The sequence below is a fragment of the Streptosporangium minutum genome, assembly GCF_002149035.1.
Taxonomy (GTDB): domain Bacteria; phylum Actinomycetota; class Actinomycetes; order Streptosporangiales; family Streptosporangiaceae; genus Streptosporangium; species Streptosporangium minutum.
On record NZ_NGFP01000035.1, the window covers coordinates 1 to 49,280 of the forward strand.

The 49,280-nt window shown below is 71.5% G+C and carries 42 protein-coding genes; 17 read left to right on the top strand and 25 right to left on the bottom strand.

Annotated elements, in window-relative coordinates; translation table 11 throughout:
- Positions 1-332 precede the first annotated feature (332 nt).
- From CA984_RS10520 to CA984_RS10555, 8 genes are all read left to right on the top strand, one after another.
- Positions 333-776 (top strand): VOC family protein, encoded by a 444-nt coding sequence (locus CA984_RS10520; RefSeq protein WP_086570731.1) that lies wholly within the window; start codon positions 333-335, stop codon positions 774-776.
- A 4-nt stretch (positions 777-780) separates the two neighbouring features.
- Complete coding sequence (locus tag CA984_RS10525) at positions 781-1,734, top strand: pyridoxamine 5'-phosphate oxidase family protein (protein WP_086570733.1); 954 nt, start codon at positions 781-783, stop codon at positions 1,732-1,734.
- A complete protein-coding gene (locus CA984_RS10530) occupies positions 1,734-1,925 on the top strand; it encodes a ferredoxin (protein WP_086570809.1) in 192 nt (63 codons plus the stop codon). The genes CA984_RS10525 and CA984_RS10530 overlap by 1 nt, the downstream gene beginning before the upstream one ends.
- Entirely contained in the window at positions 1,922-2,347 is a 426-nt protein-coding gene (locus CA984_RS10535) for a nuclear transport factor 2 family protein (RefSeq protein WP_086570735.1), read from the top strand. The genes CA984_RS10530 and CA984_RS10535 overlap by 4 nt, the downstream gene beginning before the upstream one ends.
- Before the next feature lie 94 nt (positions 2,348-2,441).
- Entirely contained in the window at positions 2,442-2,939 is a 498-nt protein-coding gene (locus CA984_RS10540) for a (2Fe-2S)-binding protein (RefSeq protein WP_086570737.1), read from the top strand.
- Complete coding sequence (locus tag CA984_RS10545; protein ID WP_086570739.1) at positions 2,936-5,545, top strand: xanthine dehydrogenase family protein molybdopterin-binding subunit; 2,610 nt, start codon at positions 2,936-2,938, stop codon at positions 5,543-5,545. Before CA984_RS10540 ends, CA984_RS10545 begins: the two co-directional genes overlap by 4 nt.
- Positions 5,542-6,429, top strand: a complete 888-nt coding sequence (locus CA984_RS10550) for an FAD binding domain-containing protein (protein ID WP_086570741.1) — start codon at positions 5,542-5,544, stop codon at positions 6,427-6,429. The genes CA984_RS10545 and CA984_RS10550 overlap by 4 nt, the downstream gene beginning before the upstream one ends.
- Before the next feature lie 243 nt (positions 6,430-6,672).
- On the top strand, positions 6,673-7,602 hold the full coding sequence (locus CA984_RS10555; protein ID WP_086570743.1) for an SRPBCC family protein: 930 nt from the start codon (positions 6,673-6,675) through the stop codon (positions 7,600-7,602).
- Positions 7,603-7,701: 99 nt separating this feature from the next.
- Here the strand turns inward: CA984_RS10555 and CA984_RS10560 are convergent, their stop codons facing one another.
- Both CA984_RS10560 and CA984_RS10565 read right to left on the bottom strand, forming a co-directional pair.
- Positions 7,702-8,838, bottom strand: coding sequence for a CU044_5270 family protein (locus CA984_RS10560; protein ID WP_086570746.1), 1,137 nt, complete (start codon positions 8,836-8,838; stop codon positions 7,702-7,704).
- A complete protein-coding gene (locus CA984_RS10565; RefSeq protein WP_086570748.1) occupies positions 8,835-9,374 on the bottom strand; it encodes an RNA polymerase sigma factor in 540 nt (179 codons plus the stop codon). Before CA984_RS10565 ends, CA984_RS10560 begins: the two co-directional genes overlap by 4 nt.
- Positions 9,375-9,686: 312 nt before the next feature.
- On the opposite strand from CA984_RS10565, the gene CA984_RS10570 reads away from it, so the two are divergent.
- Entirely contained in the window at positions 9,687-10,508 is an 822-nt protein-coding gene (locus CA984_RS10570; RefSeq protein ID WP_086570750.1) for an NAD(P)H-binding protein, read from the top strand.
- Positions 10,509-10,784: 276 nt separating this feature from the next.
- Here CA984_RS10570 and CA984_RS10575 read toward each other — a convergent pair whose 3' ends face one another.
- Positions 10,785-11,321: an RICIN domain-containing protein gene (locus CA984_RS10575; RefSeq protein WP_086570752.1), complete on the bottom strand. Its 537-nt coding sequence runs from the start codon at positions 11,319-11,321 to the stop codon at positions 10,785-10,787.
- Positions 11,322-11,501: 180 nt separating this feature from the next.
- Here CA984_RS10575 and CA984_RS10580 point away from each other — a divergent pair, with 180 nt between their 5' ends.
- The 3 genes from CA984_RS10580 to CA984_RS10590 all read left to right on the top strand — a co-directional run bounded on the left by CA984_RS10580 (position 11,502) and on the right by CA984_RS10590 (position 16,683).
- Positions 11,502-12,638, top strand: coding sequence for an AfsR/SARP family transcriptional regulator (locus CA984_RS10580; protein WP_086570754.1), 1,137 nt, complete (start codon positions 11,502-11,504; stop codon positions 12,636-12,638).
- Between the two features lie 63 nt (positions 12,639-12,701).
- Positions 12,702-15,587: a bifunctional glycosyltransferase/CDP-glycerol:glycerophosphate glycerophosphotransferase gene (locus tag CA984_RS10585; RefSeq protein WP_242675860.1), complete on the top strand. Its 2,886-nt coding sequence runs from the start codon at positions 12,702-12,704 to the stop codon at positions 15,585-15,587.
- 7 nt (positions 15,588-15,594) lie between these two features.
- A complete protein-coding gene (locus CA984_RS10590) occupies positions 15,595-16,683 on the top strand; it encodes a glycosyltransferase (RefSeq protein WP_086570756.1) in 1,089 nt (362 codons plus the stop codon).
- A 96-nt stretch (positions 16,684-16,779) separates the two neighbouring features.
- Here CA984_RS10590 and CA984_RS10595 read toward each other — a convergent pair whose 3' ends face one another.
- From CA984_RS10595 to pseB, 10 genes are all read right to left on the bottom strand, one after another.
- Positions 16,780-17,823, bottom strand: coding sequence for a sulfotransferase family protein (locus CA984_RS10595; RefSeq protein ID WP_086570758.1), 1,044 nt, complete (start codon positions 17,821-17,823; stop codon positions 16,780-16,782).
- Positions 17,824-17,825: 2 nt separating this feature from the next.
- Entirely contained in the window at positions 17,826-18,836 is a 1,011-nt protein-coding gene (locus CA984_RS10600; RefSeq protein WP_031160945.1) for a sulfotransferase family protein, read from the bottom strand.
- 25 nt (positions 18,837-18,861) lie between these two features.
- Complete coding sequence (locus tag CA984_RS10605) at positions 18,862-19,683, bottom strand: CDP-alcohol phosphatidyltransferase family protein (RefSeq protein WP_242675861.1); 822 nt, start codon at positions 19,681-19,683, stop codon at positions 18,862-18,864.
- Between the two features lie 256 nt (positions 19,684-19,939).
- Complete coding sequence (locus CA984_RS10610) at positions 19,940-23,476, bottom strand: bifunctional glycosyltransferase/CDP-glycerol:glycerophosphate glycerophosphotransferase (RefSeq protein WP_086570760.1); 3,537 nt, start codon at positions 23,474-23,476, stop codon at positions 19,940-19,942.
- A gap of 415 nt (positions 23,477-23,891) precedes the next feature.
- Positions 23,892-24,932, bottom strand: a complete 1,041-nt coding sequence (gene pseI / locus CA984_RS10615) for a pseudaminic acid synthase (protein ID WP_086570763.1) — start codon at positions 24,930-24,932, stop codon at positions 23,892-23,894.
- Positions 24,922-26,772: a glycosyltransferase family 2 protein gene (locus CA984_RS10620; RefSeq protein WP_086570765.1), complete on the bottom strand. Its 1,851-nt coding sequence runs from the start codon at positions 26,770-26,772 to the stop codon at positions 24,922-24,924. The genes pseI and CA984_RS10620 overlap by 11 nt, the downstream gene beginning before the upstream one ends.
- 25 nt (positions 26,773-26,797) lie before the next feature.
- On the bottom strand, positions 26,798-28,783 hold the full coding sequence (locus tag CA984_RS10625) for an ICP22 family protein (RefSeq protein ID WP_133061614.1): 1,986 nt from the start codon (positions 28,781-28,783) through the stop codon (positions 26,798-26,800).
- Between the two features lie 37 nt (positions 28,784-28,820).
- The gene (locus CA984_RS10630; RefSeq protein WP_086570770.1) at positions 28,821-29,654 is read right to left on the bottom strand and encodes a hypothetical protein; all 834 of its coding nucleotides are present in this window, start codon (positions 29,652-29,654) and stop codon (positions 28,821-28,823) included.
- An 11-nt stretch (positions 29,655-29,665) separates the two neighbouring features.
- Positions 29,666-30,790, bottom strand: a complete 1,125-nt coding sequence (locus CA984_RS10635; RefSeq protein ID WP_086570772.1) for a DegT/DnrJ/EryC1/StrS family aminotransferase — start codon at positions 30,788-30,790, stop codon at positions 29,666-29,668.
- Entirely contained in the window at positions 30,790-31,815 is a 1,026-nt protein-coding gene (gene pseB / locus CA984_RS10640; RefSeq protein ID WP_242675863.1) for a UDP-N-acetylglucosamine 4,6-dehydratase (inverting), read from the bottom strand. Before pseB ends, CA984_RS10635 begins: the two co-directional genes overlap by 1 nt.
- A gap of 61 nt (positions 31,816-31,876) precedes the next feature.
- On the opposite strand from pseB, the gene CA984_RS10645 reads away from it, so the two are divergent.
- Positions 31,877-32,611 carry a cytidylyltransferase domain-containing protein gene (locus tag CA984_RS10645; protein WP_086570776.1) on the top strand — a complete coding sequence of 245 codons (735 nt, stop codon included), beginning with the start codon at positions 31,877-31,879 and terminating at the stop codon, positions 32,609-32,611.
- On the top strand, positions 32,608-33,807 hold the full coding sequence (locus CA984_RS10650; protein WP_086570778.1) for a hypothetical protein: 1,200 nt from the start codon (positions 32,608-32,610) through the stop codon (positions 33,805-33,807). The genes CA984_RS10645 and CA984_RS10650 overlap by 4 nt, the downstream gene beginning before the upstream one ends.
- A 243-nt stretch (positions 33,808-34,050) precedes the next feature.
- On the opposite strand, the gene CA984_RS10655 is transcribed toward CA984_RS10650, so the two are convergent.
- The 8 genes from CA984_RS10655 to CA984_RS10690 form a co-directional block, all read right to left on the bottom strand.
- Entirely contained in the window at positions 34,051-34,539 is a 489-nt protein-coding gene (locus CA984_RS10655; protein WP_086570780.1) for a GNAT family N-acetyltransferase, read from the bottom strand.
- Between the two features lie 5 nt (positions 34,540-34,544).
- Positions 34,545-35,594 (bottom strand): HAD-IIIC family phosphatase, encoded by a 1,050-nt coding sequence (locus CA984_RS10660; protein WP_086570782.1) that lies wholly within the window; start codon positions 35,592-35,594, stop codon positions 34,545-34,547.
- Positions 35,591-35,857: an acyl carrier protein gene (locus CA984_RS10665; protein ID WP_086570784.1), complete on the bottom strand. Its 267-nt coding sequence runs from the start codon at positions 35,855-35,857 to the stop codon at positions 35,591-35,593. Before CA984_RS10665 ends, CA984_RS10660 begins: the two co-directional genes overlap by 4 nt.
- Positions 35,858-36,047: 190 nt before the next feature.
- Entirely contained in the window at positions 36,048-36,437 is a 390-nt protein-coding gene (locus CA984_RS10670) for a YbaB/EbfC family nucleoid-associated protein (protein ID WP_086570786.1), read from the bottom strand.
- On the bottom strand, positions 36,430-36,819 hold the full coding sequence (locus CA984_RS10675; protein WP_108724556.1) for a YbaB/EbfC family nucleoid-associated protein: 390 nt from the start codon (positions 36,817-36,819) through the stop codon (positions 36,430-36,432). Before CA984_RS10675 ends, CA984_RS10670 begins: the two co-directional genes overlap by 8 nt.
- The gene (locus tag CA984_RS10680; RefSeq protein WP_133061615.1) at positions 36,819-37,727 is read right to left on the bottom strand and encodes a hypothetical protein; all 909 of its coding nucleotides are present in this window, start codon (positions 37,725-37,727) and stop codon (positions 36,819-36,821) included. Before CA984_RS10680 ends, CA984_RS10675 begins: the two co-directional genes overlap by 1 nt.
- 12 nt (positions 37,728-37,739) lie before the next feature.
- Positions 37,740-38,003, bottom strand: a complete 264-nt coding sequence (locus CA984_RS10685) for a hypothetical protein (protein ID WP_086570791.1) — start codon at positions 38,001-38,003, stop codon at positions 37,740-37,742.
- Between the two features lie 567 nt (positions 38,004-38,570).
- The gene (locus tag CA984_RS10690; RefSeq protein WP_086570793.1) at positions 38,571-40,850 is read right to left on the bottom strand and encodes a hypothetical protein; all 2,280 of its coding nucleotides are present in this window, start codon (positions 40,848-40,850) and stop codon (positions 38,571-38,573) included.
- Positions 40,851-41,155: 305 nt separating this feature from the next.
- Between CA984_RS10690 and CA984_RS10695 the strand changes: the two genes are divergently transcribed.
- Positions 41,156-42,010, top strand: a complete 855-nt coding sequence (locus tag CA984_RS10695) for a polysaccharide deacetylase family protein (protein ID WP_242675864.1) — start codon at positions 41,156-41,158, stop codon at positions 42,008-42,010.
- Here the strand turns inward: CA984_RS10695 and CA984_RS10700 are convergent.
- A complete protein-coding gene (locus CA984_RS10700; protein WP_242675865.1) occupies positions 41,917-43,176 on the bottom strand; it encodes an acyltransferase family protein in 1,260 nt (419 codons plus the stop codon). The genes CA984_RS10695 and CA984_RS10700 overlap by 94 nt on opposite strands.
- Before the next feature lie 276 nt (positions 43,177-43,452).
- Here CA984_RS10700 and CA984_RS10705 point away from each other — a divergent pair, with 276 nt between their 5' ends.
- Complete coding sequence (locus tag CA984_RS10705; RefSeq protein ID WP_086570797.1) at positions 43,453-43,821, top strand: nuclear transport factor 2 family protein; 369 nt, start codon at positions 43,453-43,455, stop codon at positions 43,819-43,821.
- 44 nt (positions 43,822-43,865) lie between these two features.
- Complete coding sequence (locus tag CA984_RS10710) at positions 43,866-44,273, top strand: hypothetical protein (RefSeq protein WP_086570800.1); 408 nt, start codon at positions 43,866-43,868, stop codon at positions 44,271-44,273.
- Between the two features lie 60 nt (positions 44,274-44,333).
- On the opposite strand, the gene guaA is transcribed toward CA984_RS10710, so the two are convergent.
- The 3 genes from guaA to CA984_RS10725 all read right to left on the bottom strand — a co-directional run bounded on the left by guaA (position 44,334) and on the right by CA984_RS10725 (position 49,220).
- Complete coding sequence (gene guaA / locus CA984_RS10715; RefSeq protein ID WP_423229294.1) at positions 44,334-45,905, bottom strand: glutamine-hydrolyzing GMP synthase; 1,572 nt, start codon at positions 45,903-45,905, stop codon at positions 44,334-44,336.
- Between the two features lie 226 nt (positions 45,906-46,131).
- The gene (locus CA984_RS10720) at positions 46,132-47,652 is read right to left on the bottom strand and encodes a DUF885 family protein (protein ID WP_086570804.1); all 1,521 of its coding nucleotides are present in this window, start codon (positions 47,650-47,652) and stop codon (positions 46,132-46,134) included.
- A 176-nt stretch (positions 47,653-47,828) separates the two neighbouring features.
- Positions 47,829-49,220 (bottom strand): pyridoxal phosphate-dependent decarboxylase family protein, encoded by a 1,392-nt coding sequence (locus tag CA984_RS10725; protein ID WP_086570806.1) that lies wholly within the window; start codon positions 49,218-49,220, stop codon positions 47,829-47,831.
- Positions 49,221-49,280 lie beyond the last annotated feature (60 nt).

A 49,280-nucleotide genomic window follows, 5' to 3' on the forward strand; every position in this document is an offset into this window, starting at 1 on the left:
CGCCCACACGCCGTACGGCCCGCTCCCGCATACCCGCACGGCGGTTCCGGCACCGCATAACCGTACGGCCGTACGGCGTACCCACGCGGCCGTACGGTCGGTCCCCATACCCGTGCGGACCGCGTCGGCGGCAGCCGTACGGCCGCACCGGCGGACCCCGCAGGGCCGTACGGCGGCTCCGGCATGCGGCGTTCGGACGGGCGGGGCCGTCGCAATTCTCTCCACAGTGATTCATGTCACATTTTTCTAACGCCAAAAATCCCATGGCTCCGTTAGATTGTCCCCAAGAACCTAACGGGCGAATCCGTTGGGAACCGTGACAGGGAGATGAGATGACCTTCCAGACCGGCCATGTCGGCCTCAACGTCTCCGACCTCGACAGGTCCAGGGACTTCTACCTGAAGATCTTCGGCTTCGAGGTCTTCGGCGAGTCGGCCGACCCGGACCGCCGCTACGCCTTCCTCGGCTCCGACGGCAACCTGCTGCTGACCCTCTGGCAGCAGAGCGAGGGCCGCTTCGCCACCGGGGTGCCGGGGCTGCACCATCTGTCCTTCCAGGTGCCGGACATCGAGGCGGTCCGCCGGGCCGAGACCGTGATCCGGGAGCTCGGCGCCACGCTCCACCACGACGGCGTGGTGCCGCACGGCGAGGGGGCGTCCTCGGGCGGCGTGTTCTTCGAGGACCCGGACGGGATCCGGTTGGAGATCTTCGCGCCCAGCGGCGCCGACGAGCGGCCCGCCCCGACCGCTTCCGCCCCCACCTGCGGCTTCTTCTAAACCCATGAGGCACGCGGGAGAGCTGGCCGTGCAGCGGCGGGCCGGGGTGCGGGCCGGGGCCTGGGGCTCGGCCTCGGCCAGGCCGGAGATCCCGGCCACCGCCGCCGCGTTCCTGGCGCGACAGCGGATGCTGCTGATCGGGGCCGAAGGCCGGGACGGGCGGCTGTGGGCGAGCGCGCTGACGGGGGCGGCGGGGTTCGCCGAGGCCGTGGACGAGCGGACGATCGTGATCGAGGCGGTCCCGGGCGAGCACGATCCGCTGGCGGGGCTGACCGGCGGCGAGATCGGGATGCTCGCGATCGAGCCGCTGACCAGGCGCAGGATGCGGGTGAACGGCACGGTCCGGCGCGACGGCGGGCGCCTGACCGTCCGCACCGAGCAGACATACGCGAACTGCCCCAAGTACATCCAGACGCGGGACATCTCCGACGAGCCCGCCGCCGCCTCTCCCGCGGCCGCCTCGGCCACCCGGACGCTCACCGGCGAGCACCGGGCGTGGATCGAGAGCGCCGACACCTTCTTCGTGGCCACCCGGGCTCCGGATCTCGGCGCCGACCTGTCCCACCGGGGCGGCAACCCGGGATTCGTCCGGGTGGCCGGCCGCCGGCGGCTGGTCTGGCCCGACTACGCCGGCAACTCGATGTACATGACGCTCGGGAACCTGGAGCTCGACGAGAGCTGCGGCCTGCTCTTCCTCGGCTGGGAGAACGGCGAGGCGCTGCACCTGACCGGGCGGGCCCGCGTCGACTGGGATCCGGGGGACGTCCCGGGAGCGCAGCGGCTGGTCGAGTTCGAGGTGGACCAGGCCGTCCACGTGCGGGGGGCGAGCCCGTTGCGCTGGGCGTTCGACAGGTACTCCCGCTTCAACCCACCGGTCCGGTCCGCCCCCGCGGAGGCGGGGGCCGGCGCGGTGGAGAGCGGCAGGGATGGTCAGGATGGCCAGGAAGGGGAGCCGTGATGAGGGTCTTCGTGGATCGGGCGCTGTGCCAGGTGCACGCGCAGTGCGTGTTCGCCGCGCCCGAGGTGTTCGAGCTGGACGACGACGACCGGCTCGTCCACGTCGCCGAACCGGACGACGGATTGATCGACGCGGTCGAGGAGGCCGCGCGGGCCTGCCCCGTGCAGGCGATATTCCTGGAGGAAGCATGAACTTCACCGAGGAGACGGCCAGGGCCAAGGTGCAGGCCGCCGAGGACGCGTGGAACACGCGGGACCCCGACCGGGTCGCGCTCGCCTACACGCCCGACTCCGTCTGGCGCAACCGGGACGAGTTCGTCACCGGCCGCGAGGAGATCAGGGAGTTCCTCACCCGCAAGTGGGCCAGGGAGCTGAAGTACGCGCTCCGCAAGGACCTGTGGACGTTCGGCGGCAACCGCATCGCCGTACGGTTCCAGTACGAGTGGCACGACGCGGACGGTCAGTGGTGGCGCAGCTACGGCAACGAGCTGTGGGAGTTCGCCGACGACGGGCTGATGCGGCGTCGCGAGGCGAGCATCAACGACGTCCGGATCGACGAGGCGGACCGCCGCATTCTCGGCGACCGCACACCGAAGGAACTTCCACTGGCGTGATACCAGGGGGTTGACCGGGCACAACAGGGGCGTACGTTCACTTTTGTTGGCTCTCACTTCTCCTATGTCCCCTGCGGATGTTCTTGGAGGACGTATGCCCCGAATCACCGTCACCGTCGACGGAGTCACCTATGAGGAGGACGTCGAGCCGCGTCTCCTCCTCGTCCACCTGTTGAGGGATCGGCTCGGCAAGACGGGGACGCCCGTCGGCTGCGACACCAGCAACTGCGGCGCCTGCACCGTGATGCTCGACGGCAGGAGCGCGAAGAGCTGTTCCGTGCTCGCCGTACAGGCCGACGGGAGCGACGTCGTCACGATCGAGGGCCTGGCGCGGGGGGACGAGTGGCACCCCATGCAGAAGGCCTTCCACACCGAACACGCCCTGCAGTGCGGATACTGCACCCCAGGCATGATCATGGCCGCGATCGACCTGCTCAGGGACGACCCGGACCCGTCTGAGGAGGCCGTCCGCGAGGGGCTCGAAGGCAACCTGTGCCGGTGCACCGGTTACTGCAACATCGTCCGGGCGGTACGGCTCGCCGCCCAGGAGATGTCCCAGGCCGGGGAGCGGCGGGAAGTGCGGACGCCATGAGCGAGCAACTCGACGCCGGCCTGATCGCCGAGCGGATCGCCGAGAGCGACCAGCTCGGCGAGCCCTCCGGCGCGCACGAGGTCGGCCGGGCCCGCAGGCGCAAGGAGGACGCCCGGCTGGTCACCGGCCGGACCACCTGGACCGACAACATCCAGCTCCCCGGGATGCTGTACATGGCGTTCCTGCGCAGCCCGATGGCGCACGCCCGGATCACCCGGGTGGACACCTCGGCCGCGCGGGCCCGGCCGGGCGTGGTCGCGGTCTACAGCGGCCGGGACCTCGCCGGCGAGCAGGGCAGCCTGCCGTGCGCCTGGCCCGTCACCGATGACATCGTCATCCCCGACCACCCGCCCATGGCGGTGGAGGAGGTCCGCTACGCCGGCGAGGCGGTGGCCTGTGTGGTCGCCACCGACCGCTACAAGGCCGCCGACGCCCTGGAGGCGATCGAGGTCGACTACGAGCCGCTCGACGCGGTCGTCGACATGACCGAGGCGCTCGCCGAGGGCTCCCCCCTGGTCCACGAGTCCGGCAACCGGGCCTTCACCTGGAAGTTCGCCGGGGGCGACATCGACGCGGCGTTCCGCGACGCCCCAGTGGTGATCGAACGCACCTACGTGCAGCAGCGGCTCATCCCGACCGCGATGGAGCCCCGCGCGGTCGTGGCCACCACCGACGGCGACGGCTTCACCCTCTACTCCGCCACCCAGATCCCGCACGTGCTGCGGGTCATGCTCGCGCTGACGACCGGCATCCCCGAGCACAAACTGCGCGTGGTCGCCCCCGACGTCGGCGGCGGCTTCGGCTCCAAGCTCCAGGTCACCGCCGAGGAGGTGCTCAGCCTGCTCGTCACCAGACGGCTGGGCAAGCCGGTGAAGTGGACCGAGTCGCGCTCCGAGGGCAACCTGACCGTGCACCACGGCCGCGACCAGCTCCAGCGGATCTCCCTGGCGGCCGAGCGGGACGGGCGCGTCCGGGGCGTCCGGGTGGACCTCCTGGCCGACATGGGCGCCTACCTGATGCTGGTCACGCCCGGCATACCGCTGCTCGGCGCGTTCATGTACAACGGCATCTACAAGATCGACGCCTACGACTTCACCTGCACCGGCGTCTTCACCACCAAGATGCCGACCGACGCCTACCGGGGCGCCGGCCGCCCCGAGGCCACGTTCGCCATCGAGCGGGCCGTGGACGAGCTCGCGCACGAGCTCGGCCTGGACCCCGTCGAGGTACGGCGCCGCAACTGGATCACCCACCAGGAGTTTCCGTACGACACGATCTGCGGGCTGACCTACGACTCCGGCAACTACGAGGCCGCCACCGAGAAGGCGCTCGCGCTGTTCGGCTACGACAAGCTCAGGGCCGAGCAGTCCGACCGGCGCGACCGGCGCGACCCGGTGCAGCTCGGCATCGGCGTGTCGACGTACACCGAGATGTGCGGACTGGCGCCCTCGCGCGTGCTGGGCTCCCTCAGCTACGGCGCGGGCGGCTGGGAGCACGCCTCCGTCCGGATGCTGCCCACCGGCAAGGTCGAGGTGGTCACCGGCACGAGCCCGCACGGGCAGGGGCACGAGACGGCCTGGAGCCAGATCGTGGCCGACGCGCTGGGCGTGCCGTTCGGCGACGTCGCCGTGCTCCACGGCGACACGGCGATCTCCCACAAGGGGATGGACACCTACGGCTCGCGTTCGCTGGTCGTGGGCGGCGTGGCGGTCCTGGCGGCCTGCGAGAAGGTGAAGGACAAGGCCCGGCGGATCGCCGCCCACATGCTTGAGGCCTCCGCCGACGACATCGAGTTCTCCGCCGGGTCGTTCACGGTGCGGGGCACGGCCGAGGGGAGGACGATCCAGGAGCTCGCGCTGGCCACCTTCGCCGCGCACGACCTCCCCGACGGCGTCGAACCCGGCCTGGACGCCGACGCGACCTTCGACCCGGACAACTTCTCCTTCCCGCACGGCACCCACCTGTGCGCGGTCGAGGTGGACACCGAGACCGGCGCGTGCGCGATCCGCTCCTACGTGGCCGTCGACGACGTGGGCTCCGTGGTGAACCCGCTGATCGTCGAGGGGCAGGTGCACGGCGGCATCGCGCAGGGCATCGGCCAGGCGCTGTTCGAGGAGGCGGTCCACGACACCGAGGGCAACCTGCTCACCACGACCATGGCCGACTACCTGATCCCGACGGCGGCCGACCTGCCCGATTTCACCACCGACCGCACCGAGACCCCGGCGACCAGCAACCCGCTGGGCGTCAAGGGCGTCGGCGAGGCCGGCACGATCGCCTCGACCCCGGCCGTGGTCAACGCGATCGTGGACGCGCTGCGCCCGTACGGCGTGCACGACGTGCGGATGCCGTGCACGCCCGAGCGGATCTGGCGGGTGGTCTCCGAGGCGGGGCCGCCGGCGTCCGGATCCGGAGCCAGAGCCGGCGCCGCGTCGGCCGAGGCACCGGCAGGGACATCCGCCGAGGCGCCCGCGTCCGCACCCGGCACCGCGTCCGCACCCGGCTCCAGGTCCGGGTCCGACTCCGGGTCCGGGTCCGGGTCCGCATCCACGCGCGCCCCCGGGTCCGGGGAGGCCACGTCCAGCTCCGAGGGAGGCGCCCGATGATCCCCGCGGCGTTCGACTACATCCGGCCCGCCTCGCTGGAGGAGGCCTGCCGCGTGCTCGCCGAGGCCGACGCCGCCGGTGACGACGTCAAGGTGCTGGCCGGCGGCCAGTCCCTGCTGCCTCTGTTGCGCCTGCGGCTGGCCTATCCGGCCGCGCTGGTGGACCTCGGGCGGCTGCCGGAGCCACGCGGCGTGGAGGACCGGGGCGACCACGTGTTCGTCGGCGCGCTCACCACGCACGACGAGGTGCTGCGCTCCGGCGTGGTCAGGGAGCAGGTCCCGCTGCTCGCGCTGGCCACCGCCACGGTGGCCGACCCCGCCGTACGGCACCGCGGCACGTTCGGCGGGTCGATGGTCCACGCCGACCCCGCCGGCGACCTGCCCGCCGTCGCCCTGGCGCTGGACTGCGTGTTCGTCGTCAGGTCGAGCGAGGGAGAGCGGGAGGTCCCGGCCGCCGAGTTCTTCGTCGACTACCTGGAGTCCGCGCTCGGACCCGGCGAGGTGCTGCTCGGCGTCCGGGTGCCCAAGCTCGGGCCCGGCTGGGGCTTCCACTACGAGAAGTTCCACCGGACCGCGCAGGCCTGGGCGATCGTCGGCGTGGCGGCGGCCGTACGACGAGAGGGGGGGACCATCGGGGAGGCGCGGATCGCGCTGACCAACATGGGCCCGACACCGGTGCGGGCGCGGGCGACGGAGGCCGCGCTGCGCGGCCTGAGCCCCGCGCCGACCGGTGACGGCGACGGCGCGCGGGACCAGGTCAGGGACGCCTGCGGCCAGGCGGACTCCGGCACTTCGCCCCCGGCTGACCTGCACGCCAAGCCCGACTACCGCCGCCACCTGGCCCGGGTGCTGACCTACCGGGCGGTCAGGGCCGCGAGCGGCTGAGCCGCGTCCCACCGGCCGGGAACCCTCCGGCCGGTGGGCGGGCATCCGTGCCGCTCGGGAGCTCACCCCCCCCGGCCGGTGGGCGAATATCAGCGCCGGCCGGAAGCTCACCACCCGGCCGGCGGGCGGGCGTCCGCGCCGGTCAGAAGTTCAGCTTCCGGCCGGTGGGGCAGGCAGAGTTGTGACAGCCGCCGCGCGCGGTCGTAATGTCGCAGAAGCGGCCGATCGACAAGGAGCGGATCGATGGCGATGCGATTCGAGCACGAGTTCACGGTTCCGGTGCCGGTCGAGCAGGCGTGGTCGGTGCTGCTCGACGTCGGGCGGGTCGCGCCCTGCCTGCCGGGGGCCGCCCTCGACACGGTGGAGGGCGACTCCTTCACCGGCCGGATGAGGGTGAAGGTCGGGCCCATCACGGTGACCTACCAGGGCGAGGCCACGTTCGAAGACGTGGACAAGGACGCCCACGCCCTGACCATCAAGGCTTCCGGCAAGGAGACGCGGGGCGCGGGGACGGCCGGCGCCACGGTCGTCGCCCGCCTGCACCCCGCGGGCGCGGAGACCCGGGTGACCGTCGAGACCTCGTTCAACGTGACCGGCCGCCCGGCCCAGTTCGGCCGGGGGGTGATGGCCGAGATCGGCGGCAAGCTGATCGACAGGTTCGCGGCCAACCTGGCCGAGCTGCTCGGCGAGGGCCCGGTCGCGGAGCCGGACGCGCCGCCGGCGAGCGTCTCGCCCTTCCCCTCGCCGGTCCCCGCGCAGGGCACGGCCGAGCAGGTCACCGCCGGCGTGGAAGACCGGCCGGGATCACCGGACACCACGGGCGCCCCGGAACCCACAGTCCTCAGGGACACCTCGGAGGCCCCGGGCCTTACAAGCACCCCGGGCACGGGGGGTGAGGGCTCCGGCGGGTCCTCCGGGCGGCACGAGCCGGTCCGCCACCTCACCGCCGTGCCCTCCTCACCCGAGGGGGCCGCGGTGGAGAAGGCCCTCGGCCTGGACGCCCACCCGGCGGGCACCTCCCGCACCTCCCTCACCCCCGAGGAGGAGGCGCTCGACCTGATGGAGATCGCGGGCCTGCCCCTGCTCAAGCGCGTCGCCCCGCTGGCGGCCGCCGCGCTGACCGGTATCGTCCTGGCGGGCTGGCTGATCCGCCGGACCCTGCGCCGCCGCTGAGCCGGCCCGTCTCCACCGGCCGTCATACGCGTCTCATCCGTGGCGCCGGTACGGCTGAGGCCTGCGACAGGGCTTGAGGCCGACATGTGCGCGGCCGGTTCAGCGCAGGCACTCCTCCTTCTGATCCTCCTTCTGATCCGGCCCGCAGCCCTCGGGGATGACAGGCTCGTCGTCGGTCCAGCCGAGCCTTTTGATCACCATGGACATGTAAACGATGCCCGGCGGGATGTTCCCCTGGTCGGCGGTCGGAACGGGCAGCACGTCCTGGGTCGCCAGCAGGTCGCCCGTCTCCCGGTCGATGACGATCTGCTCCTCCGACTCGCCGTCGGCTCCTCCGCGCAGGATGGCCACTCCCACCCGCCCTTCGACGTCCCGGATCCCGTCCGCGACCCGGACCCCGGGCAGCCCCGCGAGCATGCGGTAGACGGCCGCCCGGGTTCCCGGGGTGGTCGGGGCGTCCAGGAGGAGACGCTCACCCAGCCCCCACAGCCAGTAGTCCTGCTCGGGGAGCTTCACCTGCGCCGAGGACGTGGACTGCGTGTCCTTCATGGCCTCCCGCGCGGCGGGCCAGTACGACAGCAGCTTCTCCTTCAGCTCCGCCGGGTCATGGGGCAGGTCAAGGATCTCCCTCACACTCAGCTCCGTGGTCGACTGTTCAAGGCCCTCTTCCTCACTGCTGACGACATATCTGGTCTTCCCCATGGGAATCATGTCGTTCTGGCAGTCGGTGTCTGATCCGCAGAGCCGGGGCGAGCCCGCCTTCTCCCACTCGGCCCTGTCGGCGGCGGTGAAGGGCCGGGTGTCGAGCCCGCTGAACACCATGACCTTGTTCCGGTCGATCCCGTTCCACAGGACGTCTCTGACGCGGTCCTCGGCGACGAACTCGCGTCCCTCGACGCTGATCCGCTGTCGGTAGACCTGTTCCATCTCCCTGCGCCAGTACCGGTCGCCGGTCGCCTCCTGCCGCCGGGCCAGCCGGTCGACGGCGGCGGAGAGCACCTCCTCGGCGCTCGTCTGGGTCACCGTGGCGACCGGACCGCCCCCCAGCCTGGGGACGACCGCGATCGCGCCGATCACGGCGACGGTCGCGGCCGACGCGACCAGGACCCCCGTCCACGCGGAGATCCGCCGGCGTCGCCCGCCGTTCAGCACCCTGGCCCTGGCCTCGGCGACCTTCCCCGGGTCGGAGGACGGCACATCCGGCATCACGTCGTCGATGAGCTTGAACTCGTTCATCGGATCTCCACTCCCAGCGACTTGTGCAGCTTGGCCCTGGCCCGGCTGAGCCGGGAGGCGACGGTGCCGTAGGCGATCCCGAGCGCCTCGGCGACCTCGTCATAGGTCAGCCCGCCGTAGGCGACGAGCAGCACCACGTCACGCTCACCCTTGGACAGCCCCGCCAGCGCCCCCGAGAGCCGGCCGACCGTCACCCCCGCCGCGACGCGGTCGACGACCCGCTGGTCGTGGCCGTCGTCGTCGGGTGGCGGCCCCGTCCTGGCCAGCGCCCGGTAGCGGCGCAGCTCGGCCCGGCGGTGGCGGCCGATCAGGTTGGTGGCGATGCCGTACAGCCAGGGCCGGATCGCGCCCCGGGCGGGGTCGAACCGGCTGCGCCGGCGGAAGGCGATCAGGAAGGTCTCGGCGGCCAGGTCCTCGGCGGTGTCGAGATCGAGCCGCCGTCCGATGTAGCGGCGGATCTCCTCGTAGTGCGCGTCGAAGACGGTGCCGAACCGCTCGGAATCGACGACCGAGGCGGCGTCAGGGACAGCGATCATGCAAGGGTCTCCCCTGCCGGAAGGATCAGGACATCCCTTCTTGCCCGATGGTCGCACCACCCTTCCCTGCTTTCCCTCCCTGCTTTCGAGTCAGGACCTGTCCCCGGACATCGCCGGAGCCCGACCGTCGTGAAGCGCCTCCTGACAAGGCATGCAAATTGCACACCGAAGACCGTGCAATCCCGGTGTCCATGCACTTCATCAGTGCATGTCAGGAGGTGCGCCAGACACTGGCAGGCAGCGGACGCCGGGGAGCACGATTGACTCCGGCCCCCCATCATGCCGTTTCACGTATAACTGGAGTACATCACCATGACTTTCCTCGTCACCGGAGCCACGGGAACCGTCGGCCGCCTCGTCGTCGCCGAGCTGCTCGAAGCCCGGCAGCAGGTGCGTGCGCTCACCCGGAACCCGGCCAAGGCCGACCTGCCCGCGGGCGTCGAGGTGGTCGGCGGCGACCTGGGCGACCCCGGCACCCTGGGCCGGGCGTTCGACGGCGTCACCGGCGTCCACCTGATCAACTTCGCCGGTGACGACTACGCGCCCCTGCGGCACGGCGAGCAGATCGTGGAGCTGCTCGCCGAGGCGGGCGTCAAGCGGGTCACCGTGCTCGGCGGGCGGGTGGACGGTCCGCTGGAGACCGTGCTGGCCGCGAGCGAGCTGGAGTGGACGCTGCTCAACCCGGTGGAGTTCATGTCCAACACCCTCAAGTGGTGGGCCGACGGCGTGCGCTACCAGGGCGTCATCCGCGAGCCGTTCGGCGGGCGGCTCAGCGCGATGGTCCACGAGCGCGACATCGCGGCCGTGGCCGCCAAGGTGCTCGTCGAGGGTGGACACGGTGGGCGCACCTACACGCTGACCGGCCCCGAGGCGCTGCGCACCACCGAGAAGGTCGAGCGGCTCGGCGCGGCGATCGGCAAGGAGATCGGCTTCGAGGAGCTGACCGAGGCGCAGGCGCGTGAGATGTGGGCCGGGTTCGGCATGGGGCAGGAGACGATCGAGTTCCTGATCGACGCGCTCGGCAACACCCCGGAGGTCGGCTACACCGTGGTGCCGACCGTCGAGGAGGTCACCGGGCGTCCGGCTCGGTCCTTCGCCGAGTGGGCGCGCGAGAACGCCGAGTCGTTCCGCTGAAGCCAAGGCCACATGTCCATGACAGATGAGGGACGGCCGTCCTCGGCGACGGGGTGCGGCCAGAACTCGTTGGTGACCAAGGCCCCTCGAAGATCGAGAAGTAGGGCCAAATCGGTCCGGCGGATTCCAGCTTTTCCGAATCAGGCCCTGGCCCGTACGGGCCAGGGCCTGTCCCCGGACGTCGCCGGAGTCCGAGACCGCCGGAGGGGGGAGGGGCGGCGCGGCGACCGCACGGTCTCGGACGCCGTCACCGATCCACGGCCCGGCGGGGGTGGGTCAGTCGCTGAGTGACCACCTCTGCCCGGCCCCGCCGTCGCACTCCAGCAGATGGATCTCGGTGGCGGGGTTTTCGAGGGTGGCCGGGTCCGCGGACAGGCACTTGTCCGGACGGATGCGGCTGTGGATGGTGTCGTCGCCTGGCATGTCCCACTTCTGCCGGGCCTCGTCGTCGCACTCCAGCAGCTGGACCTTCGTGGCGGGACTGTTGAGGGTGGACGGATCCGCGGACAGGCACTTGCCCGGCAGGATACGGCTGTGGAGCGTGCCGTCGTTCGTCATGTACCACTTCTGCTGGGGCTGTTCGTTGCACTGCTCCCACAGCCGGATCTGCGTGGCGGGATCTTCGAGGGTGGCCGGGTCCGCGTCCAGGCACTTGCCCGGGAGGATCTCGTTGCGGACCGTCACGTCGACGTCGTCCGCGCGCGCGGGCCCCGTGTCCCCCAGGGCGGCGCCCGTGGTGAGGAGGGTCAGCGCCGAGACGGCGGTGGCGGCGGCGATGCGCGCGGAGCGGTGACGTGCTGTGAGCCTTCGCATCTGGACCTCGTTCCTTCTGTCGCACTTAGCGGAAAGGCGCGGAGTGCCGGGCAACGGGGTGTCCGGCAGGGGAAACGGTGCCAGGAGCCGCTGTCGCGACGGTCACCTTACAGTCACTTATTACTCACACAGCGTCATCAACAGGTGACCGAACGCCAAGGATAAGTAACATAGCGTGACGTGACGGATGCGCAGCGGGAGAACCCCCCGCCGGGGCCGGGTTTCGAGTTCGGGGTCCTGGGACCGCTCAAGGTGCTGCACGACGGCGATCCCGTGGCGATCGGAGCGGCCAAGCAGCGGGTGCTGCTGGCCTCGCTGCTGATCGACGCCAACCGGGTCGTCCCCGCCGAGACGCTGACGGCCCGGCTGTGGGGGGAGACCCCGCCCGACGGGGCCCGCAACGCCCTGCAGAACCACGTGATGCGGTTACGCCGCGTGCTGGGCGGCGCCGGAGGGAGCGATCCGGTGCTGACCCGTCCGCAGGGCTACCTGATCGGCGTGGCCGACGGGGCGGTCGACCTGCACCGCTTCGACGTCCTGGTGCGCCGCGCCAGGACGGCCGTCGCCGCCGGTGAGGCGGAACAGGCGTCGGCGCTGCTGCGGGAGGCACTGGGGCTGTGGCGCGGGCAGCCGCTCTCGGATGTGCCGTCGGAGCTGTTGCAGCGGGAGGTCGCGCCGGCGCTGGCCGAGCGCCGGTTGGGCGCGGTCGAGCTGCGCATCCAGGCGGACCTGGCCCTGGGGCGGCACGGGGACGTGCTCCCGGAGCTGCGGGAGCTGACCGCCGCGCACCCGCTGAGGGAGCGGTTCTGGGCGCAGCGGATGCTGGCGCTGTGCCGGTCGGGACGCCAGGGCGAGGCCCTCCAGTGCTATCGCGCCGTCGGCGAGCTCCTCTCGGAGGAGCTGGGCATCGACCCCGGCGCGGAGCTGCGGGAGCTGCACCGGCGGCTGCTGGCCGCCGATCCCGCCCTCGCCGGCCCGGGTCCGACCGGCGGCGGCGCACTCCCCCTCCCGGGGGCGCGCGCCGGTGACGCGCGGCCGGCCGCCGGCCTTCCCGCCGAGCTGACGACGTTCGCCGGGCGCGAGCGGCAGCTCGCCGAGGCTCAGCGGCTGCTGACGCAGGCGCGGGACCGGTTCCGGCGGGGCGGCGAGATCGACGACGTCCACACGGCCACGACGATGCGGGCCATGGCCGCGGCCCTCCTCGGCGCCTGGGCCCACATGGCAGCCTTCGAGCACGGCGTCCGTACCGAGGACGTCATCGGCCTGGCCCCGGGCGGGAACCCGGTCAGCGGGGGACCGCCGGTTGGGAACCAGTAAAAACAGCTCCAACAGTTCACAAGCCAGACGGAACCACTCTTAGTCACGGGAACACCTCATAGTGTGATCAACCCACCGGACTGCAGCGTGGTCGTCATCACCTACAACGACGCCGTGCGGCTGCCCAGGGCCGTACGGTCCGTGCTGGGCCAGTCACTGCGGAACATCGAGGTGATCATCTCGGACGACGCGAGCACGGACGACACCGAACGGGTCGTGCGGGAGCTCCAGCGGGAGGACCCCCGGATCCGCTACCTGCGCGCCGACGTCAACAGCGGCGGCTGCGGCGGGCCGCGCAACAGCGGGGTGGCGGCGGCCCGCGCGCCGTACGTCATGTTCCTCGACAGCGACGACCGGCTGACCAGGCACGCCTGCAAGAGCATGGTGCTGGAGATCGAGCGGACCGGCGCCGACTTCGTCACCGGGCAGATCTCCCGGCTGTACGAGTGGAGCGGCAGGACCCAGCGCTACTACCCCGGCCTGTACGCCAGGCGCAGGACCGTCGAGGGGATCGCGCAGGAGCCCGAGCTGTTCCTCGACTCCTTCAGCACCAACAAGCTCTACCCGGCCGAGCTGCTGCGGCGGCTGCCCTTCCGGGAGGACCTGTACTACGAGGACCACGTCTTCACCACCGAGCTCCTCTGCGCCGCGCGGCGGTTCGCCGTGGTCCCGTGGGTCGTCTACCTCTGGCACCGGGCCCTGGAGAGGAGCGAGGAACGGCTGTCGATCTCGCTGAGCATCAAGGAGATGGACAACGTCCGGCACCGGATCAGGGCGGCCCGGCTGAGTGACGACATCCTGCGCGGCTACGGCCTCGCCCACCTGGTGCCCGCGCGCCAGCTCCGCTTCCTCCGCCAGGACCTGCGGGTCTACCTGAACCCGCTGCCCTCGCGTGATCCGGCGTGGGCCGAGGAGTTCTCCTCGCTGGTCCGGCCCTACCTGGCGGAGATCGACCCCGAGGCCTTCGGGCTGATCGAGCCGGTCGCCCGGGTCTGCTGCGGCCTGATCCTCGACGGCCGGACCGACGAGCTCGTGGTGGCCGCCCGGTCCCTGAACGGGCCGCACGCCGCCCCGCGACACACCGTACGGCAGGACGGCCGGACCTACTGGGGCACCGCCCCCGCCGAGAAGATGGACATCACCTCGCTCCGGATGGCCGAGCTGCCCTTCACCGCGGCCCGGCTCCGCCATGAGGCCGCCTTCACCGGCGAGGGCACCCGGGTCACGCTGACGATCAGGACCTACGACCCGTTCGGGGTGCTCGCCGCCAACCCGGGCTGGACCGCGTTCCTGCGGGTCAAGGACCACCAGGTGCCGCTGACGCCACGCGAGCAGGACGACGGCAGCCATCTGAGCGAGGTGACCGTCGACCTCGCCGCGTTCGGGCACGGCCCCCTGGGCTTCGGCGGCCACCACGACCCGCTGGTCGGGATCGTCCGCGCCGACGGCCGGGTCACCACCGACCGGCTGCTCGTCGACCCGTCCGCCGGGCCGTTCACCGCCGCCGTCCCCGGGCACCGGGTCACGGTCCGGGCGGAGGGGACTGCCGCGTTCCTCCGGGTGCAGTGGCGGCGCGGGGGCCTGCTCCGGCCGGTGCCCCGGTTGGGCCGGATCGCCCGCAAGGCGATCCGGCGGGCGGGCCGGGCGGACGTGAAGCTCCGCGTCTACAAGGGCCTGATCAAGGTCGTGCCGCCCCGCCGGGACCTGGCGCTGTTCGAGTCCGACGTCGGCGCCGGATACACCGGCAACCCGCGCTACGTCTACGAGGAGCTCAGGCGGCGGCAGGCGCCCCTCGACGTGGTCTGGTCCGTCACCAGGGCCAGGCGGAACTTCCCCGGGGACGCCAGGCTGGTGCGGCGGATGAGCTGGCGCCACCTGTGGACCATGGCCAGGGCGGGCTACTGGGTGGACAGCCACGGCATGCCGCTGGCCTACCCGAAACCGGCCCGGACCCGCTACCTGCAGACCTGGCACGGCCAGGGCATCAAGTCGGTCGGCTTCAACTCACCGGACCTGCGGGCCGACTTCCCCGGGCCGCGCGAGCAGTGGCGGGCGGCGGTGGCGCGCTGGGACGCGCTGGTCTCGCCGAGCGCCGAGTTCGAGCGGGTCTTCCTGCCCTCCCACGGATACGAGGGGCCGGTGCTGCGGTACGGCTCGCCCCGGTGCGACGTGCTCGTCCACGGCGACGACGAGGCGGTACGGCGGGCCAGGGACACCCTGGAGATCCCGCCGGCGCGCAGGGTGCTGCTGTACGCACCCACCTACCGGGACCGGGCAAGGTTCTCGGGGCGGTCGATCCGCGCCGATCTGGACATGATGGCCGAAGCGCTGGCCGACGAGTGGGTGGTGATCCTGCGCCCCCATCCGGTCGAGCGCTACCGGGTCCCCCAGCACCTGCGCCACTTCGTCCGCCCTGCCGGGAGCTACCCCGAGGTCAACGACCTGATGCTGGCTTCCGACGCGCTGTTGACCGACTACTCCTCGCTGATGTGCGACTACGCGATCACCGGCCGGCCGATGCTGTTCCTGATCGACGACTGGGAGGAGTACCGGCGTGTCGAGCGGGGCGTCTACCACGACCTGCCGTCGATCGCCCCCGGCCCCTGCCTGACCACCACGGAGGAACTGATCGGCGCGCTGCGCGACCTCGACGACGTGGCCGCGTCGTTCGCCGCCAGATACATCGAGTTCCGCAGGATGTGGTGCGCCGACGAGAAGGGCCACGCCTCGGCGAAGGTGGTGGACGCCTTCTTCGGCCCGGCGCCGCCCCGGGCCGGCGCGCCGGCCGTCCCGCCCTTCACCGCGCGGCGGCCGATCCGGCTGCCCCGGCCGGAGCGGTCACCGGTCCGGCTCTCCCTGCCGGGACGGCTGTTCCGGTTCTCCCTGCCGGGACGGCTCGTCCGGCTCTTCCCGCCGGGACGGCTCTTCCCGCCGGAAAGACCGAGGTGAGCGGCGGATGAGCTGCGTGATGTTCGCCTGCATGGACGCCGACACGCTCGGCGGGACGCAGCGGGTCACCCACACCGTGGCACAGGGCCTGGCCGAACGGGGGTACGACGTGCACGTGGTCGGGCTGCACCGGGCCGAGAGCCCGTTCCGCTACGTGGACCGGCCCGGCTACCGGCACCACGTGATCCACCGCACGCCGGTCGGCAGGCTCTCCCGGCTGGGCGTGCGCCGGGAGCGCCGCAGGCTCGCCGAGTTGTTCCGGGAGCTGGGGGCGGGCTTCGCCGTCCTCGCCTCGCCGGGCGTGGTGACCCGGATCGCGCCCCTGCTCCCGGAGCGCCTGCTCCCGATCGGGCAGTACCACGGGTCCTACGAGCACGCGCGGGGCTCCTGGCACCTCGGCTCGGTCCGGGGCCACTACGGCGAGCTGGAGAAGGCGGTGTTCCTCAGCGAGAACGACGCCTGGCTGTTCTCCGAGCACGCGCTGCTGCCCAACACCTGGGCCATCCCGAACCCGCTGCCCACCTGGCCGTCGCGGACCGCCGAGCTGACCGGCCACCGGATGCTCGGGGTCGGCAGGCTGGAGGGGGTCAAGCGGTTCGACCGGTTGATCTCGGCCTTCGCGGAGGCCGGCCGTACCGCGGGCGAGGACTGGGAGCTGCACCTGATCGGCGAGGGTGAGGAGCTGGAGCGGCTCCGCTCGCACGCGCGGGCGTGCGAGGTGGCGGACCGGGTGGTGTTCCGCGGCGCGGTACCCGCCGCCGAGATGGGCCGCGAGTACCTGTGCGGGTCGCTGCTGGGGCTGGCCAGCGAGCACGAGGGGCTGCCACTGGTGCTCGGCGAGGCCGCCTCCTACGGCGTGCCCTCGGTGGCCTTCGACGTGTCGGGCGGGGTGCGGTCGCTGATCCTCCACCGGGAGACCGGCCTGCTGGCGCCGCCGGCCGATGTGCCGGCCCTCGCCGCGGCCCTGGCCGGGCTGATGGCCTCCGTGGAGGAGCGGCGGCGGCTGGGCGCCGCCGCTCGCGCACACGTCGAGTCGTTCCGGCCGGAGCGGGTCGTGGACCGGTGGGAGGCTCTGTTCGAGCAGGTCAGCCGTTGACCGCCGGCCCGGGGAGAGTCCTTGCCCGGCCGGGCGGCCGTCGGGGAATCCGCGTCCGAGCGGGTCAGTTGTCGACCTTGACGGGCTCGTTGCGGGTCAGTTGTCGACCTTGACGGGCTCGTTGCGCGGCAGGGGCACCCCGGCCAGCACGAGCTGACCGGTGGTGAGCCGGGCGCCCAGCGGGTTCGGCTCGCGGAGCCGTGTCAGCCGGTCGAAGGCCACCCGCTTGAACCGGGCCAGCTTCCGCTTGGCCGCGGTCCGCTCGTAGGCGACCATCCGCGAGGTCTCCGTCTTCGGCGCGCCGCTGAGCTCGTAGCCGTAGGTCTCCAGCCGGTCGCCGAGGACGCTCTCGCACAGCGAGATCTCCCAGGGGTCGAGCCTCTTCGTCCACGAGCCCGACCGCGAGGTGGTCACGTCCTCGTGCGTACGCGAATGCCAGGACTTGTGCGCGGGGCAGGCGATGTCGGCCACCAGCTTCGGCTCGCACATGACCGGGTCGAAGTCCTCCCCGAGGAAATCGCACAGCCTGCGCAGGTGCGCCTCGGGGTCCGTCGTCAGATCCTCGTAGCGCAGTTCGTGGTAGCTGCCCTCGGGGAGCTTCGGCGCGCCGTGCCGGGCGAAGTCGATCGCCTCGGCCCAGGCGGCGACCGCGCTGTAGACGCTCCCGCTGTACCAGGGCATCTCCTTCAGCGACGCCACGCAGTCACGGCCGTCCCTGATCAGGTGGACGAACTGGGCGTCGGGGAAGAGCCGCAGCAGCACGTCGATGTGCTGGAAGTACGACGGCCGCTTGTCACCCCAGCGCGGCTTGCCGTGCCGGGCCGCGTAGGCGCGGAGCACGATGCCCAGCGCCGAGCCGAGCGTCGACGGCCCGGCGACGATCTGCTCGATGACCTCCTCGCCGTCCAGTCCCAGGTCGTGGAAGCGCGACTGGCGGCGGTTGACCACCCACTCCGCCAGCTCGCGCCTGTGTGCCGGATCGTTCAGATCGCCGAAATGCAGCCGTCGCTGGTAGGCGGCGACCATGAACCGGGTCTCCGGAGGAATCGCGATGCGGGGGTGGGCGTGCGTCATGAGCTGCAGCATCGTCGTCCCCGAGCGAGGACAGCCGACGATGAAGATCGGTCGATCCGATTGCATGGTCAGACCTTCGCCAGCTCGCCCAGCTGCCGGGTGGTGAGCTGCGCGGCCACCGGACTCGGCTCGCGGAACCGGTTCAGGCGGTCCCGGAACTCCTTGCGCCGGCGGGCCCAGCGCCGTTTGGACGCCGCGTTCTCGCACGCCTCGACGTGCTCCTTGGCCGCCTTGGGGGCGCCGCTCAGCTCGTAGCCGTTGGCGGTCAGCCGCTCGGCCAGCACGGTCTCGCAGACCGACACCTCCCACGGCTCCAGCCTGGACTTCCATGAGCCGGACCGGGCGGTGGTCACGTCGCCGTGGGTGTTCTGGTGCCAGACCTTGTGCTCCGGGATCGCCACCCGGGCCACGTGCTGCGGCTCGCTCATCGCCGGGTCGTAGTCCTCGCCGAGGAAGTCGCACAGCTTGCCGAGCTCGGTCTCCGGGTAGGCCGTCAGGTCCTCGTAGCGCAGCTCGTAGTAGCTGTCGGCCGGGAGGTTCTTGGCGTGCCGGCGGCCGTAGTCGATCGCCTCGGCCCAGTTGGTCACCGCGTGGAAGACGTCCTTGGTGTACCAGGGCATCTCCTTCAGCGACGCCACGCAGTCACGGCCGTCCCTGATCAGGTGGACGAACTGGGCGTCCGGGAAGAGCCGCAGCAGTAGGTCCACGTGGTGGAAGTAGCTCGGCCGCTTGTCGCCCCAGCGGGACTTGCTGTGCTGCTCGGCGTAGGAGCGGAAGGTGATGCCCATCGCCGAGCCCAGCGTCGGCGGCCCGGCGGCGATGTTCTCGATCAGCTCCTCCCCGTCGAGCTTGAGCTCCTTGAACTTGGTGTCCTTGTCGCTCACGATCCATCGGCCCAGCCTGCGCCGGTTCCCCTGCTCGCGCAGGTCGCCGAAGACGAACCTGCGGTAGTAGCCGGGCACCAGGAACCGTGTCTCCGGAGGCACCGCGATGCGCGGATGCGAATGCAACATGAGCTGCAACATGGTGGTGCCTGAGCGTGGGCAGCCGATCACAAAGATCGGTCGGTCGGACTGCATGACAACGAACCCCCGTAGAAGACGATCAAACAGGTACGCGCTGCGCGTTCTCCGAGCGCGGCGCGGCAGGCACGGCCCGGGTGAACAGCCACATTCGGTAGATCAGAAAGACCTCGTTGAGCAGGAGCAGCGCTCCTGCCGCGATCGAGACGGGCAGCAGCGCCGCCACCCCGATCAGCGGGGCGACCACGAACACCGCCGCGTGGAACTCGATGCCACTGATCAGGTGCGTCCGCACCCGGTGGCGGGTGAGGAACCGGCTGAGCCTGCGCCGCAGGGTGAGCGACCGGGGCGCCCTGGGCACCAGCGGATCCCTGGGCTCACGGGGCGGCACCGGCCCGATCTTCGCCGGGGGTTCCGGCCTGTTCTCTCTGACCACCTCGCGGACGCGCTTCATCTGCGGCGCGTTGACGTAGCGGAACAGGTCGAGGACGGCGACCCCGGCGCCGAGCATGATGTAGGCGACGTCCCCCGTCGCCATGTACTGCCCGAACGCCAGCCCGATCGCGCAGCAGACCACCCGGATCCGGTCGCCCACGTAGTCGAGCCACAGGCCGAACGCGGTCCCGGTCTCCTTCAGCCGTGCGATCTTCCCGTCCATGCAGTCGACCATGAAGCTCACGTAGAACAGCGCGGCCCCCGCCACGAGCTGTCCGAACGCGAAGCAGACCGCCGACACCATGCCGAGAACCAGCGACAGACGCGTGAGCCCGTTGGGCGTGATGGCTGTGTGGTTGGCGACGAGCAGTGTGAGCCTGCACGCCACCGGATCGACCACGAAAACCGTCCACCAGGAGTCTCTTCGTTTGCGGGTCGCGTGAACGTCGTTCAACGAATAGGCCCTCATGCCTTCCAGCATGACCACCCTGCGTGATCGAAGGTTGACACTCGGGAGCCAAGAGAGAATCTCCATACCGGTTCTTGACCAGCAGCGTCAGTCAGGGGTTTCCACACCCGTGAGGCTCCCGCCGGTACGCCCCGGCGATTGCCGTTATTTCCGGAGAAAACATGCGAGACCGTCCGGCAGCCGCTCAGAGAGGCCCCGGCCGTACGGCAGGCGCCACGGGCGGCGGCCCCGGTGGGCGTCGGGGAGCCGGTGCGGCTCAGCTCCCGAAGACGTGGTCGACGACGCGGGCGGCGGCCCTCCCGTCGTCCAGATGGCAGAAACGTTCCCTGAAGCCGCTGTATGCGGAGGCGTAGGCCGGGACGATGCCGTCGAGACCGGCCAGCGCGTCGATCACCTCGTCGGAGGTCGTCAGCAGGGGTCCCGGAGCGTGCCCGGCCGGATCGAGGTAGAAGCCGCGCACCCGGTCGCGGTAGTGCTCCAGATCGTAGGTAAAGAAGATCATCGGGCGGCCGGTGCCGGCATAGTCGAACATGAGCGACGAGTAGTCGGTGACGAGGACGTCGGCGACGAGCAGCAGGTCCGTGACGTCCGGATACCCGGTGACGTCGACGACCCCCCGGACCCGGCAGGCGGGCTTCGGCGCCTCGGACGTGTGCGGATGGCCCCGCAGGAGGAAGACGTGGTCGTCGCCGAGCGCCTGGAGCGCCCGGTCGAAGTCCAGCCGGATGTCCAGGTGGTACCTGCCTCCCGGAAGGACCTGGTCGTCCCGCCAGGTCGGCGCGTACAGCACCACCCGCCTGTCCGGGGAGAGTCCCAGGGCAGCTCGCACCCGCTCGGCCTCCTGCCGGCTCCCGGGCCGGTGCAGCAGGTCGTTCCGGGGACGTCCGGCCTCCAGGACGGGCCCGTTGTACCGGAACGCGCCCGGCAGGATCGAGGTGCCGAAGGAGCTGGGCGAGACCAGCAGATCCCACCTCGCCACCTCCCGCGCGAGCCGCCGCCGGTGGTCGGCTCCGCTGCCGAAACGGCCGTCGGCGATGTCGTGGCCGATCCGCTTGAGCGGGGTCCCCTGTCCCGTCTGCACGTAGAGCTGGCCCTCACGCCCGGTGAACCAGCCCGGCGCTCTCTCGTTGGAGAAGACGTGGCCGGCGCGGGCCAGCGCCTCGTAGTGGTCCCGGCTGTCGCGCAGCACGACCCGCGCGTCCCCGGGAGGCCGCAGCCGGCCGTCGGCGGAGACCCACACGCACTCCCGGCCGTCACCCCTGCGCCGCAGCTCCTCGTATATCGCCCGGGGGCCGTCGGAGTAGCGCCGTCCCTGCCAGGAATCGAACACCACGAGCTCCCGGAGCGGTTCCTCCATGAAGGCCGGGTAGTCCCGCTCCATGAGACGCCGCTGGGCGTGGGCCCCCCGGTCGGCGCCGAGCGCCGGCTGGACGTCGATGGCGACGCCGTTCGAGCGGTGGGCCCGCACCCGGAACGTCTGCATCCCGGCCGTCTGCACGGGGGGCGGATCGGCGAGCAGGCTCCTGGCCGCCCTGACGGGAGACAGGTCCGCCCCGGACTCGACCAGGACCTCCCACCGGCCGCCGGCGAGCGGCACGTGCTCGCCGTACAGCTCGAACCGGGTCAGTGGGAGCACGCAGGAGAACCGCTCCCCCTCCTGCTCCAGCGGCACGTGATGGACCTCGCCGCCGCCCGCCTTCCGCAGGACGAGCCGGGCCTGCGGGCCCGTCGCCCCGGCGCGCCGTCCCGCCAGGTGCAGGCTGCCGCCCACCCCCTGCCAGACGTCGGTCACCGTCGGCCGGACGGGGCGGACCACCGCGCCGAGAGGGCCGAGCCTGGTCGCGACCACACCGACCTCCCGGTCCTCCACGGTCACGTACTCCTCGACAGCCGCGAGGCCGGCCGTCAGCCTGCGGAGCTTGCCGCCGCCCACGACGACGAACAGGTCCCACCTGGGATCGGGGTCGATCTGCGGGCCGGTCGTGTCGCCGGTGGTGGCGCCGGCCGGCAGGTCGGCCGGGAGCAGTCCCGCGACGGGGAGGCGGGCGCTGAACCCGACCCGGCCGCCGCCGAGGGGCACGCAGGACGCGGGGAAGCTCAGTTCCCTGCCGCCCCGGCGCAGCCGGGCCAGCAGCGTCCCGCTCACGTCGGCCTGGTCGTCGGAGGCCGTCCAGCCCGACACCTCGATCATGTCCTCCCCGGCCGGCCGGGGCTCCGCCACGGTGTGGACCCGCTGGACCTTGAACAGGACCTCGTCGTCGGCGTTCACCTCCACGTACAGGCTGATCTGCGGGGTGACCGGGATGCCTGGGAGGCGGCGGACGTCACTGCCGGTGGTGGCGGTCAGCGGGCCGGACCGCCGCACGTCCTGCGCGACGACCTCGACCTCCAGCCGCCACCTGGCCTTCCGGCCGGCCCCGGCCAGCACGGCGAGATCGATGTCGACCTCGAAGCCCGACCAGTCGTAGCAGGTCGTGTCGCGGCCGGAGGCGGCGGTCACGTCCGGGCGGAGCAGCCGCCGGACCGGCAGCTCGACCACGCGCTGGGTCCGGGTGTTGCGCAGCGTCACCGTGATCTCCGACGAGTCCTCCGCCGGCAGGCCGATGCCCTTGATGTGGGCGCGACCGGTCACGCGGAGGCGGTCGCCGTCCTCCCAGTCGAGCTGGTCGACCCGGCAGACCAGGGTGAAGTCGCCGTCGCCCGCGCGGAAGACCTTCCGGGGCAGCACGCCCCCGTGCATCATCGGGTGGTCGGCGTACCAGCCGAACACCCGGCGCGTCAGACCGTGGAAGGCGCCCTCCCGCCGGTCGGCCAGCACCTCGATGAAGTCGTCCGCCTGCCGACGCCTCAGCAGCTCGAACACCAGGCGCTGCTCCCAGGGGAGTCCGGACAGGATGTCGGGGTCCATGCGCTCGACGAGCGAGCCGGCGTTGTCCACCAGGCGCCCCCGGTAGTCCTCGCCGGCGTCCAGCGCCGCGTTGACGTAGAGGGTGAGGTCGCTGCGGAGGACGAGTTCGTCGAACTGGCGCTGGAGCGCGGGAGACGCGTGAGCGGCCAGGAAGTCCCGGACCCGCGTGATCGACGCGATCCGGTCCTCCAGGTTGCCGGGCTCGGTCCGGCGCTGCGTGATCGACGGGTCCCCCGGCTCCCGCTGCCGCCAGTAATAGACCACGTCGCTGAGTACGTCGACCGAGCGCGCCAGCACATGGGCCGGGATGGTGACGGGCGCGTCCTCGTAAAGCCCCCCGGGAAAGCTGAGACCGTGCTCCCGGTAGAAATCATGGCGGAATACCTTGTTCCATGCCGTGCGGTCCATGAGCAGTTCGGGACGCGCGTTCACGTGGGTCCGCTGGACGGTCTCCCTGAAAGGCCGGGAGTGCAGGCCGGACCGCCAGGTCTCGGTCGAGTTGAGGTAGAGGACGTTACCGCACGCGAAATCGGAGCCCGATCCGGAGAGCGAGGAGACCAGCAGTTCATAGGCGTCGGCGGGCAGCACGTCGTCGCTGTCCATGAAGCACAGGTACTGGCCGGTCGCGTGGAGCGCACCGGCGTTCCTGGCCGCCCCCAGCCCGGCGTTCTCCTGGTGGACCACCCGGAAGCGGCTGTCCCTTCCGGCGAACTCCTTGGCGATGACAGCGCTGCCGTCGAGCGATCCGTCATCCACGCAGATGACCTCCAGATCGCGGAGCGTCTGCCTGGCGATCGACGCCAGGCAGCACTCGAAATAAGGTTCCACGTTGAAGAAAGGGACGATAACGCTCAGCAGCGGCGACAAAATGCCAGCCTCCAACATCGTCGAAATCCGGAATGACCGAAGTGACCTCACGAAGGGGTCCGGAGCGGTTCCGGAGACGCTCCATCTCGATGAGATCGAGAATGAGGAGAACGTCCGATAGACGCACGGGCCATGCGTTTAAATGACGCGGCTGTTGTCGAGCCTTGACCGCCTCGGACAGCCCGGCGGCTTGTCCGCGGGCACGGACCGCCCACGGTCGCCGTGACGCGCCGAGGCCCGCAGGCCGGCGGATCGGCCGGCCTGCGGGCCTCGGGTCGCGCCGGGTCGGCGCCGTGAGCGGGTCAGATCGGATCGCGGCTGAGGGCCGGATCCCGGCTGAGGGTCAGATCGCGGCTGAGGGCCGGATCCTGGTCAGGGGTCAGGTTCCGGCAGAGGGTCAGATCCCGGTTGGGGGTCAGGTTCCGGCTGAGGGTCAGATCAGGTCCCAGGTGAGCGGAGTGCCCCGGGGGGTGTCACGGTGAAAGGTCCGGCCGGTGACCGTCGTGATCGCGTCCGGCGGGAGCCCCCCGGCGGGGCGGATCGAGCGGACGTTGCTCTCCGACACCGCGTCACCGGCACGGACGTCGGCCACGACGTACAGGGACCGGCGGAAGCGCATCCCCTCGTCCTCCGCGGAGACGGGGCGGACCACGGCGCTGCCGAGCGCCTGCCACGCGCGGCCGCTCTCGACGACGAGCGCCGACAGCTCGTCCGGCTCCAGCGAGAACGCCGCGTCGACGCCCCCGCCCGCCCTGTCGAGGGTCACGTGCTTCTCGATCACGCATGCGCCGAGCGCCACCGCGGCCACCGCGGCGCCGATGCCCGGGGTGTGGTCCGACAGCCCGACCGGCAGCCCGAACGCCTCCGCCAGCACGGCAAGCCTGCGCAGGTTGCTGTCGGAGACCGCCGCGGGATAGGCCGCCGTGCAGCCCAGCAGGACCAGGTGCTCGCAGCCGGCCCCCCTGGCCGCCTGAACCGCGGCGTCCATCTCCCCCAGGCTCGCCATCCCGGTCGAGATGATCAGCGGTCTGCCCGTCCGCGCGACGCGGCGGATCAGCGGCAGGTCCACGATCTCCGACGACGCGATCTTGTAGGCGGGCGCCCCCAGGCTCTCCAGCAGGTCCACGGCCGTCGGGTCGAAGGGGCTGGAGAAGACGGTCAGCCCCGCCGACCGGGCCCGTTCGAAGATCGGCTCGTGCCACTCCCAGGGCGTGTGCGCGCGTTCGTAGAGGTCGTAGAGACGCTGACCGCCCCACAGATCGTGCCCTTCGGACAGCCGGAACGACGGCCCGTCCGCATCGATGGTGATCGTGTCCGCGCGGTAGGTCTGGAGTTTGAGCGCGTGCGCCCCCGACGCCGCCACCGCATCGACGATCTTCATCGCCCTGCCGAGGTCCCCGTCGTGGTTACCGGACATCTCCGCGATGACGTACGGCGGGGCATCGGCGCCGACGGGCCGCCCATTAATGATCATCTTCACTCCGTTGGACTCTCAGCGCCATGTTTCCGCGCGATGTGCGCGCCATCTGCGTCTCCCACCCGTCCAGCTCCCACCTGGGGAGCTCGTGCAGGGCCACGGGCATCCGCAGCGGCCTGCCGTCGGCCATCCCGGACAGGTACATGTTCCAGACGGCCGTCTCCCCCTCGGCCCGCAGGTCCTCGACGGGCACGTCCACGACGAACTCCCGCCGGCCGTCCCGCGCCGGAGCGGTCGTGACGGGGTAGGACCGCTCGGGACCGTCCGGGACGCCCATCACCAGGGTGAGGCCCGCGGCGCTCTCCTGCTCGGCGTGCCATCCGAGGATCCGCAGCCGGCCCTCGGACGCCTCGCACCCGGTCACCGCCGCCCGCGGGCGCTTGACGGCGATGACGGCGAACCCCTTGTCGTCCACGAGCGGCTGGATCCACATCCCGTCATCCGTCTCACCGGGACCGAGCGCCGGGGTGCTCCCCCTCAGCCGCGCCTCCCGGACGATGCCGTCCACGGTGAGCCTGACCCACACCTCCCACTTGGCGGCCCGTCCGGGAAGCGTGCCGGGATCGCAGACGAAGCCGAACTCCAGGTCGGAGCGCTCCACGGGCAGCTCCAGCACCGTGCCGGTCGCGCGCTCGCGCAGCCACAGGCTGATCGCGCAGGACGGAGCCGTCCCGACCATGACGCCCGGCAGCCGTACCCTGCCCTCGCCGTGCAGCCGGCCCTCGCGCCACTCCCAGCCTTCCAGCCGGCCGGCCATCGTGAGCTCCCGCGAGACGTCGAAGACCCAGCGGGGGATCCCGTAGCCGCGCCGGAAGGGATAGTCGGCATACCACTTGCGCCGCGACAGCAGGCCCCGCCGCAGGCGGGCCTCGTCCATGCTCTCCCGCTCGAACCGGACCGCCTCCGCCAGCTCCGCGACCATGCGCCGGTGCATCAGCTGGAGCTGCAACCTGCGGATCGCGGGCAGCTCCAGATGCGACCTCCGGTTCACCGTGTCGAGGTAGGAGCAGGCGGCGTCCAGCAGGCGATCGGGCTCGACGCCCGCCGCCAGCGCCTCGACCGCCACCCGCAGGTCGTTGTGGAGCGTGTCCCTCTCGTAGACGCGGCGCAGCCCGGGGGCGTGCTCCCCGAGGAACCTCGCGGTCTCCGCGACGGAGATCACGAGATCGGTGACGTTCTCGGCGCGGAAGCGGCGCTCGGTGATGGACCCCTCACGCAGGCGCCAGACGTAGACGACCTCGGAGAGCACGTCCACGGCCCGCGCGCGCACATGGGCGGGGAGGGTCACAGGCATGTCCTCGTACAGCCGGGCGGGGAACTCCATGCCCAGGTCGTCCCAGAACGAGCGCCGGAAGACCTTGTTCCACACCGACCGGTCGAACAGCAGGTGCACGTTCCGGGTGATGTGCGTGCCCACCTGGGTCTTCCTGAAGGCGTTGCGGTGCGCCCAGGACTGCACCAGCCCCTCGGAGGTGAGCCGCTGCACGTTGCCCGACGCGATGTCGGACCCGCTCCGCTCCAGGGAGTCCACCAGGAGCTCGTAGGCGCGCGGGGGGACGATGTCGTCGCTGTCGGCGAAGGCCAGGTAGCGTCCCGACGCGTGCATCACACCGGTGTTCCTCGCCGGGCCGAGGCCCTGGTTCTCCTGGACCACCACCCGGAAGCGCGGGTCTCGGGACGCGTACTCCTTGGCGATGACCGCACTCGCGTCCATCGATCCGTCATCCACGCAGATGACCTCAAGGTCGCCGAGCGTCTGGCCCTGGATCGAGGCCAGGCAGGCGTCGAAATACCGTTCGACGTTGTAGTACGGAACAACCACGCTGAGTCGTGGCATACGGATCACCCCCAGAGATGTCGAGCTAACGTGCGACGCTTCCGTTCGAGCCGGTCCCGAACATCCGCCGTACCGGCCGGAGAGCCGACGCCGGAGCCATGATCATGCGCCCCAGCCGGGAGCCCTCCGGGGGCCGGGGCTTCTCATCTCGCCGTTGTGCCTGCTTGGCGGCACGGACGGCCTTCGCCAGCTTGGCCTCGGAGGTCTCCAGATCGCGCTCAAGCATCGTGATCTTCTGCTGGGCCTCCTCCAGCCGCGCCCGGAGCCGCCCCCGGGCGGCGTACAGCTCCCGGTAGCTCTCCCGCCACTCCCCCGGCCCGCCCGCGCTCCCGTGCCGGGCCGGCCCGGCCCGGCCGGGCGCGTCCACGCGTGGACCGTCCTCATCCCACGCGTTTCCGGCCGACCCGTCCTCACCTGGCGCACCCCAGACCCGCACGTCGCCGTACGGCGCCTTCCCATCCGGCCCGTTCCCGGCCTGCGGCTCGCCGTACGGCGCGTGCCCGGCTTGCGCGTTCCCGGCCTGCGCGTTCCCGGCCTGCGGCTCGCCGTACGGCGCGTGCCCTTCCGGCGCGTCCCCGCGCGGGCCGCCGTCGCCGGCCGCCCCGTCCCGGGCGCCGTCCTCCAGGACGGCGTCCAGGTCGGCGCCGATCTCCGCGTCCAGCTCGGCGCCCCGCCGGACGGTCTGCCGGTCGGCCGTGCCGCCCGCCATCGCCAGCAGCGTCAGCGTCAGCCGGTCGGCCCCGACCTGCCAGGACCACGGATGCCACTGCCCCGAATCCAGCAGGCGCACGGCGAAGTGACGCAGGATCCGGGCCAGGGCCACGTCGAGGTCGAGCTCGCCGGGGAGCTGCCAGCTCGCGTCGAGCAACGCGAACCCGGTGCCGTCGAAGAGCACATTGTCGGCCGTGGCGAAGGCCGTCGACGCGGGCACCCGCCCGCCGGCGCCGTGCCCCTCCAGCCACCGCCGGAAGAGGACGAGGAGCTCACGGATCGCGACGACGTCGTTGCGCGCGCAGGCCGCCATGAGGATCTCGGCCAGGAAACGGCCCTCGGGGACCGGCCCGTCGAGCAGCTCGGGCGTCCGTGTCACCCGTCCCGACACGCGCAGCGTCCGGTCCCCTCGCGCCCTGCGGGCCCACCCGCCCTGCGCCGCCGGAGCCAGCTCGCAGGAGAGCCGCCAGTAGGGAGCGGCGTCGGCGTCGGCGGTCAGCGCCACCGGCGAGGTCACGGGGCGGCCGCCGGCGGCGTGCGCCATGACCACCCAGCGCGTCGCGATCCTGGCCCCGAGCCCGCCGGCTATCGCCATGCGCCCGAGATGCCGGGCGTCGTAGCCCGCCGCGGGCGTGCCGAAGACCCCGACGCAGGCGGCCACGGCGAGGGCCGTCGGCGCCGAGGCGGCTTCCAGGGCCAAGACGTCCAGCAGCAGGTGCGGCCCGGCCGCATGGCCGTACGCCGCGTAGCTCCTGCCCACCGTGAGGCCGGCGCCGTTCAGGAGGTCCGTGAGCCGCTCCAGGTTCACCGGCCGGGACTGGTCCAGCTCCACGGCGGCCCAGTCGTCGTCCGGGCGCTGATGGACCTCCGAGGGATCTCCGGCGAACCGGTGGACGCCCAGTGGGTTCTCCACTCCCAGCACGAGCGTCCCGCCGGGGGCGAGCATCGCGGTGAGCCGTCCCAGCGACTCCGCCCAGGAGCCGGCCGCGTGGTCGGAGGAGGTGAGGCGCTCGACCCCGTCGAGAGCGATCACCACGTCGAACGCCTCGGGGAACGCCGCCTTCTCCAGGCTGCCGCAGTAGACCGTGGCCTCGTGGTGCTCCGCCAGGCGGCAGGCGTCGGAATGGGAGCGCAGCAGCACGCTCAGCTCGCACGCCCCGGCGGCCGCCGCGTCGAGGAGCTCGGCGGGGTGCGGCCCCGCCACCAGGACCCGGCCGCCGGTGAGAAGGGGGCGCAACAGCTCGCCGAGCACCCCGGCTCCGGGAGATCCACCCGGTCCGTCGTCGGACCACTCAAGCATCTCTCCCCCCAGGAGGTGTATTCGGGCCGCCGCGTCGTCACAGATCATTGGTCTCCCCCGACCATCCGAAAACGGTTCTGATCTCCTCGGGGGACACCCGGTACCTGACCCCCAGCTCCTCTGCCGCGATCTGCCGCGCGGTGACGAGATCGACCTCCGCGCCGTGCAGCTCCGGCCACAGCCGCCGGACGCGGGCGACCCCGCCGTGCATCGGGTCCTCCTCCGCCAGGACCATGGGGTCGCCGTAGACGGCGGGTTCGCATCCGGCCGCGATGCCGTGGAAGACGGCGGTGCTCAACCGGTTGGACGCCACCCGCCGGTGGCGGCGGAGCTCGGCGAGCTGCCTGTGCGGGAAGAGCGGATCGGTCCCCTTCTTCATCCAGCCCCGGGCTCCGTGGCTGATCACCCGGAAGCCGGCGTCCTCGTAGACGCTCCGGATCCCGGGCTCGCCGAACTCCAGCCAGTAGAGGCAGACGGTGACCGGTCCCCGCTCGACCTCGCGGATCTCGTCGATCAGCCGCTGATGGTCGCCGTTCACGTGCTGGCGCTCCCAGCCGTGGAAGGGGTACCAGATCGTGCCCTCCCGCTCCGCCTCCGGCACGGCGGGGGGCTCCATCTGCGTCAGGTAGAGCCACGGGGCGCCGATCGGGTAGTAGTCGCGGCGCCCGCGCGCCCAGCCCCGGCGGCGCATCGTGTCCGTCCAGACGAACTTCGGCGTCGCCGGGACGTATTTCTCGCGGGGGCCGAACCCGTCCAGGGCGTTCCATCCGTGCTGGAGGTAGCCGTTGATACGCGGCGGCCTCCGCCGGTCCAGCCCGCAGTACCGGGCGAAGATGTGGGCATGCCCGTAGAAGTGATTCGTGTGGTGCATCGTTTCTCCGCTCAGCCGAGAATGGCGTGGAGAGCTTCGATGACCCGGTCCTGGTCCGAGTCGGTGAGGTCGGGGAACAGTGGCAGCGACAGTTGCCGCGCGTAGAACTCCTCGGCCACGGGGCACATGCCGCGCCGGTAGCCCATGTCCGCGAAGACGGGGTGCCGGTAGGCGGGCAGGTAGTTCACCTGGACCCCGATGCCCGCCTGTCGCATCCGCTCGTAGACCTCGCGCCGCCGCCCGTCGAGGACCCCCACGGCGTACAGGTGCCAGGCGGGGTCCACGTGGGGGCGCCGGGCGGGCAGCCGCAGGCCGGCCAGGCCGGAGAGGGCCTCGTTGTAGCGCGCGACGAGCCGGGCCCGGCGCGCCTTGAACTCGCCCAGCCGCCGCACCTGGCTGATGCCGAGGGCGCAGAGCACGTCGGGCAGGCGGTAGTTCAGTCCGAACGTGTGGACCTCCTGGTGCCAGTCGCCCTCACCCGGCTCGCGCTGCTCCTCCGGGTCCCTGACCAGCCCGTGGTTCCTGAATCGCCGGGCACGCCGGAGAAGCTCCTCGTCGGCCGTGGCGACGGCGCCGCCCTCGGCCGTCGTGATCGTCTTGGTCGGGAAGAAGGAGAAGGTCGTCAGGTCAGCGAGCGCGCCGACCGGCCGGCCGTGATAGCGCGACCCGACGGAATGGGCCGCGTCGCCTACGACCACGGCCCCGGCGCGCGAGGCGATCTCGCGCAGCGCGTCGTACTCGGCCGGGTGGCCGGCGTAGTCGACGGCGGCGACGGCCCGCGTGCGCGGACCGGTCACCGCCTCCGCGGCCGCCGGGTCGAGATTGGCGGTGTCCTGCTCCACGTCGGCGAAGACGACGCGGGCGCCGAGCATCGCGGCCGTGGCCGCGGTGGCGACGAAGGTGATCGGCGAGGTGACCACCTCGTCCCCCGGGCCGATCCCGGCCGCCGCGTAGGCTGTGTGCAACGCCGCGGTGCCCGAGGTCACGGACACGCACGGCACCCCGCCGGTCCAGGCCGCGAGCTCCGCCTCGAACGCGCCGACGGCCGGGCCGGTGGTCAGCCAGTCTCCGGTCAGGACGCCCAGGACGCCTTCGATGTCGCGCTCGTCGATCGACTGCCTGCCGTACGGAAGCATCAGACCCTCGCCGCGAGCAGCTCGCGGATGCCCTCGACCGACAGCCACTGGTCGTTGCCGTCGGAGCGGTAGGAGAACCCCTCGGGGACGTTCTGGCCGCCGGGCGGAGGGACGTAGCCCCAGGTCGCGATGGTGGGCTGGACCACGTAGCGGGTGGCGAGCCGGATCGTCCTGCGGCTGTCGTCGGCGGCGATCATCTCTTCGTGGAGCTTCTCCCCCGGGCGGATGCCGACCTCGTGCGTCGAGGCGCCCGGCGCGACGGCCTCGGCCAGGTCCATGATCCGCATGCTGGGGATGCGCGGGACGTAGAGCTCGCCGCCCTGCATCAGGTCGAAGGAGTCGACCACGAACCGGACGGCCTGGTCCAGGGTGATCCAGAAGCGGGTCATCCGCTTGTCGGTGATCGGCAGGCTCTTGTCCTCGGCCGCCAGTTTCTGGAAGTAGGGGATCACCGAGCCGCGGCTGCCCATCACGTTGCCGTACCTGACCACGGCGAACCGGGTCACATGGTGTGAAGCGTAGTGATTGGCCGACACCAGCAGTTTGTCCGCTACCAGCTTGGTCGCCCCATAAAGATTGATAGGGCTGGAGGCTTTGTCCGTGGAAAGCGCGATGACTTTCCGGACACCGCAGTCGATGGCCGCCTCGACGACATTCTGTGAACCGCTGACATTCGTCAGGACGTATTCGAACGGATTGTATTCGGCTGTGTCGACCTGCTTGAGCGCGGCCGCGTGCACCACGTGGTCGACGCCGTGCATGGCACGGGTCAGACGGCTACGATCGCGCACGTCGCCGATGAACCAGCGCAACCTGGAGTCGTCGGCGAACAGCTGCCTGACCTCGTACTGCTTGAGCTCGTCCCGCGAGAAGACGACGACCCGCCGCGGGTCGTGATGGTCGAGCACATGCCGGATAAAAGCCTTTCCGAACGACCCCGTCCCCCCGGTGACAAGGATCGACGCCCCTTCAAGCTCCCCCACGTGAGCCCCCCATACAAGACTTTCGTAACTTACAGTAGTCATTCAGTGACAAGCTCGTAGCTTAACGCAGGGTCATCGTCACTCAACCGAGTTAGGAAATGTTTTGGCCGTTCACATCGCCGGAGTCATTCAGGCCCGCATGGGCTCCACCCGCCTGCCGGGAAAGGTCCTGCGGACGCTGGGCGGGCGCACCGTCCTCGAACGGGTCGTGCGCGCCGTCCCGCGCGGCGTCCTCGACGACCTCGTGGTGGCCACCACCACCGAGCCCGCCGACGACGCCGTCGTCGCGGAGTGCGAGCGGCTCGGCGTCGCCTGGCACCGCGGCCCGGTGGACGACGTGCTGACCCGCTTCCTGGGCGTTCTCGACCGGCTGGAGTGCGACGCGGTCATGCGCCTCACCGCCGACTGCCCGCTGCTCGATCCGGAGATCATCGCGATGGCGGCGGGCATGTGGCGGGCCGCCCCCGGGCTCGACTACCTGAGCACCAGCCCGCAGCCCAGGACCCTGCCCAGGGGGCTGGACGTCGAGATCATCTCCGCCGGGGCGCTCCGGAGCCTCGACGGTACGGCCACCGGCCACCACCGCACCCACGTGACGTCGTACGTCTACACGCACGCGGAGCGTTTCCGGATCATCGGTCTCACGTTCCCGCCGGGCGACGCCGATCTGCGCGTCACACTCGACACCGTGGAGGACTGGGAGCTGATCAGGGCCGTCGTCGACCACTTCGGGGACGGCCCGGTGCCGCTGCGGACCCTGGTCGGCTGGCTGAGGGAACGGCCCGAGGTCGTGGCGCTCAACGCCGCGGTGGAGCAGAAGGCCCTGGAGCTGGCGTGAGACGCGTCGGCATCCGCTGCGACGCGGGCGTCGGCCGCGGCGTCGGCCACCTGATGCGCTGCCTGGCCCTGGCCGAGGAGCTGCGGGAACGGCGGCTGGAGGTCGTCGTCCTCGGCGACATGGGCGGGCTGGAGTGGGCCGCGGAGCAGCTGGCCCGGCGCGGCCTGAGGCTGCTCCCCGGGCCGGGCGACGCGGCGGCCATGGTCCGGGCCGCCCGCCGCCTCGCGCTCGACGCCGTGGTCGTCGACTCCTACGATCTCGACCCCCGCTGCCCGGGAGCGCTCCGCCGGGCCGGGATACGGGTGCTGGCCGTCGTCGACGACGACGACCGCGGCCAGGACGCCGACATCTATCTGGACCAGAACCTCGGCGCCGAGCGCCGCCCCGGCCGCACTCCCGCCGGATCGGTCCGGCTCGCCGGGGTGCGCTACGCCCTTCTCCGCGACGACGTACGGCGCCTGCGCCGACGGGGGCCGACGGAGCCCGGGCAACCGGACAGCGCGCTGACAGATCACCTGCGGCCGGATCGGCGACCGGTGAAGCCTCAGCCTCCGGACGGGGTGCTGCCGGCTCAGGGACCGGTGAAGCCTCAACAGCCGGACGGGCGACCGGTGGAGCCCCGGCAGCCGGACGGGGTGCTGCCGGCTCACCGGCAGCCGGGTCAGGGACCGGTGGAGCACGGACGGCCGCCTCGGGTGCTGTGCTTCTTCGGCGGCACCGACGCGGCCGGGGCGGCTCCCACCGTGGTGGGAGAGCTCATCGCGACGGGCGTGCCGTTCCTGGCGACGGCCGTCACCCCGCGAGAGCGGGCGCTGGACCATCTCCGACCGGCCGGCGGCCAGACGGTCCGCCGGATCCCCCCCACCGACGACCTTCCCCGGCTGATCGCGGCGGCGGACCTCGTCGTCACGGCGGCGGGGAGCAGCATGTGGGATCTCCTCTACCTGGGGAAGGCCGCCGCGCTCGTCTGGGTGGCGGCCAACCAGCGGCCGGGTTACGAGGAGGTGGTCTCGCGCGGGCTGGCCGCCGGGCTCGGCCACCTCGACGCCGTGGCCGGTACGGCCGGCCCCGCCCGCGCGTGCCTGCGGGACCTGCTCACCTCCGCGCGGGCCCGCGAGGAGCTCGGCGCGCGGGGGCCCGCGCTGGTCGACGGCGAGGGCAGGACGAGAGTCGCCGACGCCCTGCTCTCGCCGTGATCACCCCAGCCGCCGACGCCCTGCTCTCGCCGTGATCACCCCAGCCGCCGACGCCCTGCTCTCGCGGTGATCATCCCAGCCGCCGACGCCGGCTTCCCCCAGGGATCACCCCGGCCGCCGACGCCGGTTTCCCCCAGGGATCACCCCGGCCGCCGATGTCGCGTCCTCCCGTGATCCCCGATCGCCGATGCCCCACCCCAGGCCGTGGTCGCCCGGGGTGGCGGCACGGCGGCCGTCCCGTGATCATCTCGTCAGCTCCATGACGACGACGGGCTCCCGGACACCGCCCACCTCGCGCGTGTAGGTGCCCACCTCGGCGAACCCGTGGCGGCGGTGCAGGGTCCTGACCGCCTCGTTACGGGCCAGCACCTCGCCGCGCAGCGTGCCGATCCCCAGCTCGGTGAAGGCGTACGCGATGGCCTCGGCCTCGATCCGCATCCAGGCGGCCAGCAGCTCGCCCCGCTCGCCGAGCCCGTCGACGTCGAGGTAGAAACCCCATCCGGCCCGCCGCGCGCGGGCGTCGTGGTCGAAGAGGTTCACCACTCCGCTCGGCACGCCGCCGTGCTCGTAGACGAGGATCCGGCGCGTGCCGTCCGCCACCGTCGCCCGCCACCACCTGCGGTGTTCGACCTCGCCGATCTCGTGGTCGGTGAAGCTGACCCCCCGCACGCGCGGGTGGTTGCGCCACCGCCGGATCATCTCGCACTCGCGCTCGACCGCTCCCCTGAGCACGGCGGTCAGCCGGTCCGTACCGTGAGGTACGCGGGAGGGTCCTGGATGCGGTCGAGGTCGGACTCCAGGATCCGGAGCTCGCCCCGGGTCTCCACCTCCTGGAAACCCGCGAAGCGGTAGGTCACGAACATCACCCGGTTGCGGTCGTTGGGCAGGAACTCCGCCCGGAGCCGCACTCCGGCGTCCCGCGCCAGGCGCATGACGTGGTTCAGCAGGACCGTCCCGACGCCCCGGGACATCACCCGGCAGGACATCAGCAGGAGCTTGAGCGTCCAGATCTCGGCTCCGCGCTCGACGAGAGCGAGGCCGATCCTCCCGTAGGAGCCGAACCGGTCCTCAAGGCCGGCCACCAGCAGCAGGTGGTCGGGGGACCGCGTGAACGCGCGCAGCTCCTCGTAGGAGTAGGTGACGCCGGTGGAGTTGAGCTGGTTGGTCCGGACGCTGAGCTCCTCGGCACGCCGGAGGTCGGCCTCCGCCGCCGCGGAGATCGAGAAGGTCATGTCGAGGGTGGCCAGGAAGTCGTCGCTCGTCCCGCCGAACTCGCGCTCGGCGGCGTCCCTGAGCTCGGACCCCATGTACATGGAGCGCCGGTTGCGGGAGTCTTCGGTGACGAACCTCGGCATGAAGACCGGCATCTCCGGAATCCTCGCCACCTCGTCGGCGTCCAGGCAGAGCACCTGGGGATGGCTGAAGGCGACCTCCTCCCGCTCGAAGGGCTGGTCGTCGATGAGGGCCAGCGCGTCGATCCCGATGTTCAGGGACTTCGCGATGGCCGCCACGGACTCGGACTTGGAGTTCCAGCCGATCTGCGGAGCGAGGAAGTAGTCGCGCAGGCCGAACCGCTCCAGCTGCTCGATGGCGGCCGGGCCGTGGTTCCTGCTGGCGATCGACTGCAGGATTCCCCGCTCGTCGAGCACCCTGACGACCTCCGCGACCCCGGGCCGGAGCGTGACCTCCCCGTCCTCCAGGAGGACGCCGTCCCACAGGGTGTTGTCCAGGTCCCAGACGACGCACTTGATCGGGCCGGTCCCCCGCCCCTCGACGCCCGTGGTCATGCGGGCACCGCCCCCGTCTTCGGGCCGGCGGAGATCCGCCGGACCAGCGCGGCCATGGAGCGGACGCTGCGGAAGTTGTCCATGTGGAGCTCGTCGTTGGGCACCGTCACCGCGAAGGCCCGCTCGACGAACATCACGACCTCCATCGCGAACATCGAGTCGACGAACCCCAGGGCGAAGATGTCGTCGTCGTCGGTCCAGCTCCGGCCGGGGAAGCGAGGTTCGATGAACGCCCTGATCTGCGTGTCGATATGATCTTGCACCGATTTCGCCCTTTCGGTCACGGCAGGCAGCGGAGTAGCTCACAGTATCGTCGCGACAGCGTAGTGTAGCGGCACGATGCGTGAGGGTCCGTACGGCCATGCGCCTGCCGGGCCGGCCCGCGGTCACCGGCCCGTCGGACGCGCTCGGCTCGCGGAGCGCGACCGTGACGAGGTCCTACGTGACGAGGTCCTAACGGTCCGGGCCGCCGTCAGCCTCGAAGAAGCGTTTGGCGTCGCCGAACAGGTCTCCCAGGTCGACGCCCAGGTCGACGCCCAGGCCGCCCATCAGCGTGGCCCGCGACTCGCTCGCGGCCTGCTCGGCCTTGTGGACCGCCTCGACCAGCGCGTCGCCGAGCGTCACACCGTCATGCCGCCGCTTGCTCAGCTGGCTGATGTCGAGGGCCAGCAGGTTTCCCGAGGCGTCCACGGTCGCCGTGATCCCACCCCTGTCGGCCTTGCCGGTGAACTCCCGCGTGGCCCACTGCTCCGCAGCCGCGCCGGTCTCGGCCAGAGCCGCCGACCGCCGCTCCAGCCGTTCCAGCCGCTCCGTGAGCATCCGCAGCCTGGCCGTCTCATCCATGCCCGTCCTCCCGCAGAAACGCGTCGAAGTAACGCGCGAACGGATCGTCCTCCGGGGCGGGCCGCGGCCGGCCACCGTCCAGCCCGCCCAGGATCTCGTCCAGCCCTTCCCCCGCGGCCCGGCGCGCCGCTCCGACCGCGTCCAGCACGGCCTGGCTCAGCGCCACATGGTCGAGGTCGCGCATCGCCCGAGGGTCGATGCGCACGTGCAGAAGCCGCGACGAGCCCGTCACCGTGGCCACCACCCGGCCACTGCTGTCGGCGCCGGTCACCTTGCGCTCGTCCAGCTCCCGCATCCCGTCCGCGAACGTGCCGGCCATGCGCTCGACCTCGCGGAACAACCGCGGGAGGTCCTCTTCGTCGCCCGCGCCGATGTACGTCACTAGTTTTCCTTGGTGACGGGCACCCAGAGATTGGGGTCGTAGCCCACCGGCTTCAGATGCAGTTTGTTGTCACCCACGTTGAAGAGCCCTCGGAGTTCGAACATCTTGTGGCCGAGAGTCTCCAGCTTGAGGTCGAGTGACTTGAGCTTGCCGATGAACTCCTTCACCAGCCCCCAGAGCAGTTTGAGGAACCCGAAGGCGGCCGCCACCAGGAGGGCCTTACCGGGCAAAGTCCCGGAGAACGGCACGAGCGCCATGAGGATGGGGCCGTAACTCGTCACCAGATCGACGAGGCTGGTGTTGTAATCAACGATGTCCCAGGCCAGGGTGGTCAGGGTGCCGCTTATCTCAGTGGCGATGCGTCCGAGCTCGTCGAACATGCCGATCAGCTCGAATCTGAGATAGCGCTGGACCGTTTCGGACGCGTGCCCCATCCAGTACGGTGCGACCTCGCTGAAGTAAGTGATCCATACATCCCAGGCGCTGACCTTGAGATCTTCCAGCATCTCGTTCCATGTACTCCGGTCATCGAAGTACTTGGTGGGATCAGCCACGTGCATAAGGGCGGTGACGACCAGCGGAACGCCTATCACGGCGAGGCCGCCTATGGTCATCGCCCTGACGATTCTCTGGCTACCGGGTTTGAGCTGGTTCCACATTCTGTCGAATAAATTCGAATCCACCTTGACCTGGGCGGCCTTGGCCCGGCCGGCCGTGTCCCACTCAGCTTGCCGGTCCGCCATGGACCACTGAGCCCGCTGAGCGATCCTGGCCTTCTCAGCAAGCCTGGCCTCCTCAGCGAGCTCAGCGGTCCTGGCCTGCTCGGTGGCAGCCCGAAGCCGTTCTGCCCGCCTGTACAGGTGAGCGTTCTGGCCCCCGTGGGGCGGATTGCCCGAGGCATTCGACATCTAGGGCATCCTTCACAGTCTGATCTGATCGACGGCTTTTTCAGCGTTCCCGTGGGCGTCGTCGTACCTCTGTGCCACGTCCCTCAGCTTCGGCGCGTCGTCCCCGAGCACCTTCTGCAGGGTTCCCGCGGCTTCGACCCACTCCTCGATGAAGCCGTTGAGCCTTCTGAGCTGACGACCGGGGATGGGGGGGACGCCGAGCACCGGATTCCAGTGGTCGGCTGTGGCGGCCCTGATCTTGAGCTTGCCGATGTTCGCCTCGGCCTCGAGCATCACGTTGGCGAATGTGATGATCTTGTCGGTCCGCGCCTCGTAGCCGTCCTTGTCATCCAGGGCAGGCTCGGCGGGTCGGCCCGGGGTGTGAACGTAGTCTCCCTGCCCGGAGAAAAGAGGGCCGGGAGAGCGGCCCAGTCTGTCTTCCGGCAGGCACGGGCGGATCCGGCACGGGGGATCGTGCGGGCATGAGGACTGATCCGACGGGGAGGAGCTCGATGACGGACTGGACGTCCCGGGGTCACTCGGCGACAGACCTGCGGATGAGTCCGGATATGTCGGGCTTGAAGGGACGCCGTCGGACACTCGATACACCTTCCATGCGCTCGGCGGGTTGAACGACAGCCCTCAGCGCAGGCGGCCGGCCGGCGGAGGATGTGGCGTCCGGGAGGCACCGGGACGAGTGCCTTCTCGCCGCCGGTGCGATCGGCAATGATCAAGTCTCAATGTAGGGGATGGAGTTCATTGGCGTCCACGAAAGCACATTCGCCATATATGCGACACACAGCCCGTGAACTACCGACATGTCCCCGTGACCGGTCGCGTGACACCGCGCGGACGGCACGGCGCTCAGGAGACGATCGAGTAGACGGCGAACGGGCCCTCCGCGTGGCGGAGCCGGGCGAACTCTCCGAGGTCCGGCGCGGCCGGGAGGCGCCTCCCGTCGACCATCAGCCAGCGCACGCCGTAGCGTCGCGCGAGCAGGTCGACCGCCCGCGCGGTGGGGGCGGTGAAGACGGCGTCGTTGGCCGCCAGCAGCTCCGCGTCCCAGAACGGGACCGAGGCCGCGGGTTCCCGGTCGACGTCGGTCAGCGACGCCAGCGCCCGCGCCGTGTATCCCCAGCCCTCGACCAGGACCCGTCTCTCGGTATAGCCAGATATCCAGAAATGCCGGTTGTCACAGGAACCGGGGACGACGAACCGGCAGTGGGCGTTGGTCGCGACGACGTCGTCCGCGCCCGAGTGGTCCCGCAGCCAGCGCGCGACCGCCACCCCCTCCGCCGGAATCTCCATCGTCTGAACCGGGACCCTGTAGGTCAGGCCGGCGACCACGGACTGGGCCACCGAGGGCGCCGAGAGTCCCGCGAGCAGCAGGAGTACGGCAGCCCGCCGCCACCGAAGCCGCCAGAGCAGGCAGAGCGCGGCGCCCACGACCGCGCACGGCACGATCACGGGCAGCACGAAGACAGTGACGAGAGCGGGACCGCCGAGCGCCGCCAGATCGGGCGGAGACTCCGGCCGCACCGCGGCGACCAGCAGTGCCACCGCGCCTCCGACCGCACCGCAGACGCACACCACCCGGACGCGCGACCGCCGGGGGACGGCCGCCAGGGCGGCCAGGATGCCGGCCGCGGCGGCGATCGACAGGTACGGCCTGGCCGCGGCGAGGAAGTACATCTGGCTCATGCCCGGGTGCCCGAGCACGGTCACCGCGGCGACGCCGCCCAGCCCGATCCCCAGGAACAGCGTCAGCGCCCGGTCCGGCCCGGAGCCGGGAGCGGCCCGGCCCCCGAAGGCTCCCGCCCAGAGGGCCGCCCACCCCAGAAGGAAGACCAGGGAGAGCACCACGGGCGCGAACTGGAGATCGCCGCCGCCACTGCCGGGGACGGACCGCATGACGAACCTGACGGCCGTGGAGAACGGCGAGACCCGCAGCCCCTGCGAGGCCCCGCCGAAGAGGACGAGCTGCGCGAACGCCAGCGTCACGAGGGTGAGGAGGCCGAGCGCCACCAGGGTGCGGTCCAGCCGCCTGGACCGCGTCCACTCCACCGCGGCGAGCAGGCAGAGACCGGCGGCCAGCAACGGGAGATAGGTGGCCTTCGCCCCCGCCAGCGCGGCGAGCAGCACGACCACCGGCACGAAGATCGATCTGCCCGGCGCCCGCCGTCCCAGCAGGGCGACCACCGGCAGGGTGAAAGCCGCGAAGAGCGCGGCTCCGAACGTCTGGGTGGGGCTCAGCCACGCCAGGGAGACGGTCGGCGGGCCTCCCGGGAAGTCCGTCCCCGTCCAGGGGTAGGGATCGAGCGGGCCGGCGAAGTAGGTGATGAGCAGCCCCAGGACGCCGGCCCGCCACGTCCCGGTGATCATGAAGGCCACGGCCGGGATGAGCACGACGGAGATCGCGATCATCGGAAGGACCGCGAGGCGGTACAGGAGCGTCTGGGCCTCGATCCCGGTCGCCCAGCTCGTGGCCGCCATGTCGGCGTAGACGAACCAGTGGTAGGAAAGCGGCTCGCCCAGCACGTGGGGGGTGGTCGGCGGCAGATGGTTGCGCAGCTCGCCGACGAGCCCCAGATGGAAGGGCATGTCGACGTACGGGTTCCCGTTCTCAGGCCATCGCAGGCCGTGGCCGCCGAAGAAGGTGAGGCCGCTGGAGACGACGAGGAAGCAGAAAACCGCGGCCATGGCGGCGGCGGGACGGACGGGGATCCGCAGCTCGGTCGCGGTCCGCCAGTGGCGGCGCAGGCGGGGGTGGGCGAGGAAGACCGCGATCACGGCCGGCGGGCCGAGCAGGATCAGTCCGGGATGGCCCACGGCGCGGGCCACCAGGTAGAGCAGGATCTCCAGCGCGTATCCCAGCGCCGTGCCCGCGGCGAGGTCGACGGCCGGCGGGGACGGCAGCCGGGCGAGAGCACGCCAGAGCAGGGTCCCGGGGAGGGTGAGGCCGAACGCCACGTAGACCGCGAAGAGCCCGATCGTCGCCGGCGGGGTGCCGTAGGCCAGCAACGTGCCGACGGTCACCGCCGCGGCGGCCGTACCCGGGACCACGGCGAGCAGCCGTGACCGTCGCCGCGGTCCCGGCGCCGCCTCACCGTGCTCCGCGCCCGCGGCCAGTGTCGCCGTATCCATGGATTCACCCGTCCCTCATGCACGACCCCGCGGACTCAGGTGGTGCGCGACCCGGATACGATGATCTTTCCGGGGATGGACCGGGCCCCCGCGATTCGCCTCCCGCACACCGTGCTCTTGCCGAGCTTTTAACGGTGTACGCAGGACGGCTCTCCCTGAGTGCGGGCTGGCAGAAGCCTGAACGTCGGCTGGCAGACGAGCGATCGCCCCACATTCAGGCAAAGTGTCCGGATAGGATGCTTTTTTCTGTCCCGCCCGCATCTCTCGTAACACCCGGAGCTCCCCTCATGAAGTCTCCTGCTCGAATGCTGCTGGCCGTCCCCTGCGCGCTGGCCTTGGTGGCCGCGCCGACCACCGCCTGGAGCGCGGACCAGCCCAAGCCCACTTCCACGGCCAAGCCCACCAGCACGGCCAAGACCACCACGGCCAAGACGACGGACAAGGCCAAGTCCGCCGCCAAGGTCGCGCCGGTGGACTGCGTGAAGGTCAAGTGCATCGCGCTGACCTTCGACGACGGTCCCGGCAAGTACGCCGACAAACTGCTCGACACCTTCAAGAAGTACAAGGCCAAGGGCACGTTCTTCCTTGAGGGCCAGTACGTGAAGTCCCGCCCGGCCTTCGCCAAGCGGATGGCCGCCGAGGGCCACGACCTCGGCAACCACAGCTACACCCACCCGCACCTGCGGGAGGTCTCCGAGGACAAGATCCGCGAGGAGCTGACCAAGACCCAGGACATCGTCAAGCAGGTCACCGGCAAGTCGCCGACCATGATCCGCCCGCCGTACGGCGAGATGGACGACCGGGTCAAGGCGATCGCGGCGGAGATGGGCATGCCGATCGTGCTGTGGAACGGCGGCTCACGTGACTGGGCGACCAAGAACGAGAAGGCCATCTACGACGAGGTGCTCAAGAACGCCAAGCGTGACGGCGTCATCCTCATGCACGACTGGGTCGAGCAGACCGTCAAGGTGATGCCCAAGCTGCTGACCGCGCTGCAGAAGCAGGGCTACCACGTCGTCGCGGTCTCCTCCCTGCGCGGCGTGAAGGACCTCAAGGCCGCCGACATCTACCCGGTCGGCAGCGAGAAGGACGAGGACTTGACGGGTGACACGCCCGCCGAGGGCGCCGAGAGCGCGGAGTCGCCCGCCGACGGCCAGTGAGCCACCCGCCTGCCCAGCCGCTGCATCGGCAGCTCGACGTAGCGGTAGGTCAGCCAGCTCAGGCCGACCACCGCCGCGACGAAGCCCGCCGACAGTGACACCTGCACCACCGGCTGCATGGACCGGACGTCTCCCAGGAGGGAGTTCGCCAGCCTCAGCAGCGGGTGGTGCAGCAGGTAGAGCGAGTAGCTGATCAGGCCGAGCCGGACGAGGAAGCCTGGCAGGCGCCGGTGGCGCAGGGCCATCGCGCCCGCGAACGTCGCCCCCGCGAGCGCCATCGTGGTGAACCACACGCCCGGCTGCACCCACCACCACCCGGCCTGGCCCGACCACACCGGGGCCAGGGCCACCAGAACGGTCGCCACGGCCACCGGCCGGAGCCCGCCCGTGCCCTGCTCCCACCGGCGGACGGCGGTCCCGATGAACATCACCGCGAGGATCGCCGCCCCGAGCCACGGTACGAAGCTGCCGAAGATCAGCAACACCACGGACATCCCGCCGAGGACGTAGGCGGCCGCGGTCCGGAACCTGCCGCTGATCAGGCACACCATGCCGACGAGGAAGAGCACGCCGGACACGTAGGCGGGCCAGGGGCCCTTGAGCAGCGGCGCGGACAGCACCAGCCCGGCGACGACCGCCACCGCGCCGAACCCCACCGCGAAGGTCCCGCTCCGGTGGTGCAGGCCGCGGACGAACAGCGCGGTGACCAGCAGGTAGAAGACCATCTCGTAGGAGAGCGTCCACATGGTGTCGGCCAGCCCGCCCAGGTGGACCACGTCCAGCAACATCGTGACGTGCGCGGACACGGCCGACAGGTCACGGGGGACCTGCTCGCGGACCGGCGTCCAGAAGGCCATGAGCAGGACGGAGGCCGCGACCAGCAGGTAGATCGGGTAGAGCCGGAAGACCCTGCTGATCCAGAAGGCGCGGACGTCGCCGCGCCTCTCCAGCGAGACCGGGATGATGTAGCCGCTGACCAGGAAGAAGACCAGGACGCCGTACATACCGAGGTTGAACCAGTACGGCCGGAGGGCGGGCATGAACCAGGGCAGCAGATGTTCCAGCAGCACCGCGACGGCACCGAGTCCGCGCAGGGCGTCCAGCCAGGCCAGCCGGCTGGCTGGAGTGGCCGTGGAAGATCCGGCATCGATGACTGTCGGGGGCACCCGCCCCAACTTACCTGGACAGACATAGTGAAACCGGCCTAACGACCATCTATCCCGATACGGACACTCTTCCCACCGCGCAGTGGACAGACCACAATTCCGGCGATCACGCGCGGAGTCCCCCTGCGGCGGCGACCGGCGGTGAGGACCGGAGCGCCCCAAGCCGACCTATAGCGGGTCCCAGAAGTACCGGTGGATGACTGATTCCCCGGCCCGCCGATCTCCGTAACTTTATGACCTGCAGGAACAACCGCAGGAAACAAGGAGACGAGCGACATGAACGACACCGCCAAGCTGGTCGAGCGCTACCTGGCCACCTGGAACATCACCGACGCCGCCGAGCGGCGTGCGGAGATCGACGCCATCTGGGCCGAGGACGCCCGCTATGTCGACCCCCTGGCCGACGCCACGGGCCGCGACGCGATCGACGCCACCATCGCCGCCGTCCAGCAGCAGTTCCCCGGCCTGGTGTTCACCCCGGGCGGCGAGGTCGACGCCCACCACAACCTGGCCCGCTTCACCTGGAACCTCGGCCCCGAGGGCGGCGAGGCCATCGTGGTCGGCTTCGACGTCGCGGTCCTGACCGAGGACGGCCGCATCCAGACCGTCCACGGCTTCCTCGACCAGGTCCCCGCCGCCCTCTGAGGGCCGGCCGTACCCCGTCCGCCCGTCCGGAAAGGCTTTTCGAGATGACCGCCGTCGCCGCCGTCCCCACCACCGACCCCTACCGGCTCGTGCGTCTGGCCCTGCGCCTGGACGCCGTCGTCACCGCCGTCAACGGCCTCGCTTACCTCGCCCTGACCGCTCCGATCAACGACCTGCTCGGGCTGCCGGCCGGCCTCCAGTACGGCATCGGCGCGTTCCTCACCGTGTACGGCGTCGCGGTCTGGCTGATCGCACGGCCTGCCGCGGTCAACCGGACCGCCGTCGTGGCGGCGGTCGCCCTCAACGCCCTGTGGACCGTGGTCAGCGTCGCCGAACTGGCGGCCGGCGGCTTGGAGGTCACCACTCTCGGCGCCGTCTGGGTCGTCATGCAGGCGGCCGTCGTCGGCGGGTTCGCCGCCCTGCAGTGGCTCGGCCTCCGCAAGGCCGGGTGAGGACGGAGAACGGCGCGGCCCCCGGGGATCGATCCCCGGGGGCCGCGCCGTCGGTCCTGCCTACTCCCACTCGATGGTGCCCGGGGGCTTGCTGGTCACGTCGAGCACCACGCGGTTGACCTCACGGACCTCGTTGGTGATCCGGGTGGAGATGCGGGCGAGCACGTCGTAGGGGACGCGGGACCAGTCGGCGGTCATGGCGTCCTCGCTGGAGACCGGGCGCAGGACGATCGGGTGGCCGTAGGTGCGGCCGTCGCCCTGGACGCCCACCGAGCGGACGTCGGCGAGCAGGACGACCGGGCACTGCCAGATGTCCCGGTCGAGACCGGCGCGGGAGAGCTCCTCACGGGCGATGGCGTCGGCCTCGCGGAGGATCTCCAGGCGGTCGTGGGTGACCGCGCCGACGATGCGGATGCCCAGGCCGGGACCGGGGAACGGCTGGCGCCAGACCATCGCGGCCGGCAGGCCGAGCTCCTCGCCCGCGCGGCGGACCTCGTCCTTGAACAGCGCGCGCAACGGCTCGACCAGGGAGAACCGCAGGTCGTCGGGGAGGCCGCCGACGTTGTGGTGCGACTTGATGTTGGCGGTGCCGGTGCCGCCGCCGGACTCGACCACGTCGGGGTAGAGCGTGCCCTGGACGAGGAAGTCGACCGGGCCGTCGGCGATGATGGCGCGCTGCTCGTCCTCGAAGACCCGGATGAACTCGCGGCCGATGATCTTACGCTTCTCCTCCGGGTCGGTGACCCCGTCGAGCGCCTTGAGGAAGCGCTCCTGGGCGTCCACCACGCGGAGCCGGACGCCGGTGACGGCGACGAAGTCACGCTCGACCTGCTCGGCCTCGCCCTTGCGCAGCAGCCCATGGTCGACGAACACGCAGGTCAGACGGTCACCGATGGCGCGCTGCACCATGGCGGCGGCGACCGCCGAGTCCACGCCGCCGGAGAGGGCGCAGATGGCGCGGCCCTCCGGGCCGATCTGGGCGCGGACCGCCTCGACGGCGTCCTCGACGATGTTGAGCATCGTCCAGGAGGGGCGGCAGCCCGCCGCGTCGAGGAAGTGCTTCAGCACGGTCTGGCCGTGCTCGGAGTGGAGGACCTCGGGGTGGAACTGCACGCCGTACAGGCCCTTGCCGGGGTGCTCGAAGGCGGCGACCGGCGTCTCGGAGGTCGCGGCGGTGACGAGGAAGTCCTCGGGGGCGGCGGCGACGCTGTCGCCGTGGGACATCCAGACCGACTGCTGGGCGGGCAGCCCCGAGAACAGGACGCCCTCCTGGGTCACCTCCAGCTGGGTCCCGCCGTACTCCGCGATGCCGGTCCTGGCCACCTGACCGCCGAGGGCCTGGGCCATGACCTGGAAGCCGTAGCAGATCCCGAAGGTCGGGACCCCGGTCTCGAACAGGCCGGCGGGCGCGGCCGGGGCGCCTTCGGCGTAGACCGACGAGGGGCCGCCGGACAGGATGATGGCCTTGGGCTTCCTGGCCAGCATCTCCTCCACCGGCATCGTCGACGGGACGATCTCGGAGTAGACGTGGCATTCACGCACCCGTCGCGCGATCAGCTGCGCGTACTGCGCACCGAAGTCGACGACCAGGACCGTGTCGAACTCAGACACCAAGACCCCCAAAGGAAACACAGCGGTGTATCCAGTCTATCTGCGCCTGTCAGCATCGTTACTCGTAGGTGCGAAACGTGGGCGAAACACCCGATCCGTCCCCCGCCCCGGGAGGCCTCGGCCGTACGGTTCCCGATGAGCGACGAGGTGTCCTCATCGCCGTGGGCCCACCCGGTCGGCGGAGGGGCGACGGCCGCCGGCCGTCGCCCCTCCCACCGTGACACCCCGTCCGGACCGGCGAGTACGGCTAGGCCCGGAGCGCGTGGCCGAGCAGGCCCAGGGGCGGGGAGCCGAGGTCGAGCATGGCCGTGTGGAAGCGCTTGAGGGTGAATCCGGCGCCCCACTCGGCCCTGGCCCGCTCGCGCAGGTCGAGGATCTCCAGCTTGCCCCAGGTGTAGCGGCCGTAGGTCGGGTCGAAGGTGGCCCGCGCCGCCTCCGACAGGGCCGCGGGGCCGGCGATGTGGGTGTCGGCCTCGAAGCGCCGGGCTCCCTCCTCAACGGTCATCGTCCCGGTGTGCACGCCGATGGCGCAGGCCAGGCGGGTCACCCGGATCAACGCCTCCAGCCACACGCCGATCTCGAAGCGCGGGTCGTCGGGCGCGAAGCCCTCCTCGACGCAGAGCTCCTCGGCGTAGTGCGCCCACCCCTCGGCGAACGCCATGGACATCAGCGTCCGCCGCACGTCGGAGGGGGCGTGGCGGAGGGCGCGGCCGTGGGAGAAGTGCCCGGGGGCGACCTCGTGCACGTTGATCGCGGGCAGGGTGGTCTCGCTGAAGACCTCCAGCCACTCCTCGATGTCGCGCTCCGGCCAGGAGGGATCGGGCGGGGTGATGTGATACCAGGACGGGCCGTCGGGCTCGCCGGGCGCCGACCAGCTCATCATCGCCATGGCCCACCGCCGCGACTCCGGCGCGAGACCGACCAGGCACTCGCCGTCGTGGTAGGGCACCAGGTCCTTCTCCCGGGTGAAGGCGATCGCCCTCTCGGTGCCGGTCCTGGCGGCGTCGATCACGCCGTCGATGCCGGGGTGCTGCCTGACCAGCTCGCGCGAGACCTCCAGCGGCGACCGGCCGGCCGAGCCCAGCCTGGCGCAGGCCTCGGTCAGCCGGGCCATGAGCCGGTCGCGTTCGGCGTCGGCCCGCTCGGCGAGCCGGCCCAGATCCACCGTGAGGCCCTCGCCCGCGCTCATCAACCGGGTCAGCCCTCCGGCGCCGAGGGCCGCCTCCGGGTCGCCGGTGCGCGCGGCCTCCTCGACGTGCTCCACCAGGCGGGCGTGGGCCTTGAGCGCCGCCTCGCGCACGGACTCCTCCGCGTCCGCCGGAACCCCGGCCGCCAGGCCGCGCACGGCTCCGAGCAGCGCGCTCGCGACGGGGGCGCTGAGGCGGTCGAGCGAGGCGATCGCGTTCTCCACGGCCTCCGGCCACCGGGCGAGATGGGCGTGCTTGGCGGCGGCCCGCTCGGCCTCGGGGGCGTAGTCACGGTCGTAGGTGGCGAGGTCGAGGTTGTTCGCGTGTTCGAGCGGGCTGCCGCGGTGCAGCTCCAGCTCGCCGAACCGGACCCGGGTGGCCTCCTCGAAGATCTGCAGGTGCGCCGCGTCGTAGGGGTCGGCGGGCGGCGTCCCCCCGCCCAGTGCGGCCAGTCCCGCGCGCACGCCCTCGGGCGAGAGGTCCTGGATCCGGCCGTCGTACTCGTGCCGTCCGGCCATCTCCCGGACATCGGCGACGGCCAGGTCACACACCGCGCGGAGGCGGCTGTCGAGTTCGGTCATGACCGCGACGCTATATCAGGACACGTCCGGGTGATCGGACCGGACGTGTCCCGGCGGAACGGCCCTTCCGGGCCGCCGCCGACCCCGGAGCCTCACGGGTCCCCTCGACGTCCTCAACCCCGGCCCGGCATCGGGACCCGCCGTTCTCACGGACTCCCCGGCCCGGGGTGGACCCGTCACCCGCCGGGGCCGCGCTCCTGCTCGCCGATCCGGTCGAGCAGCGCCTCCAGCGTCTTGTCGTCCGTGGCGGGGGCCATCACGGTGACCCGCAGGTGACGGACGCCGCCGATCTCGGCCGAGGTGAGCTGGAACGCGCCGTCCGCCATCAGCCGCTCGCGGATCTCCGCCTGGTCGGCGCCGCCGTACCGGAAGCAGACGATGTTGCTCTCCGGCTCGTAGGGGCACTCGAAGCCGGGCCGCTCCCGGGCCAGCTCCCAGAAGCGGCGCGCCGTGGCGTACTGCCGCGCGACGTGGTCGCCCAGCCCCCGCTCGCCCCGCCAGGCCAGGTTGAGGAAGACCTTCAGGCCCAGCTCGGCCTTGCTGCACTCCACGGTCCTGCCGATCAGGTCGAAGCCCTGGTCGCCGTAGAACAGGTAGCTCGCCCGCTGCTGGAAGGCCGCGTCCAGGTCGCCCTCCCTCCTGGTCAGGACCGCCGCCGCCAGGCTGGAGGTACGCAGCATCTTGTGCGCGTCCCAGATCAGGGAGTCGGCGAGCTCGATCCCGTCGAGCAGGTGCCGGTGCTCCTCGGCGAGCAGCGCCGACGCCCCGTGGGCGCCGTCCACGTGGAACCAGACGCCGTTGGCGGCACAGAACTCGCCGATGCCGCGCAGGTCGTCGTAGAGGCCGGTCCCCGTCGAGCAGGCACTGGCCACCAGGGCCATCGGCCGCCGTCCCGCCCGCCGTACCCGGCCCAGGGCCTCGGGCAGGCGCGCCACGTCGATCCTGCCCAGCCCGTCCACGTCCAGCGGCACGACGGCCCGCTCCCCCAGCCCCAGGATCGCGGCGGCGCGGGTGAGCGAGTAGTGCGCCGAGGCGGGGGCGAGCAGGGCGAGGTCGGCGGGGACCCCGTCGGTCCACGCCTCCGGCGCGACCGCCGCGCGCGCGGCCAGCAGCGCGGTGAGGTTGGCCAGCGAACCCCCGTGGGTGAGCACCCCTCCGCCGGTCTCCCCGAACCCCACCTTGCCCAGCATCCAGCGCAGGACCTCGAACTCGACCGTGGCCGCCGAGGCGCCCATCTCGTAGACCGCCATCGGGTTGTTGGTCGCGCCGTGGACGAAGTCGGCGAGCGCGGCGGGGAAGTCGGGGGCGGCGATCTGGTGGCCGAGGTAGGCGGGGTGGTGCAGCCGGGTCCCCTCGTCCAGGTAGGCCGCCAGGAACTCCGCGTAGCTGTCCGGCGTCATCCCGCCCTCGCGGATCCACCGCACGAGCCCGAGCCGTTCGGCCACCTCCCGCGGCGGTCGGCCGCGGATGACGGGCGGCAGGCCCCGCTGGCTCTCGTCCACGTAGGCGGCCAGCCCGTCGGCGGTCACCGCGGCGGCGCGTGCGAACTCTTCAACATTCCAGATCACACCGGGATACTGGTCGAATCCACGACATATCGCCAGTTACACCGACGTCCCGCGCTACGT

What these genes read in the sequence shown, in the direction of transcription:
- CA984_RS10520 (WP_086570731.1), top strand. Translation starts at nt 333, where the DNA reads ATGACCTTCCAGACCGGCCATGTCGGCCTCAACGTCTCCGACCTCGAC.
- CA984_RS10525 (WP_086570733.1), top strand. Translation starts at nt 781, where the DNA reads ATGAGGCACGCGGGAGAGCTGGCCGTGCAGCGGCGGGCCGGGGTGCGG.
- CA984_RS10530 (WP_086570809.1), top strand. Translation starts at nt 1,734, where the DNA reads ATGAGGGTCTTCGTGGATCGGGCGCTGTGCCAGGTGCACGCGCAGTGC.
- CA984_RS10535 (WP_086570735.1), top strand. Translation starts at nt 1,922, where the DNA reads ATGAACTTCACCGAGGAGACGGCCAGGGCCAAGGTGCAGGCCGCCGAG.
- CA984_RS10540 (WP_086570737.1), top strand. Translation starts at nt 2,442, where the DNA reads ATGCCCCGAATCACCGTCACCGTCGACGGAGTCACCTATGAGGAGGAC.
- CA984_RS10545 (WP_086570739.1), top strand. Translation starts at nt 2,936, where the DNA reads ATGAGCGAGCAACTCGACGCCGGCCTGATCGCCGAGCGGATCGCCGAG.
- CA984_RS10550 (WP_086570741.1), top strand. Translation starts at nt 5,542, where the DNA reads ATGATCCCCGCGGCGTTCGACTACATCCGGCCCGCCTCGCTGGAGGAG.
- CA984_RS10555 (WP_086570743.1), top strand. Translation starts at nt 6,673, where the DNA reads ATGGCGATGCGATTCGAGCACGAGTTCACGGTTCCGGTGCCGGTCGAG.
- CA984_RS10560 (WP_086570746.1), bottom strand. Translation starts at nt 8,838, where the DNA reads ATGAACGAGTTCAAGCTCATCGACGACGTGATGCCGGATGTGCCGTCC.
- CA984_RS10565 (WP_086570748.1), bottom strand. Translation starts at nt 9,374, where the DNA reads ATGATCGCTGTCCCTGACGCCGCCTCGGTCGTCGATTCCGAGCGGTTC.
- CA984_RS10570 (WP_086570750.1), top strand. Translation starts at nt 9,687, where the DNA reads ATGACTTTCCTCGTCACCGGAGCCACGGGAACCGTCGGCCGCCTCGTC.
- CA984_RS10575 (WP_086570752.1), bottom strand. Translation starts at nt 11,321, where the DNA reads ATGCGAAGGCTCACAGCACGTCACCGCTCCGCGCGCATCGCCGCCGCC.
- CA984_RS10590 (WP_086570756.1), top strand. Translation starts at nt 15,595, where the DNA reads ATGAGCTGCGTGATGTTCGCCTGCATGGACGCCGACACGCTCGGCGGG.
- CA984_RS10595 (WP_086570758.1), bottom strand. Translation starts at nt 17,823, where the DNA reads ATGCAATCGGATCGACCGATCTTCATCGTCGGCTGTCCTCGCTCGGGG.
- CA984_RS10600 (WP_031160945.1), bottom strand. Translation starts at nt 18,836, where the DNA reads ATGCAGTCCGACCGACCGATCTTTGTGATCGGCTGCCCACGCTCAGGC.
- CA984_RS10605 (WP_242675861.1), bottom strand. Translation starts at nt 19,683, where the DNA reads ATGAGGGCCTATTCGTTGAACGACGTTCACGCGACCCGCAAACGAAGA.
- CA984_RS10610 (WP_086570760.1), bottom strand. Translation starts at nt 23,476, where the DNA reads ATGTTGGAGGCTGGCATTTTGTCGCCGCTGCTGAGCGTTATCGTCCCT.
- pseI (WP_086570763.1), bottom strand. Translation starts at nt 24,932, where the DNA reads ATGATCATTAATGGGCGGCCCGTCGGCGCCGATGCCCCGCCGTACGTC.
- CA984_RS10620 (WP_086570765.1), bottom strand. Translation starts at nt 26,772, where the DNA reads ATGCCACGACTCAGCGTGGTTGTTCCGTACTACAACGTCGAACGGTAT.
- CA984_RS10625 (WP_133061614.1), bottom strand. Translation starts at nt 28,783, where the DNA reads ATGCTTGAGTGGTCCGACGACGGACCGGGTGGATCTCCCGGAGCCGGG.
- CA984_RS10630 (WP_086570770.1), bottom strand. Translation starts at nt 29,654, where the DNA reads ATGCACCACACGAATCACTTCTACGGGCATGCCCACATCTTCGCCCGG.
- CA984_RS10635 (WP_086570772.1), bottom strand. Translation starts at nt 30,790, where the DNA reads ATGCTTCCGTACGGCAGGCAGTCGATCGACGAGCGCGACATCGAAGGC.
- pseB (WP_242675863.1), bottom strand. Translation starts at nt 31,815, where the DNA reads ATGACTACTGTAAGTTACGAAAGTCTTGTATGGGGGGCTCACGTGGGG.
- CA984_RS10660 (WP_086570782.1), bottom strand. Translation starts at nt 35,594, where the DNA reads ATGACCACGGGCGTCGAGGGGCGGGGGACCGGCCCGATCAAGTGCGTC.
- CA984_RS10670 (WP_086570786.1), bottom strand. Translation starts at nt 36,437, where the DNA reads ATGGATGAGACGGCCAGGCTGCGGATGCTCACGGAGCGGCTGGAACGG.
- CA984_RS10680 (WP_133061615.1), bottom strand. Translation starts at nt 37,727, where the DNA reads ATGTCGAATGCCTCGGGCAATCCGCCCCACGGGGGCCAGAACGCTCAC.
- CA984_RS10690 (WP_086570793.1), bottom strand. Translation starts at nt 40,850, where the DNA reads ATGGATACGGCGACACTGGCCGCGGGCGCGGAGCACGGTGAGGCGGCG.
- CA984_RS10695 (WP_242675864.1), top strand. Translation starts at nt 41,156, where the DNA reads ATGCTGCTGGCCGTCCCCTGCGCGCTGGCCTTGGTGGCCGCGCCGACC.
- CA984_RS10705 (WP_086570797.1), top strand. Translation starts at nt 43,453, where the DNA reads ATGAACGACACCGCCAAGCTGGTCGAGCGCTACCTGGCCACCTGGAAC.
- CA984_RS10710 (WP_086570800.1), top strand. Translation starts at nt 43,866, where the DNA reads ATGACCGCCGTCGCCGCCGTCCCCACCACCGACCCCTACCGGCTCGTG.
- CA984_RS10720 (WP_086570804.1), bottom strand. Translation starts at nt 47,652, where the DNA reads ATGACCGAACTCGACAGCCGCCTCCGCGCGGTGTGTGACCTGGCCGTC.